The following is a 56353-nucleotide window of genomic DNA, read 5'->3' as shown; positions in this document are numbered from 1 at the left end:
CGGCGGCCTGCGCGGCCGGAACGGCGAGAGCGGAGAGAGCCAGGGCGCCGGTGACGGCGGCCACGGTGGCACGGATGCGCATGCAATCCCCCGGTGAAAAAAAGGACCCTGGCTGCGGTCGATCCCTACGGCTCGTCTCGGACAGGGCCCACGTGTTGGTGAAGCCTGTTGGCTCATGAGGTGAGATCCGCGGCGGAAGTGAATAGTTGTACGAAGTGAGGAAGATTTTCTGACGACCCCTCCGCCGGCCCGCGTCGTCCCGTCTGTGCCCGCCTACACCTTCGGCCACATGGACGTGCCGGCGGGGCCAAGGCGCGGGGGTACGCCGTTGAGGCCGCCAAACGCCAAGGACGCGGAGGCGTCGGCGGCGCACTACGCCGACGAGGCCCGCAGGTCGGCCGTCGAGGCGAAGGAGAAGGCGGAGAACGGGCCGAACCCGGCCGAGCAGTACCGCTGCCGGCAGGGGTACGCACATCCGGGGACAGCTCGTCTCCGACGCCCCGAAAAGGGACCCGGAACAGGGGCCGTCCTGCCCGGACGGCCCCTGTTGTCATGTCGTCAGTCGAACCAGCGGTCCCGGGCCAGCTCCCCCGTCCGGGACGGGTCCTCCAGGAGGGCCGCCACCTCGAAGCGGCGGGGCCACTGGCCGGCGGCCCAGGCGAGGCCGGCGGCGACGCCCTCCAGGGTGGCGGCGTGCAGGACGCCGTCGTCGGTGAGGCGCCAGTCGAGCTCGACGCCGTCGACGACGAGTTCCTCGTGTTCGACGTAGGTGTCCGGGGTGCGGGGGCCGAGCAGGACGCGGACCGGTTCCGGGACGTCGTGCTCCGCGCCCTCGGAGTCGACCCGGCCGGTCACGGACTCGCTCAGCCGCCTCACCTGGAACAGTTCGGCCAGTTCGGCGGCGCGGGACGGGCGGACCGGGAGGAGCGGGACGCCCTCCGTGAAGGGCAGGAGGTCGGGCGAGTCGACGACCACCGCGTCGGCGGCGTCCACGACCTCCACCCGGCCGTCCACGACCGCCCGCAGCTCGTCGGGGAGGGTGACCTGCTCGGGGTCCAGGTCGGCCAGTGCGCCGTAGAGACCGTGCAGCTGGGCGGGGCCGACGGGGCGGTCGGGGTCGGCCAGGCGGTCGAGGAGTTCGGCCGCGCCGCCCGGCTCGTCGAGCAGCGCCGCCAGCGACGTCCGGACACCGAGCGCCCGCAGGACCTGCTCGTCGTCGAAGCCGGTCGCGTCGGCCTCGTCGTACAGGCCGTGCAGGAGCGGGTCGCCGCCCGCCGCCAGAAGACCGGCGGGTCGGCGGCCGTCGAGGACCGGGTGGCCGCGCAGCCACCAGGCCGTGTAGGGGCGTACGACCTCGTGGGTGCCGTCGGGCAGCAGGATCCGCACGGGCTGGGTGAGGGCGTCGCGCAGCGGCGGCTGGGCGAGGAGGGCGAGGGCCTGGGGCCAGCGGTCGTCGTCGACCAGGTCGAGGTCGCGGACGGCGACGAGTTCGGTGGCCACCGGCGGGACCGGTGAGTCGGGGAAGCGGTCGAGGATGTCCTCGGACCAGACGTCCACCGCGTCCAGCAGACCCGCGTCGTCCGGTTCGGCGAAGTCGCCCTCGCGGGGCTCCAGTTCGTCGGGGTCGAGGACGACGTCGGTGGCGCGGACGAGCGCGAAGTCGGCGAGGACACCGACCGCGGCGAGCGGGCCCTCACCCCAGCGCTCGACCAACTCGGCGTCGACGAAGGCGAGTTCGTCCTCACGGATGACGGAGGCGAACGGGCTTCCCGGCAGGACGAGTTCGCCCGCCGGGACGAGTTCGCCGTCCTCGTCGGGCAGGGCGAGGGCGCCCAGCCAGGGCTCGTCGCCCGGTTCGAGGGCCGCGGCGCGGACGAGGGTGAGGACGGTGTCGGCGAGTTCCTCGGCGTCGGGCGTGTCCCGGTCGTCCCAGGCGCCGCCGTCGTCGTCGAGGGAGGCGGCGACCGCGGCCCGCACCTGCGGGGTGGTGAGCACCGCGCGGGGCGTGGCGGGCAGGGCGCCGAGCTTCTCCAGCAGGGGGTGCGCGGCGTCCCCGTGGGCGACCTTCAGGCCGAGGCGGGCGAGGACCTCCGGGTCGGCCCCGGCCTCGTCCGCGACGGGCAGCAGGACCTGGCGCGGACCGATCGTCGTCCGGCCGTCGGCCAGCGGCACGGGCAGTCCGGAGAGCCGGTCCGGGTCGACGCCGGCGAGGCTGTCGTAGAGCCGGTACCACCAGTGCGGGTCCTTCTCCAGCCCGGCGAGACGGTCGACGGCGTCGGCGAGCGGGATCCGGGCGACCCCGAGGGTGCGCAGCTCGACGCGCCGCTCCAGACCGGCGGGCAGCAGGGTCGGGAGGACCTCGGCGAGGACCCGTACCGTGTCCGCGCCCGCGCCCTCGACCACCTCGGCGTCCCGCGGGCGCAGCGCCTCGGGCAGGTCGTCCTCGTCCTTGACGGGCTGGACGGCGGGCGGCAGGAAGGCGGTGCGCGGCAGCCGCTCCAGGATCGCCCGGCGCAGCGCCCCGTCCAGCTCGCCCTTGCCGAGCGGGCCGGGCACCAGGTCGATGATGCCGGGGGTCACCGGACGCCAGTCGGCGAGGAGTTCGGTGTAGGCGTCGGCCGCGCGCTCGACCAGGTGGTCGGTGAGCGGGCCGGGGGCCGCGTGCCGGCGGGTGGTGTCCAGCGGGAAGGACGCGATGAGCAGGGCGGGCACGCCGAGCGGTTCGTCGCTGGGGGTGGGGGCGTGCACGACGGGGCTGGTGCGGGGCCGGACGGGGGCGTCCTGCTCGTCCACGGGGACGGCCCAGGTGACCGACCAGTGCGCCCGCTGCCGCTCCTCGACGGGGCGGTCGGCGAGCAGCTCGGGTGTGAGGGGCCCGTGCGCGGCGGCCGTGCGCCAGCGGGTGGCGCCCTCGCGTGAGTCCTCCACGACGGTGAGGGCGCCGTCGCCGGAGCGGCGCAGGGTGCGGGGTGTGTCGGCGCCGGTCTCGATCACGACCTCCGCCAGGCCCGGCAGGGCGAGGAGGAGGGCGTCGTCGACGGCGGCGAGGAGGCGTTCGGCGAGGTCGGCGGCGGCCGCGTCGCGCAGCGGGAGGATGACGGCGGTGTCGTAGGGGTCCGGGGCGGTGCCCTGGGCGGCGAAGGGGAGGCGCAGGAGGGGGACGTGTCCGTCGCGGCGGCGCAGCTCGTCGCCGAGGCCGGGGCTGTGGCGGGCGGTGTCGGCGGCCAGCTCGCGGGCCTCGGCGAGGTCCCAGCGCACGCCGCCGTGGCGGCCGACGACGGCGGGCTCGTCGGTGACGGAGAGGACGGCGGCGAAGCCAACGCCGAAGCGGCCCACGGACACCTGCTGCGCGTCGCGCTTGGCGGAGGCGCGCAGGGTGGCGAGGGACTCGACACCGGCCGCGTCCAGGGGGGCGCCGGTGTTGGCGGCGACGAGGACGCCGTCGCGGAGGGTGAGCCGCAGCCGGCCGGGCACCCCGGCGCGGGCGGCCGCGTCGGCGGCGTTCTGGGCGAGCTCCACGACGAGACGGTCACGGTAGCCGCCGAGGACGAGGTCCTCCTCGGCGTTGGCGTCCTCACGGAAACGGGCGGGACTGGTGGCCCAGGCGTCCAGGACGCCGCGGCGCAGGCGGGCCGTGCCGAAGGGATCAGCGCCCTCGGGTGCCGGCCGCACGAACTTGCTCACGTTCACTCTCCTCGTCGGCGTGAGGAGAAGGTATCGCGCACCGTGGCCCGCGATGGCCGCCGCCCGGACGGAGCAGCGGGGGTCCGACCGAAGAAGGCGCCTCCCCGCTCCCCGGCTCCCGGCGCCCCGCTCCCCGGCTTCCGGTACCCGGCTCCCCGGCTCCCGGTACCCGGCGCCCAAGCTCCCGACTCCCGGCGCCCGGCTTCCGCTCCCCGGCTCCCAGTACCCGATGCCCGGCTCCCGGCTCCCCGGCACCCAGTACCCGGCGCCCGGCGCCCGATGCCCGGCGCCCGGCTCCCCGGCGCCCCGCTCCCCGCTCCCCGGCTCCTGGTACCCGACGCCCGGCTCCCGACTGCCGGCGCCCGGCTTCCGTTCCCCGGCGCCCAGTACCCGGCTCCCGATGCCCGATGCCCGGCTCCCGACTCCCGGCTCCCGGCTCCCAGTACCCGATGCCCGGCTCCCGTTCCCCGGCTCCCAGTACCCGGCGCCCGGCTCCCGGCTCCCGGCTCCCAGTACCCGATGCCCGGCTCCCGTTCCCCGGCTCCCAGTACCCGGCGCCCGGCTCCCGGCTCCCGGCTCCCAGTACCCGATGCCCGGCTTCCGCTCCCCGGCGCCCAGTACCCGGCGCCCGGCGCCCGGTCCGGCTCCCAAGTTCCCCGGTCGGCCGAAGGCCTACGCGTGCCCCAGTTCCGCAGTCGCCTCGTCGGTGACGGCCGGGACCGAGCCCGAGTCCGCCGCCGGGCGGAGCGGGAAGGGGTCCACCCTGGTCTCGTCGATCACCGGCGCGGGCGGCTGCGGGGGCTTCGGCATGACCGCGGCCTCGGAGTGGCCACCACAGCCGTACGCCAGGGACACGACCCGGCCGTCCGCCGGGGAGAACTCGTTGGCGCAGACGCCGAAGGCCTGGCCGAGGGAGCCGCCGATGGGGCTGAGGAAGCCGCAGCTGACGCAGGTCGCGGGGGCCGCCTGGGCCATGGGCGTCTTGGCGCCGAAGGACTCCTCCCAGCGGTCGGCGGCGGTGTGCAGGCCGTAGCGGGACAGGACCCGGGCGCGGCGCAGGCCCAGTTCCTCGGCGACCGCGGAGATCGAGCCGCGCGCCGGGACCGTGGGCAGGTCGGTCGGCGGGGCCGCGGTCACCTCGGCGTCCTCGGCCTCGACCAGTTCGGCCATCTCGTGCGAGACGGGGGCGTTCGGCGTCGGCTCGTCCTCGCCGGAGTACCCGGGCTCCAGCCGCAGGTCCTCGGCGTCGGTGGGCAGGAGGTCGCCGGGGCCCATGTCGCCGGGGCGCAGGCGCTCGCTCCAGGGGACCCACTCGGGGGCGAGGACGGCGTCCGGGCCGGGCAGCAGGACGACCTCGTCGAGGGTGACGATCTTGGCGCGGGAGGCGCGGGCCACGGTGGCCGCCCAGCGCCAGCCCCGGTAGCCGAGCTCCTTGCACTCGAAGTAGTGCGTGACGACCCGGTCACCCTCGGAGAGCAGGCCTACGTGCTCGCCGACCACGCCGGGCGCGGCGGCCTCCTCGGCTGCGGCGCGGGCGAGGTCGACGGCCTCGGCGCACAGGCGGTCGGGGGTGCGGCTTCGCGTGGTCGCTGCGCTCACAGGTATCGCTTCTCTCCTACGCCGTCTCTCGGGTGCGCCGGCCTGAAGGCGGCGGGTGCGGACGGAGCGGACCGAAGGGCCGCGTCGACGTCCGCGCCCGATCGCGCTCGGGCGCACCTGCTGTCATCCATTCTGCTGGATGCCGGGGAGGCGCGCGGCCGAGAACGATCGCCACGGCGCGCTACGCACGCTACCTGTTCCGCGACGTTCGGCCTACACCGACGGGACGTTTCCCCGTGCCGGACCGTACCGGACCCCCGCCATCCGCGCGGTAACCGCACTACGCGGGCCTTTCTCGGGGCACTATGACGGAGTGGCAGCCGCGAAAGCATCCCCCGGTGCCACCGGGACCGGTGGGACGAGGGGATCGAAGGGAAAGGGCCGGATCGGCGGTTCGGGCCGGATCGGCGGGTCCGTCCGCGCGGTCGGCCGTGCCCTGCATTTTCCGTTCACCGGCACGGCCCGCGGCATCAGGAAGGCCACGCACGCGCACGGTGCCGGGGAGTCCGGCCTCGGCAAGCTGATCGAGCTGCACGCGGTGAACGGCGCGGGGGACGTGATGATCACCGTCGCGCTCGCCTCCACCGTCTTCTTCTCGGTGCCGACGGACGAGGCCCGGGGCCGGGTGGCGCTGTACCTCGCCATCACCATGGCACCCTTCACGGTCCTCGCCCCCGTGATCGGCCCGCTCCTGGACAAGCTGCCGCACGGCCGCCGGGCGGCGATGGCCGGCGCGATGCTCGCCCGGGCCCTGCTGGCGCTGATCATCGCCGGGGCGGTCTCCACCGGCAGCCTGGAGCTGTATCCGGCGGCGCTGGGCGTGCTGGTCGCGTCGAAGGCGTACGGCGTGGTCCGCAGCGCCGTGGTCCCCCGCCTCCTCCCACCGCGTTTCTCCCTGGTGAAGGCGAACTCGCGCGTCACCCTCGGCGGGCTCCTCGCCACCGGTGTGGCGGCCCCCGTGGGGGCCGGGCTGCACGCGATCGGGGAGCGCTGGCCGCTCTACGGCGCCTTCGTGATCTTCATGGCGGGTACGTTCCTGTCGTTCTCACTGCCGCCGAAGGTGGACTCGGCGAAGGGCGAGGACATCGCGCTGCTCGCGGCCGACGAGGAGCATCTGCACGGCCCGCACCGGCAGCCGGTCAAGCGCCCCGGCCTGCGGACCGTAGGGATCGCGGTCACCCACGCCCTCGGCGCGAACGCGGCGCTGCGCTGGCTGTCCGGCTTCCTGACCTTCTTCCTCGCCTTCCTGCTGCGCGAGCACCCGCTGACGGGGTCCAGCGCGGCCGTGTCGCTGGGCATGGTGGCGGTCGCGGCGGGCGTGGGCAACGCGCTCGGTACGGCGGTGGGGGCGTGGCTGCGGGCCCGGGCGCCGGAGATCATCATCGTGACGGTCCTCGCGGTGGTCCTGGGCGCGGCGATCACCGCGGCGGTCTTCTTCGGCGCGTTCCTGGTGGCGTGTCTGACGGCGACGGCCGGGTTCTGTCTGGCGCTGGCGAAGCTGTCGCTGGACGCGCTGATCCAGCGGGACGTGCCGGAGCTGGTGCGCACCTCGGCGTTCGCCCGCTCGGAGACCATGCTCCAGATGGCGTGGGTGCTGGGCGGCGCCATCGGCATCGTGATGCCGCTCAACGGCCCGCTGGGCCTGTGCGTGGCCGCCGGTGTCCTCGCGATCGGCTGGCTGACGACGGTGCGTGGTCTGATCGGCTCGGCCCGTCACGGAGGGGCGTCGAAGGGCCGCGTGGCGTAACACACAGCGGCATGGCCCCCCACATAAAGAGACCGCCGCACCCGCCCGATAGCCTTCGCCCCATGACCACGCTGCACTCCGCCAAGCGACGCCGCGCCGTCGCCACCGCCGGCGCCGTTTCCGCCGGACTGCTCGTCCTGTCGGCCTGTGACAAGCCGACGCCGCTGTCCACGATCACCGTCGGACGCGCCTCGGTCAGCTCCGAGGCCACCTGCGGCGGCGAGGGCGAGGCCCTGAACGCCGCCGCCCTGACGAAGTGCCTGGCCGACAAGGACATCAAGTCCATCGACGTGGACCCGGACGAGACGGTCCGTTTCGGGGTCGACCCCGACGTCGCGGACAAGCGCTGGACCATCCTGATGAACGGTCAGCCGCTCACCGAGGACAGCGACAAGACGTACCGCACCATCCCGGGCAGCGTGTTCTTCAACGCCCAGTACGGCGCCCAGGGCAACTCGACGCTCGTCACCATCAAGGCCGGCGACGGCAAGAAGGACAGCCAGACCGCGACCGGTCTGTGGTCGTTCAAGCTGAAGAAGGACGACTAGCCACGTCCTCCGCCCGCATCCTCGTGGCCACCGCGGTCCCCGCAGAACGGGACGCGGTGGCACGGGCGTTTCCGGAGCCCGGCCGGCCGGTGTCCCTGCCCGGGGTGGAGCTCCGCCGCACCGGCGGGTCGTACGACCTCCTCGCCGCCGGTGTCGGCCCGGCCCTCGCCGCCGCGTCCGTCTCCGCCGCGCTGACCGCCGCGACACTGACCGGTGAGCCGTACGCCCTGGTCGTCTCGGCCGGTATCGCCGGTGGCTTCCTGCCCGAGGCGCCCGTCGGCTCGCTGGTGGTCGCGGACCGGATCACCGTCGCCGACCTGGGGGCGGAGAGCGCGGAGGGCTTCCTACCGGTCACCGAGCTGGGCTTCGGCACCGTCACCCACCGTCCGCCGGACTCACTCGTACGGGCCGCCGGGGCCGCCGCCGGGGCCCGCAGGGGCGAGATCCTGACCGTCTCCACGGTCACCGGCACCGCCGCCCGCGCCGCGGCCCTGCGTGTACGCCACCCCGAGGCGCTGGCCGAGGCCATGGAGGGTTTCGGGGTCGCCGAGGCGGCCGGCGCGCACGGCACCCCCGTCCTGGAGATCCGCGCGGTCTCCAACCCCGTGGGCCCCCGCGACCGCGCGGCCTGGCGCATCGGCGAGGCGCTGGCCGCTCTGACGACGGCGTTCGGGAAGCTCGCGCCCCTTCTGGAGAGTTGGAACCGGCATGACCAGTGAGCAGCCGCTGCGGATCGCGTACTCCCCCTGCCCGAACGACACGTTCGTGTTCGACGCCCTCGCCCACGGCCGGGTGCCGGGCGCGCCCGCGCTGGACGTGACGTTCGCGGACATCGACCTCACCAACGGCATGGCCGAGCGGGGCGAGTTCGATGTGCTGAAGGTGTCGTACGCCGTGCTGCCGTACGTCCTCGACGAGTACGCGCTGCTGCCCTGCGGGGGCGCGCTGGGCCGGGGCTGCGGCCCGCTGGTCCTGGCGAAGGAGGCCGGACCTGGGGGCACCTCCCACGCTTTCGGCAGTGGGGGACTGACCGGCCGCACGGTCGCCGTCCCCTCCGAGAAGTCGACCGCGTACCTGCTGTTCCGCCTGTGGGCGGCGGACACGCTGCCCGGCGGGGTGGGCGAGATCGTGGTCCTGCCCTTCCACGAGATCATGCCCGCCGTACGCGACGGCAAGGTCGACGCGGGGCTCGTCATCCACGAGGCGCGCTTCACGTACCAGAACTACGGTCTGCACAAGCTCGCGGACCTGGGCGAGCACTGGGAGTCCACCACGGGCCTGCCGATCCCGCTGGGCGCCATCATCGCCAAGCGCTCGCTGGGCCCGGCCACCCTGACCGCCCTGGCGTCCGCGATCCGCACCTCGGTACGCACCGCCTGGGACGCCCCCGAGGTCTCCCGCCCGTACGTCATGGCCCACGCCCAGGAGATGGACCCCACGGTCGCCGACCAGCACATCGGCCTGTACGTCAACGAGTTCACGGCGGACCTGGGCGAGAACGGCTATGCGGCGGTACGCGGGCTGCTGACGCGGGCGGCGGCCGAGGGGCTGGTGCCGCCCCTCGGGCCGGGTGCGCTCGCTTTTCCGTAGGGAATTCCGTGCGGGTCAGACGTCCAGTTGGTCGGCGACCGCGCGCAGCAGGCCGGCGATCTGCTTGCCGGAGGCCTTGTCGGGGTAGCGGCCCTTCTCCAGCATCGGCGTGATGTTCTCGAGGAGGGTCGTCAGGTCCTGCACGATGGAGGCCAGTTCGTCGGGCTTCTTGCGCTGGGCCGCCGCGACGGAGGGCGTCGGGTCGAGGAGGACGACGGAGAGTGCCTGGTCGCCGCGCTGTCCGGCGACGACACCGAACTCCACTCGCTGGCCCGGCTTCAGTGCCTCGACTCCGGCGGGGAGGACCGAGGAATGGACGAAGACGTCACCGCCGTCGTCACGGGAGAGAAAGCCGAAGCCCTTCTCGCTGTTGAACCACTTGACCTTGCCGGTAGGCACGTCTGTCCTCGTCCTCGTACTCGTCGGAAACTTGCTTCTGGAAAAAACAGCTCTGGAACGGCTCTTGATAGCAGTCGGGCGGGTCGACCATGACCCGCCGGTACCAAGGCTAATGGTCTTCGGGCGGGTGACAAGACGTCGCCCGGTTGTTCCTTCGCGGTGGGAACTACCCTGGTCCGGTGCGTGACAAAACCCAAACGAATTCCGCCGCTCCCGGTGACCGACTGATCCGTGCCGGAGCCATCGTCTTCTTCGCCGGCGCCGTGGCCACCCTCGTCACGATCGCCCCGCTGCTCCTCGGTACGACGCCTTTTCCGACGTATATGTTCGGACTGAGCATGCTCATGGGCGTCGGATTCCTCGTCGCGGGCGCCGGGGTGCTCCGGTCGATCGCGGCGGGCCGGCGTCAGGCGCGGGCGGGACATCAGCCCTCGTAGGCCGCGAACCACTCCCCGAACCGGGTCAGATCGTCGAGGACGACGTCCGCCCCGGCCTCGGTCAGCTCCGCGGCGCTGCACGGCCCCGTGACCACGGCCACCGAGAGCGCCTCGGCGAGCCGGGCCCCGCGCACGTCCCCCACATGGTCGCCCACGTACACGGACGCGCCGTGCTCGCGCAGCGCCTCCGCCTTCTGCGCCGCCCACAGGTTGCCGATCACCGCGTCGGGCCGCATGCCCAGGTGCTCCATGTGCAGCCGGGCGTTGGGCTCCCACTTCGCGGTGACCACGATCGCCTTCCCGCCGGCCCGCCGCACCGCCTCCAGCGCCTCATGGGCGCCGGGCATCGCGAGCGTGCCGGTGACGGCGTACGCCGGGTAGATCTCGCGGTAGAGGTCGGCCATGGCCGGTATCTCCTCCGCCGGGAACCAGTGCGCCATCTCCTCCGTCAGCGGCGGCCCCAGCCGCGTGACCACCAGGTCGGCGTCGACGTACGTCCCGGTCCGCGCCGACAGCTCCGTCCAGCAGGCGTGGATACCGGGCCGGGAGTCGATCAGGGTCATGTCGAGGTCGAAGCCGACGGTGCGGGCGCGGGAGGAGGTGACGGTCATGCGGGACATTGTGCCCGGTCGGGGGCCTCGGCCTACGGCCTATTTCCGCCGCTGCGACCGCCAGACCAGGAACAGCGCCGACGCCACGGCCGCGCCCCGCACCACCCACGGCCAGGTCTCGCCGATCGCGTCGTTCATGTGCCCCTCGGCGATGGGCGCACCCCAGCGGCCCTCGCTGCGGCCCCACAGCCACACCAGCCCGGCGGCGACGGACAGTCCCGGCAGCCACATGACCGCCAGCTTGGTCTCGCGGTCGGTCAGCCGGCGCGAGACATAGGCGATGGCCCAGCCCGCGACCAGCAGCAACAGCTTCCCGAGCACCGCGCCGACGACGAGGGCGACGGCGGCGAGCAGCAGCAGGGGGTTGCTCCAGCCGCCGCTCGGCAGGGCGGGCAGCAACCGCCGCCGCCCCCTGGACGCCTCCCCGGCCCCGGCTTCGCCGCCGGCGGCCCCGCCCGCCTCCTGCGGCTCCCCCTGCTCCCCCTGCTCCCCCTGCTCCCTCCGGCCCTCCTGGTCCTTCCCGAGCCGCGGGGGTCGCAGCATCTCCGGGATCTCGACCCCGCCGACGAACCCGGGCACCTCGTCGCCCGCCGCGAACGGGTCGGACTCCCGCTGCCACCAGTCGGGCACCCGCACCTCGTCGGCGAGCGCGCCCGACCGGGGCCCGGGCACCCTGCCCTGACCCTGGGGAGCCGGCGGCGGCCGGTCCTCGTCGTCCCGCTGTACGGGCACGGAGGGCGTCGGCGCCTGCGGGGCCCCCGCACCGCTGTCGGCCGCGGCGGCGACGACGTCGTCCGGGCTGCCGAGGCGGTCGATGATGCGGCGGACGGCGGCGGGCGAGTCGACGGTCGCCCTGGACCGGCGCCGGTCGATCTCGTTGCGCAACTCGGACACGAGCCGCATCCGCGTGGCCGACGACAACTGCTGCTGCTGCGCGACGTCGCCGACGCGGCTCAGATACTCGTAGACGACCTGGTCGCTTTCGATCCCCACGGGGGCACGTTATCGCGCAAGGTGCCTGAAACAGCCCGTTCGGGAGCGCGGCCCCCGGGGACGGCGACCCGCTACCGTGGGCAGAATGAGCACCGAGGACCACCCGGCCCCCCGGTCCCTCGCGGAAGCGCTCCGCGGCAGGGACGACGCCTCCCTGGCCGCCCTCCTGCGCAGCCGCCCCGACCTCGTCACCCCGGTCCCCACCGACCTCACCCAGCTCGCCACCCGGGCCGGCACGCGTGCCTCCGTCGTACGGGCGCTGGAGCGGCTCGACCGGTTCGCGTTGCAGACCGCGGAGGCGCTGGCGGTGGCCGCCGACCCGTCGTCGTACGACGAACTGCTCGGCCTGATGGCCGGCGACGCCCGTGACCCGGAGGTGTCGGCCGCGCTGCCCGCCGCTCTCGCGGCCCTGCGCGAGCAGGCGCTGGTGTGGGGCGCCGACGACCGCCTGCGTCTGGTCCGCACGGCCCGTGAGCTGCTCGCCCCGTCGCCGCAGCACCCGTCCCCCACCGGCCTCGGCCCGAGTGTGCGGGAGGCGACGGCGGGGATGTCGCCGGGCCGGATCCAGGAGATCGTGGCGACGGCCGGGCTGCCGTCCACGCACGACTCGGTGTCCGCCGTGGACGCGCTGACCGCGCTCTTCACCCACCGCAGGAAGATGAAGGCCCTGCTGGCGAAGGCCCCGGCGGAGTCCCTGGAGGTGCTGGAGCGGCTGGTGTGGGGCCCGCCGTACGGCCAGGTCACCCATGATCCGGCGCCCCGGCTGCGCTGGCTGCTGGACCGCGGCCTGCTGCTGCCGACGGCACCCGGCACGGTCGTCCTGCCCCGCGAGGTCGCCCTGCATCTGCGGGCCGGGCGGGCGCACCGGGCGCCGGAGCCGCTGCCGCCCGCCGTGGAGCCGGCCGCCACCCACCGTCCCCAGGTTGTGGACAGTACGGCGGCCGGGCAGGCGTACACCGCGCTGGCGACGGTGGAGGAGCTGCTGAAGGACTGGGACGAGGGCGGTCCCGCGGTGCTGCGGGCCGGCGGGCTGAGCGTGCGGGACCTGAAGCGGACCGCCGTCGCCCTCGACGTACCGGAGCCGGTCGCGGCCTTCTGGGTGGAGCTGGCGTACGCCGCCGGGCTGATCGCCTCCGACGGCGAGGCCGACGAGCGGTACGCGGCGACCCCGGCGTACGACGAGTGGCTGGAGCGGCCCGCCGCCGAGCGCTGGGCACGGCTGGCCGAGGCGTGGCTGGCGGCGACCCGGACGTCCGGTGTGGTCGGCGGGCGGGACGCCAAGGAGCGGGCGCTGTCGGCGCTCGGCCCCGGCCTCGACCGCTCCGCCGCGCCCGAGGTGCGCCACCGGGTCCTGTCGCTCCTGGCCGCCCTGCCGGAGGGCGCCGCGCCGGACCCGCAGGCGGTCCTGGCCCGGCTCCGCTGGGAACGCCCCCTGCGCGGCCCGCAGGCCGCCTCCCCCGCCCTTCAGGGCGAGGAGGATCTCCGCTCCCGCCTCGCCCGCTGGACCCTCACCGAGGCCGAACTGCTCGGCGTGACCGGACGCGGCGCGCTGTCGGCACAGGGCCGGGCCCTGATCGGCGGGTCACCGGCCGCCCCCGGCCGGCACCCGGAACCACAGGGCCCCGGCGACAAGCTCCCGGTCCACCACCACCGCACGGCCGCCCCCCTCGCCCCGCTGTCCCCGCCCGAGCAGGCCGTGGCCGTCGCGGCCGCCACCCGTCTGCTGGCCCCGCTGCTGCCCGAGCCCCTGGACCACGTCCTGCTCCAGGCGGACCTCACGGCCGTGGCACCGGGCCCCCTGCGCCGCCCGCTCGCCGAGGTGCTGGGTGTGCTCGCCGACGTGGAGTCCAAGGGCGGCGCGACCGTCTACCGCTTCACGCCCGGCTCCGTACGCCGCGCCCTGGACGCCGGGCGCAGCGCCTCCGACCTGCACGCCTTCCTCGCCCAGCACTCGCGTACGCCGGTGCCGCAGCCGCTCGCCTATCTGATCGACGACGTGGCGCGCCGGCACGGGCAGCTCCGGGTGGGCGCGGCCTCGGCGTACGTCCGCTGCGACGACGACACCGTGCTGAACGAGATCCTCGCCGACAAGCGGGCCGGCGCGCTGCGGCTGCGCCGGCTGGCCCCGACGGTGCTGGCGGCCCAGGCCGATCCCGCGACCCTCCTCGAAGGGCTGCGCGCGATGGGGTACGCCCCCGCCGCCGAGTCCGCCGAGGGCGATGTCCTGATCACCCGCGCGCACGCCCACCGCACCCCGCCCCGCACCGCCCCCGAGCCGGTCCCGGACGGCCCCCCGGTCCCCGACGCGACCCTCCTCACGGCGGCGGTCCGGGCGATCCGGGCGGGCGACCTGGCCTCGACGGCCCCCCGCAAACCCACGGACACGGCGACCGCCCTCGCCCCGGGCGAACTCCCCCGCACCAGCTCCGCCGAGACCCTGGCCACCATGCAGGCCGCGGTCCTGACCGGCGAGGCCCTCTGGATCGGCTACGTCAACGCGGAGGGCTCGGCCAGCCAACGCGTCATCGCCCCCGTACGGGTGGAGGGCGGTTTCGTCACGGCGTACGACCACACGGCGGACGAGGTCCGCACCTATCCGCTGCACCGGATCACGGGGGTGGCGGAACTGGCGGACGAATAGGGCTGGGGCGCGTGTCGAAAGTCGCGGACAGACGGGACTTTCGACACACGCCCCAGCTAGCAGTCCCCCACCGTCGCGTCCGCGGCCAGCCCGAAGTGCGTCCGTGCCGCACTCTCCAACCCCGCCGGGCTCACCTCCCCGTCCAACCGGGACTCGGCGAAGACCGAGAAGTGGTCCTTCTCCCAGTCGGCGTAACCGGCCCCGTCCGGGGGCTCCTCCTGGGCGACGACGCGATACCCCTCGCCGTCCCGCGCCAGCCTCATCACCTGGGGATAGTGCGCCCCACCGCACTCCTGGAGCGCCCCGTCCCGCACCCCGTACTCCACACACAACGTGTCGACCCCGGCCCGCACCCGGTCGCCCTCCTCCCGGAGATCCAGCGCCTGCGCCGCGCAGAACCAGCGCGCCTTCAGCGCGGGCTCGCTCCCACCGGGCCCGTCCCCCTGGGCCTGCGCGAGGAGCCGCTCCTCGATCGCGGGGCGCACGGAGGCCCACAGCCCGGCGTCCACGGCGCTCGATCCCCGCGCCCACGCACCGGTCGCCACCAGCACCACCACAGCGCCGACGCCGGGTCCCCAGATGCGTACCGAAGTCACCGCGAGCTCCTCACCGAGCCGCGCGCGCTGCGCGGCTTCCCCTGGACAAGACCGTCGAGAGGCGCTCGGGGTTGCACGTGGGATGGGGCACACTGGACGTTTGGCCGCCTCGGAAGGATGTGCGTACCACGTGAACGGACCGCTGATCGTCCAGTCGGACAAAACCCTGCTCCTGGAGGTCGACCACGAGCAGGCCGACGCCTGCCGTCGCGCCATCGCGCCGTTCGCCGAGCTGGAGCGGGCGCCCGAGCACATCCACACCTACCGGGTGACCCCGCTGGGCCTGTGGAACGCGCGGGCGGCCGGGCACGACGCCGAGCAGGTGGTGGACGCGCTGGTGCTGTACAGCCGCTACCCGGTGCCGCACGCGCTGCTGGTGGACATCGCGGAGACGATGGACCGCTACGGCCGCCTGACCCTGTCCAAGCACCCGGCGCACGGGCTGGTGCTGACCACGACCGACCGGCCGGTGCTGGAGGAGATCCTGCGCTCCAAGCGGATCGCCCCGCTGGTCGGCGCCCGGATCGACCCGGACACGGTCGCGGTGCACCCCTCGGAGCGCGGCCAGATCAAGCAGACCCTGCTGAAGCTGGGCTGGCCGGCCGAGGACCTCGCCGGGTACGTGGACGGCGAGGCGCATCCGATCGAGCTGGCGGAGGACGGCTGGGCGCTCAGGCCGTACCAGAAGCAGGCGGTGGAGAACTTCTGGCACGGCGGGAGCGGGGTCGTGGTCCTGCCCTGCGGGGCCGGCAAGACGCTGGTCGGCGCGGGGTCGATGGCCCAGGCGAAGTCGACCACCCTGATCCTCGTCACCAACACGGTCTCGGCCCGGCAGTGGAAGCACGAGCTGGTGAAGCGGACCTCGCTGACCGAGGACGAGATCGGCGAGTACAGCGGGACGCGCAAGGAGATCCGCCCGGTCACCATCGCCACCTATCAGGTGCTGACGACCCGGCGGAAGGGCGTCTACCCGCACCTGGAGCTGTTCGACTCCCGGGACTGGGGGCTCATCGTCTACGACGAGGTGCACCTGCTGCCCGCCCCCGTCTTCAAGTTCACCGCCGACCTCCAGGCCCGCCGCCGCCTCGGCCTGACCGCGACCCTGGTCCGCGAGGACGGCCGTGAGTCGGACGTGTTCTCCCTCATCGGCCCCAAGCGGTTCGACGCGCCGTGGAAGGAGATCGAGGCGCAGGGCTACATCGCGCCGGCGGACTGTGTGGAGGTGCGGGTCAACCTCACCGACTCCGAGCGGCTGGCGTACGCGACCGCCGAGGCGGAGGAGAAGTACCGCTTCTGTGCGACGACCGCGACCAAGCGGAAGGTGACGGAGGCGATCGTGCGGCGCTTCGCGGGCCAGCAGATCCTCGTCATCGGCCAGTACATCGACCAGTTGGACGAGCTGGGCGAACACCTGAACGCGCCGGTGATCAAGGGCGAGACGTCCAACGCGCAGCGCGAGAAGCTCTTCGACGCCTTCCGGGAGGGCGAGATCAGCGTGCTGGTGGTGTCGAAGGTGGCGAACTTCTCGATCGACCTGCCCGAGGCGACGGTCGCCATCCAGGTGTCCGGCACCTTCGGCTCCCGCCAGGAGGAGGCCCAGCGCCTGGGCCGTGTGCTGCGCCCGAAGGCGGACGGTCACCAGGCCCACTTCTACTCGGTCGTCGCCCGCGACACCATCGACCAGGACTTCGCGGCCCACCGGCAGCGGTTCCTGGCGGAACAGGGGTACGCCTACCGGATCATGGACGCGGACGAGCTGCTGGCCGAGGGCTGAGCGGTCACCGCCTGCGGCGGACTCCGGCCTCCTCGCCGTACTCACCGAGGATGATCACGTCGAAGGCGGCGCCCACGAACACCCTGATCGCGTGCAGGGCGTCGCCGACGGGGTGACGGTGGGCGTCGGAGACGGGGGTCGCGCCGGACGGGCGACCGGGAGCTGGGGTGAGGGTCGCTGCACTCATGTCTCCATGGTGCGCCGGGGGCATAAAGGGGGCATCGGTCCCAGGTCCCCACTTGGCGTACTACCTGAGTACACCGGGGTGGTACGGCCTCCCCTAAGGGGCGGGCTCGGGAGCGGGCTCGGGGCGGAGGTCGGGGGCGGAGATCGGGCGCGGAGATCGGGCGCGGAGATCGGGCGCGGAGATCGGGCGCGGAAAACCATTCGCCTTCCGCTGGGCCGCTCCCCTAAGATCTCCGCTCTTGCCCGCCTCCCTTGACGGAGTGCCGCCGCCCGGACGGAAACCGGACGGCATCGCCGTAGCCCATCCCCAGCAGGCCCGGAGGCACCTCCTTGTCCACGTCCGTCCACGACGACCCCCTGGGCCGCGAGCGCGCCCACCTCACCTCCTCCCGGGCCGCCCTGCGGGCCATGCGGGAGGACGTCGAGGCGCTCGACATCAGCGACGTCACCGCGAACTGGGTGAACGCCGAGGTCCTCTCCCGCCAGATCGACGAACGCATCAAGGCGCTCGCCGACCTGAGCGACACCCCGCTGTTCTTCGGCCGCCTCGACTATCTGCACGCCCCGGGCGCCGACCGGGCGGAGGGCGCCGAGGGGGAACGCTTCTACATCGGGCGGCGGCATGTGCACGACGGCGACGGCGACCCCATGGTCATCGACTGGCGCGCCCCGGTCTCGCAGCCGTTCTACCGGGCCTCGAAGAAGGACCCGATGGACGTCGGGCTGCGGCGCCGCTTCGGCTACACCGGCGGTGACCTCACCGCGTACGAGGACGAGCACCTCTCCGACCCGCGGGAGGCGGCCCGCACCAGCAAGCTGCTCCAGCAGGAGATCGAGCGGCCGCGTGTCGGTCCGATGCGGGACATCGTGGCCACCATCCAGCCCGAGCAGGACGAGATCGTCCGGTCCGGGCTGGGCGGGACCGTGTGTGTCCAGGGCGGGCCGGGCACCGGGAAGACCGCCGTCGGCCTGCACCGGGTCGCCTACCTCCTCTACGCCCACCGGGAACGGCTGGCCCGCACCGGCACCCTCGTCATCGGCCCGAACAGGTCCTTCCTCCACTACATCGAGCAGGTGCTGCCCGCCCTGGGCGAGTTGACGGTCCGCCAGGCCACCGTGGACGACCTGGTGGCGCACGTCGAGGTGCGCGGCACGGACGAGGCGCCCGCCGCCGTCGTCAAGGGCGACGCGAGGCTGGCGGAGGTCCTGAAGCGGGCCGTGTACTCCCATGTGCGGATGCCCACCGAACCGGTCGTCGTGGTGCGCGGCTCCCGCCGCTGGCGCGTCCCCGCGTACGAACTGGAGGACATCGTCCGCGAGTTGCTCGACCGGAACATCCGCTACGGCGCCGCCCGCGAGGCGCTTCCGCAGCGCATCGCGCATGCCGTGCTGGTGCAGATGGAGCGGTCCGGGGAGGCGCCGGACGACCGGGTGCAGGACGCGGTGGCCCGCAACAGCGCGGTCAAGGCGGCGGTGAAGGAGATCTGGCCGCCCGTCGACCCGGCGAAACTGGTGCTGCGCCTGCTCACCGACGCCGACTTCCTCGCCGTCCACGCGGACGGGATCCTCGACGAGGACGAGCAGAAGACCATCCTGTGGGCCAAGCCGGTACGGAGCGTGAAGTCCGCGAAGTGGTCGGCCGCGGACGCCGTGCTGATCGACGAGACGGCCGACATCGTGGAGCGCACGCACTCGCTGGGCCATGTGGTGCTGGACGAGGCGCAGGACCTGTCGCCGATGCAGTACCGGGCGGTGGGGCGGCGCTGCACCACCGGCTCGGCGACCGTCCTCGGCGATCTGGCGCAGGGCACCACGCCCTGGGCGACGCGGAGCTGGGGCGAGGCCCTGGCCCACCTCGGCAAGGCGGACGGCGTGATCGAGGAACTGACGGCCGGTTTCCGCGTGCCCACCGATGTCATCACCTACGCCTCCCGGCTGCTCCCGCACATCGCTCCCGGGCTCGCTCCGGTCGCCTCCGTGCGGGAGAATCCCGGGTTCTTCGATCTCCGGCCGGTGGCGGGGGCCGCCGAGGTGGTCGCCGCCTGCGAGGAGTTGCTGCGCAACGAGGGGTCGGTGGGGCTGATCGCCGCGGACGCGCGGGTCGCCGCGCTGGCGCAGGCGCTGACGTCGGCGGGGCTGTCGTATCTGAACCCCGGTGAGGAGACGACCGCCGAGACCCGGCTGACGCTGGTGCCCGCGTCGCTCGCGAAGGGTCTGGAGTACGACTATGTCGTGCTGGACGAGCCTCGGGCGGTCGTGGAGGGGGAGCCGGACGAGCGGACGGGGTTGCGGCGGTTGTACGTGGCGCTGACCCGGGCCGTGTCGGGGTTGATCGTGGCGCATGCGGGGGAACTGCCGGCCGAGCTGGGTGGGGCGGATCAGCCCTGGTCCAGCACCTGACGCCAGTGTCGTACCGCCTCCGCCGACACCGGCGTGTGCCAGCCTCCCGGGCGGGCCGCGCCGCCGATGTGGAAGGCCGACACCCCCGCCTTCCTGAGGGTCGGCACATGGTCCAGGCGCAGCCCCCCGCCCACCAGGAGCTGCTGGTCGCCTCCCTGGGCCGCCTCGGCGAGCAGCGTGGGGAGGCCCTCGTCGACGCCTCTCGGGGAGCCTGCCGTGAGGTAGGTGTCCAGGCCGGGGAGGTCGGCGAGTCGTGTGCGCAGGGCGCCCCGGTCGCTCGCGTGGTCGATCGCGCGGTGGAAGGTCCAGCGGCAGCCGGCCAGTTCCGCCACGAGCCGTTCCACCGTGTCCAGGTCGGCCTGGCCGTCGGGGGCGAGGAAGCCGAGGACGAACTCCTCGGCCCCGGCGGACCGCAGCTCGCGGGCGGTGCGGACGAGTCGGCCGACGTCCCCCGCCGCGAAGCCGTCCGCGAGGCGCAGCATCACGCGCAGCGGGATGTCCACGGCGGCGCGGATCGCGGTGAAGGTCGGCACGGGTGGGGTCAGGCCGTTCGCGGCCATGTCGGTGACCAGTTCGAGGCGGTCCGCGCCTCCGGCCCGGGCCGCGATCGCGTCCTCGGCGTCGAGGGCGATCACCTCCAGCACTGCACGCTCGCTCATGGGACCCCATTCATCGAGAATCGTCACGACAGGTCTAGTCCAGTTGTCTAGTCCAATTGCACCATACGCCCGCCCCTTCGTCCCCACCCGTGTCCCCGCACCTGCCACGCGCGAGAATGAGCCCATGGCCGACCTCGACGCCCTGCGCACCCGCTTCGCCCACGCCCTGGAGGCAGCCAGGGCCCCGGCCGCCGCCGGCCCCGACCCCGCGCCCTACGCCGACGACCTCCTCACCCGCTGGCAGGAACCCCGGCGCCGGTACCACACCGTCGAGCACCTCTCAGCGGTCCTGGACCACGTCGACGTACTGGAGGAGCACGCGGACGACCCGGCCGCCGTACGGCTCGCCGCCTGGTTCCACGACGCCGTGTACCTGCCCGACCGCTCCGAGAACGAGGAGCGCTCCGCCCGGCTGGCCGAGCGGGCCCTGCCCGAGGCGGGGGTGGGGGAGGCGAGGACCGCCGAGGTGGCGCGGCTGGTGCGGCTGACCGTCACCCACGATCCCGCCGCCGAGGACCGCGACGGGCAGGTGCTGTGCGACGCCGACCTCGCGATCCTCGCCGCGCCGCCCTCCGCGTACGCCGCCTACACGGCCGCCGTCCGCGAGGAGTACCACTTCGTGCCGAACGACGCCTTCCGCGCCGGGCGCGCCGCGATCCTGCGTCAGCTCCTCGGGCTGCCCCGGCTGTTCAGGACGCCGTACGGGGCCGAGCGGTGGGAGGCGACCGCGCGCTACAACCTGCGGTCCGAGCTGGAACTGCTCACGTCGTGACCCGTATCCCCGGCCCCCGGCTCACCCTCGAAGGCGCCTCCCCCACCGCCCTCGCCGATCTCTGGTCCGGCGGCGACGGCGGCTACGACTGGCTCGGCGGCAGCCCGTACGACGGCACCCGCGACGCCGCCGGAATGGTGTTCCGGGCCCATGAGAACGGCGTCCTGCGGCCCGACTTCGGGCTCTACGTCGTCATACGCCAGGAGGACCGCCGGGCGATCGGCAGCATGGGATTCCACGCCGCGCCCGACGAGGACGGGCGTACGGAGATCGGCTACGACCTCGTCCCCGGCGCCCGCGGCCACGGCTACGCCACCGAGGCGCTGCGCACACTGGCCGGCTGGGCGCTCGCCCGGGACGACGTACGCCGGCTGTTCGCCACCGTCGAACGGGGCAACGCCCCTTCCCGCGCCGTACTCGAACGGACCGGGTTCGTGCGGGTGGGGGAGGGCGAGGGCACGTACGCGTATGAGCTGCGCGGCTGACCTCGACCTGGCGTAGCCTGGGGCGATCTTCCGCCCTTCGGCTCCCCCCGCACCCCACGCGCTTCGGATAATTCCGGCACGGCCGCGCCGCGCACGGGCCGCGTACGCCGGGGGAAGCGGGGGAGCGTCATGAGTCAGAACGGCCCGGCCACGCCGCCCGGACCGCCGGTACCGGACCCCCATGCCCGGCGGGGCGTGCGCTGGACCATCATCGGCATCGTGATCAGCACGGTGATCGCCCTGGTGAGCCTCTACTTCCAGGCCCAGCAGTCCAAGGGCGACAGCGCGGACCCGCCCACCCCCGGCAGCAGCACGCCCGCCGAGCCGGTTCCCACGCCGGACGACGAGAGCCCGAGCAGCGACCCGCCCTCCCCGACGCCGGACGACTCAGGCCCGGACGACTCCAGCCCCACCCCGTACTCCGGCGACGACGGCCTCACCCTCGCCGAGCACGACCTGCGCGACTCGCTCAACACCGACCAGTGGTCGCGCGACAGCTGCTCCCACACCGTGTGGCAGGGCGCCACGGCCGCCCTGTACTGCACGGTCACCACCGTCGACCAGTTCGGCGTCACCGGCACCGGCAAGGCCAGTGTCGTGATGTACGAGACGAAGACCGACCGGGACAGCGTCTTCCAGACCTACGCGGGCAACATGCCCGAGGGGAACTGCGAGGCGCAGATCAACGTGCGCGGCAGCTGGTCCGAGAACAACACCGGCCAGGCGGCGGGCGACGTCGTCTGCTTCCTGTCGACCACCGGGCAGTACGTCTTCCTGTGCAGCTACTACGACCGTCCCGCCCTGGTCCAGATCACCGGCCCCGACCAGAACAGCCTGACCGCCTGGTGGCACACCATGGAGCCGGTGTTCACGGACTGATTCCACCGGTGTTCCGGCCTCTGTCCGCCCCGCCCTTGCGCCGGCGCAGCCCCGCCGCGTGCAGCAGCCGCACCACCTCACGGCTGCCCACCTCGAGCGCGCCCGCGGCGACCACCTCGGCGTACCGGTGCGACGGGATGTCGTAGTGGTCCCGCTCGAAGGCGCGCCGTGGCACGCCCAGCTTCTCGGCGAACGCGTGCAGTTCGTCGTACGAGACATCGCTGACGAGGTGGGACCACATCCGGCCGTGCCCCGGCCAGTTCGGGGGGTCGATGTAGAGCGTCACGACGGCCTCACGAGGAACGCGTCCCGCCCGTCGCCGTGCCCAGCGCCCCGACCGCCGCGACCTTCACCCCCGCCTGGTGGCACACCCAGTGCGGATCGGAGCCCAGTTCGGGCTCGACGTCGAGGGCGTGCGGATCGCCGGAGCCGCAGACCGGGCACAGCGGCCAGCGGCCGTACCGTTCGAGGAGCGCGTCCTGGACGTCCTGGGCGACCAGCCCGGCCAGATACGCCATCCCGTCCGGCCACTGCTCCACCCACCAGCGGCGCTGTACGACGGATTCCTCGACCATCGACACCACGTCCGCCGCGGCGACCTCACCGGAGGCCAGATCGGCCAGCACGAGGGCGCGGGCGGTGTGCAGCGCCTGTTCGAGGGCGCTGACGGGGATGCCGGAAGGGTCCATGCCCCCATTGTGCGCGTGCTTGACCCCACCCCGGTGTGAAAATACCTTTCAGAGGTGCCCCAGGAAGCGAAGGAAACCTTCGGTCCGGCAGCCTTCCGCCCGGCGCCCGCCGCGCTCGCCGGCAGGGTCCGCACCCTCGCGCCCTCCCTGACCCGTTCCCTGCGGCGCGTCGCGGAGGCCGTCGCGAACGCCCCGGCCGGCTGCGCCGCCCTCACCGTCACCGGCCTCGCCGAACGCACCGGCACCAGCGAGGCCACCGTGGTCCGCACCGCCCGCGTCCTCGGCTACCCCGGCTACCGCGACCTGCGTCTGGCCCTCGCCGGGCTCGCCGCCCAGCAGCAGTCCGGCCGCGCGCCCGCCCTCACCACCGACATCGCCGTGGACGACTCCCTCGCGGACGTCGTCGCCGAACTCGCCCACGACGAGCAGCAGACCCTCGCCGGCACCGCGGCCTGCCTCGACACCGCCCAGCTGGAGGCGGCGGTCACCGCGGCGGCGGGCGCGCGGCGGGTCGATGTGTACGGCGTCGGCGCGAGCGGGCCGGTCGCCCAGGACCTCACCCAGAAGCTGCTGCGGATCGGGCGCGTGGCCCACGCGCACAGCGACCCGCACCTCGCGGTGACGAACGCGGTGCAGCTGGGCGCGGGGGACGTCGCCGTCGCGATCACGCACTCCGGGTCGACCGGGGACGTCATCGAGCCGCTGCGGGTGGCGTTCGAGCGGGGGGCGACCACGGTCGCCATCACCGGGCGGCCGGAAAGCCCCGTCGCCCAGTACGCCGATCACGTCCTGACCACGTCGACGGCACGCGAGAGCGAGCTGCGGCCCGCGGCGATGTCCTCCCGGACCGGGCAGTTGCTGGTCGTGGACTGTCTGTTCGTGGGGGTGGCCCAGCGGACCTACGAGGCGGCGGGGCCCGCGTTGGCCGCGTCGTACGAGGCGTTGGCGCACCGGCACAGGTAGTGGTGTTGCACTGGACCCGCATCAGAAGGAACCGTCTGCCATGACCTCCACCTCTCCCTCCGACGATCTGCGCCGCCGGCTCTCCTCCCTCACCACCGAGGCCTTCCGGCCCGAGCTCGCCGACATCGACCGGCTCGCCACCCTCGACCTGGCCCGGCTGATGAACGGTGAGGACGCCGGTGTGCCGGCGGCGGTCGCCGCCGAGCTGCCCCGCATCGCCGCCGCCATCGACGCCGTCGCGGAACGGATGGCGCGCGGCGGGCGGCTGGTCTACGCGGGCGCCGGGACCGCCGGGCGGATGGGTGTGCTCGACGCCTCCGAGTGCCCGCCGACCTTCGACACCGCCCCCGGGCAGGTCGTCGGCGTCCTCGCCGGCGGGCCCACGGCCCTGACCACCTCCGTCGAAGGGGCCGAGGACTCCCCCGAGCTGGCCGTCGCCGACCTGAAGGCCCTCCGGCTGACCGCCGACGACTCGGTGATCGGCGTCTCCGCCTCCGGCCGTACCCCGTACGCGATCGGCGCGGTGGAGTACGCCCGGACGCGCGGGGCGCTGACCGTGGGGCTGTCCTGCAACGCGGGCAGCGCGCTGGCGGCCGCCGCCGAGCACGGGATCGAGGTCGTGGTCGGGCCGGAGCTGCTCACCGGCTCGACCCGGCTGAAGGCCGGCACCGCGCAGAAGCTGGTGCTCAACATGGTGTCGACGATCACGATGATCCGGCTGGGCAAGACGTACGGGAACCTGATGGTCGACGTCCGGGCCTCGAACGACAAGCTGCGCGCCCGCTCGCGGCACATCGTCGCGCTGGCGACCGGGGCCGGGGACCGGGAGGTCGAGGCGGCGCTCGCGGCCACCGGCGGCGAGGTCAAGCACGCGATCCTGGTACTGCTGGCCGGGGTGGACGGGGCGGCGGCCACCCGCCTTCTGGAGGAGTCCGGCGGTCATCTGCGTGCCGCGCTGGCCGCGGCGGCCGGCTGACCCGCACGCTCGGTGGGTGAGCACCCCGAAGGACAGCGCCCATGACCTCGCCGCCGCGATCCTCCCCCTGGTCGGCGGCCCCGCGAACGTCACCTCCGTCGCCCACTGCATGACCCGCCTGCGCCTCACCCTCACCGACCCGACCCGGACGGACGAGGACTCGCTGCGGGCACTGCCCGGCGTACTCGGGGTCGTCACGGCCGACGACACCTGGCAGGTGGTCCTGGGACCGGGCGTGGTGACAAGGGTGACGGCCGAGTTCCAAGGCCTGACGGAACCAGAACGGCGGCCCACCGAGCCGGCTGCCGCGGGGCGGCCTGCCGTGCGGGGCGCGGGGTTGCGGGAGGACCGGCGGCGTGACGCCACCCCGCTCAGGACCGCCCTGCGCCGGCTCGCCGCCGTGTTCGTCCCGCTCATTCCCGCGCTGATCGGCTGCGGCATCCTCGCGGGTCTCAACGGTCTGCTCGTCAACGCGGGTCTGCTGCCCGGCCTGACGCCCGCCCTGACCGCCGTCGCCTCCGCCTTCATGGCGCTGATCCCGGTGTTCGTCGGGCTCAACACGGCGAAGGAGTTCGGCGGCACCCCGGCCCTGGGCGGTGCGGTCGCGGCGGTCGTCGTCTTCCCCGGGGTGGCGAAGGTGACGGCGCTCGGGGTGCATCTCTCCCCCGGTCAGGGCGGGGTGCTCGGCGCGCTGGCCGCGGCCCTGCTGGCGACCCGTGTCGAAAAGTGGTGCCGGGGCAGGGTCCCGGACGCCCTGGACGTCCTCCTCACCCCCGCCCTGACCGTCCTCGTCGCGGGCCTGGGCACGCTGTACGGGATCATGTACGCGGCCGGGGCGGTCTCCACCGCGATCGGTACGGCGGCGAACTGGCTGCTGGCCACCACGGGCGCCGTCGCCGGCCTGGTCCTGGGCGGCCTCTTCCTCCCCCTGGTGATGCTCGGCCTCCACCAGGCCCTGATCCCGATCCACACCACCCTCATCGACCAGCAGGGTTACACGGTGCTGCTCCCGGTCCTGGCGATGGCGGGCGCGGGCCAGGTCGGCGCGGCGGTCGCGGTGTACGTCCGGCTGCGCCACGACACCTCCCTCGGCGCCTCTCTTCGTACGACGATCAGATCGGCGCTCCCGGCGGGCCTGCTGGGCGTCGGCGAACCCCTCGTCTACGGCGTCTCCCTCCCTCTCGGCCGCCCCTTCCTGACCGCCTGCGCGGGCGGCGCGGCCGGCGGTGCCTTCATCGGCTTCTTCGCGATGCTCGGCGACCGGGTCGGCGCGAGTGCCATCGGCCCCTCGGGGTGGGCCCTGTTCCCCCTGCTCGCGGGGAACAGGGGGCTGGGGGTCACCGCCGCGATCTACGCGGGCGGCCTCCTCACGGGCTACACGGTCGGCTTCGCGGCGACCTACGCCTTCGGCGGCGTGCGAAGGGCGGCGGCCACCGCTGCGCCGGCCGCCCTACCCTGGGTGCCATGAACCACGCCCAGTCCACCGCCCTGGGCCGTGCCCTCCGACTGCTCGGGGAGCACGGCGAGGCCCTGTCCGCCGACACCCCCGACGCCCGGCTGCACGAGGTCAAGGCCGACCTGCGGCGCGCCCTGGAGCTGCTCGACGAGGGCGTCACCAGCGCCGTGCCCACCACCCGGTGCGCCGAGCATCCCCACGGCCCCGTCGACGAGGCCGCTCCCGATCTCTGCCTGCTCTGCGAGACCCGGCGGCGGGCGGCCCGCCGGGCCGAGTTCAACGGCCCCGCCCCGCAGGGCGCGCCCGCCTCCCACGCCCCCTCCCGCTACGGCAGCCGCAGCGACCGGCCCCAGCCCCAGCAGCGCTGGCTGCCCGAGCTGTGGAACGGGCAGGAGTGGCAGCTGTGCGGCACGCCCCGGCGCGACCGGCACGAGGCCGAGCTGTACCTCGCCGCCCTGCGCCGCGGCTCCCGCCCCGCCATGGCCTACCGCCTGGTCCACGAGTTCACCGACTACGAGGTCCTGCGCATCTGGGGCACCCCGGTGAAGGTCGACATCGAGCCCCTGGGCAACCTCTAGTGCCGCGGCAGGCAACGTTTGCCCGTCAAGGAGCGGCGTCCGGTGCGTGCTCTCGGCGTGCCGGCCGGAAGTCCTCGTACTGGACGTACTTGGGCTTTCGGCCGGTGCGGCGAGAGTGCGTGCCGGGCGTCGCGACGGGGCGAACGTTGCCTGCCGCGGCACTAGCCACCCAGCAGGGGAAGCGGCGGGAAGTCCCGGCCCTCCCACAGGCGCCGGGCCGTCTCCTCCGGGTAGGGGACGACCTTCGGCTCGGCGTCCAGCACCTGCACCAGCCGCCGCTCCAGGTCGTACGCCGGCCAGCCCGGGTCGCCCGAGCGGGCGAAGGACGTCCAGGACGTCTGGAACCGTGCGGTCAGCGCGCGGGCCTCCTCGCCCACCTCCACCCCGGCGAACAGCAGATTCCCCAGGTCCGCCTGGTACGTGCCGAACAGCAGCGGGATGTCCAGGCCGTGACAGGCGCCCAGGGTGCCGCCCATGCCGGGGGCCGGCCAGGTCAGTTCGTAGACATGGGCCCGCCCGCCGCCCGCCAGCTGCGCCTCGGCCAGGTGGAGGGACGGTATGTGGAACAGCCAGTCGGACTGCACCCGCTCGAACAGCTCACCGGCGTCCGCGTCCGGATAGGCCTCCCGGTAGGCCCGCGCGCCCGCCTCGCCGCCCGGCGCGAACAGCCGCAGCACCCCGGCGGCCTGCTCCTCCGTCACCTTGCCCAGCAGCCCCGCCAGGGCCAGGAACAGCCGGTACTCCTGGGCGTTGTGCCCCACGACCAGCTCGATGTCACGGCCCGCGCCCGCCGCCAGCGCCTGCCAGGGGGTCACCGGCAGCACCTCCCCGTCCACCACCGGGGAGAACGGGGTGACCGTGGGCGCCACCTGTCCCCAGCGGTCGACCCGCTCCCCCATCTTCGCGCTCAGCGCCGCCCCGGCCTCGGGCAGCTCGCGCGGGTCGACCGCCGCCAGCTCGGCGGCCGTGGGGCGCAGTCCCGCCTCGGCGGCGATCGCGGAGGCGAGGTCACGGGCCAGCGCGTCGGAGAAGAACGTGCCGGGCACGCTCTGCGCGATCGCCCGGCCGAACAACCCCCGCGCCAAGGGCATGGCCAGCAGCGACGCCACCGAACCGGCCCCCGCCGACTCGCCGAACACGGTCACCCGGCCCGGATCCCCGCCGAACGCCGCGATGTTGTCCCGCACCCACTCCAGCGCGGCCACCTGGTCCAGCAGCCCCCGGTTCGCGGGTGCCCCCTCGATCCGCGCGAACCCCTCGATGCCGACCCGGTAGTTGAGGGTGACGACGACCAGATCACCCGCGCGGGCCAGGTGCCGGGCGTCGTAGCCGGGGCTGCCGGCGTGGCCGAGTTTGTACGCGCCGCCGTATATCCAGACCATGACCGGACGGCCGCCCCGGGCGTCCGCCTCGGGCGTCCACACGTTCACCGTCAGCCAGTCGTCGCCCGTCGGGGCGTCCGGCACGCCCGTCCGCCCCTGGATGCCGGCCTCCTGCGGGGGCGGCGGGCCGAAGGCGGACGCGTCGCGCACGCCGTCCCACGGCCGGGGCGGGCGCGGGGCCTGGAAACGGGCCTCCCCGACGGGCGGGGCCGCGAACGGGATTCCGCGGAAGACCGTCAAACCGTCCTCGCGGCGGCCGCGGACGGCTCCGGCGGTGGTCCGTGCGACGAGGGCTGCCTCGGCTGTCGTCATCGATCACTCCTGTATTCGCTGGCTGTTCGGGAAACGGGCGGCGCCCGGCGAAAGTGCCGAAGACGGCCGACACCCCTCGTGTGGGTGACGGCCGTCTCCGGCGGGCGGGTTGGGGCTCACGCCTTGACCGGTGCGACCTCCTGGGACTCCCCCGCCACGACCGCGGGCTGCGCCGCGGCCCGGCGCTTCGGGATGAAGACGGCGAGGAGGAAGGCGACCAGGGCCGCGCCCGCGCCGATGGCCATGACGACCTTGAAGCCGTTCTCGGAGGGCAGGGCGTACCCGCCGAAGTCGGTGGTCATCTGGGCGAGGACGACGCCGGCGATGGCGCTGGCGAAGGAGGTGCCCAGGGACCGCATCAGGGTGTTGAGGCTGTTCGCGGCACCGGTCTGGGAGGGGTCGACCGCGGCCATGATCAGGGCGGGCATGGCGCCGTAGGTGAAGCCGACACCGGCGCCGATGACGCAGGACGCCAGGACGATGTGCCAGACCTCGCTCATGAGGACGATGTTCAGGCTGTAGCCGGCGGCGACGATCAGCGCGCCGATCATCAGGGTGACCTTGGGGCCCTTGGCCCGGGTGATCGCGGCGGACACGGCCGACATGACCATCATCACCAGGCCCTGCGGGGCCAGCAGCAGACCGGCGGCGAGCATCGACTTGCCGAGGCCGTAGCCGGTCTGCGCGGGCAGCTGGAGGATCTGCGGGAGGACCAGCGACATCGCGAACATCGAGAAGCCGAGGGCGATCGAGGCGAGGTTGGTGAACAGGACCTGCCGCTTGGCGGTGGTGCGCAGGTCGACCAGGGGCTGCCCGGCCTTCAGCTCCCACCAGCCCCAGGCGGGCAGGATCACCAGGGCGGCGCCGCCCAGGCCCAGCGTGGTGGCGGAGGTCCAGCCCCAGTCGGCGCCCTTGGACACGGCGAGCAGCAGCGTGACGAGACCGGCCGACAGGCCGAGCGAGCCGACCAGGTCGAAGCGGCCGCCGGTGCGGTTCCTCGACTCGGGGAGGAAGACCAGGACGAGGGCCAGGGCGAGGACACCGAGGCCGGCGGCGACCCAGAACAGGACGTGCCAGTTCCAGTTGTCCGCGATGAACGCGGCGGTCGGCAGTCCGAGCGCGCCGCCGACCCCGAGCGAGGCGCTCATCACGGCCGTCGAACCGGCGAGCTTCTCGGCCGGGACGGTGTCCCGCAGGATGCTGATGCCGAGGGGCACCACGGCGGCCGACAGCCCCTGGAGCACCCGGCCGACGATCAGCGGGACGAGGGAGTCGGAGAGGGCGCAGACCACCGAGCCGGCGATCAGCATGAGGATGCTGACGACCAGCATCCGCCGCTTGCCGATCATGTCACCGAGCCGGCCGACGACCGGGGTGGCCACGGCGGCCGCGAGGAGGGTCGCGGTGACCGCCCAGGCGGTGTCCGAGGCGGGAGCGTCCAGCAGCCTCGGCAGCTCGGAGACGATCGGGATGACCAGGGTCTGCATCAGCGAGACGACGATCCCGGCCAGGGCCAGCACCGCCACCACGGCGTTCGACCTCGGCGGGGCGGGTGTCCCCGCCGCGGCGGGTCGGGCAAGGGCGTCGGACATGACAGGGCCTCCGTCGGATGCGCAGGGAACGAGGAAGGGCGGCAAGCACTGGAGAACTGCTTGACTCAAGCAAGCTTATGCAGATTGATTGAGTTAAGCAAGCTAAATCTGCCCGCCTACCTCCCTCGGCGCCTCCCGGGGCCTCAGCCGTGCCGAGCGATGATCTCCCTCGTCCGCTCCTCGTCCAGCTCGTAGACGGTCTCGTGGGCCCGCGGATCCCGGGCGTGGAAGGTGTGGAACATCGGCCCGTCCTGCCCGCCCAGCTCCACCAGCGAAGCCGACGCCCCGCGCACCGCCCGTTCGGTGCCGGGCGCGGTGGTCAGGTCGATGCGGTTGACGACACCGGGTGTCACCCACACGGGCACCGCCGCCAGGAACCCGCAGAGCTGGAGGTGGTAGTGCCCGGTCAGCAGGACCCGTACGTCACTCCCCCGGATCACCGCCGCCAGCTCACCGGGATCACGCAGCCCGAAGACCTGCTGGGTCGCCGAGACGGCCAGACCGACCGGCGGATGGTGAAAGGCGAGGACGGTCCCGCACCCGGCCGGGACGGCCAGCACCTCCCTCAGCCACTCCAGCTGGGCCGCGCCCACCCGCCCGTACACCTCTCCCGGCACCAGCGAGTCCAGCGTGACGAGCCGCCATCCGCCGACCGAGCTGACGGCGGCCCGCTCGGCGCCCGGGAACGCGCGCACCGCAGCCGGATGCCCGACGCCCAGCACCTTCGTGAAGGCGGACCGCTCGTCGTGGTTGCCGGTCGTGTAGAAGACGGGCGCGCCGAGGGAGCGCGCGAAGTCTCCGACCAGCTCGCGCACGATCGCGTAAGCCGCCACCGACCCGTCGTCGGCGAGATCACCGGTGACGACGACCGCGTCCACGTCCCGCTGATGACGCAGCTCGGCGAGCATCAGCCGCAGGGAGGCGGTGGGGTCGACACCGCGCCGATCGGGGCCGTCGACCCCCTGGATATGGGTGTCCGAGAGATGAAGGATCCTCATCTCCCGGACCATACTCCCGAGTCGACGGTCAGCTGAGGGTGCTCAGCGCGGCCGCGTCGTACGCCTTCAGCTCGTCCGTACGCCCCGCGAGGACCTTGGCCGCCCACTCGGGGTCCTGGAGCAGCGCACGCCCCACGGCGACCAGGTCGAACTCGTCGCGCTCCAGGCTGTCGAGGAGGTCCTCGATGCCCTTGACCGGCGAGCCCTCACCGGCGAAGCCCCGGATGAAGTCACCGTCGAGACCCACCGAGCCGACGGTGATGGTGGTCTTGCCGGTGAGCTTCTTCGTCCAGCCCGCGAGGTTGAGGTCGGAGTCCTCGAACTCCGGGATCCAGTAGCGGCGGGTGGAGGCGTGGAAGGCGTCGACACCGGCGGCGGCCAGCGGCGTGAGGATGGCCTCCAGCTCCTCCGGGGTCTCGGCGAGCCGGGCGCGGTAGGCCTCCTGCTTCCACTGCGAGTAGCGGAAGATGATCGGGAACTCGGCCGAGACGGTCTCGCGGACGGCCGCGACGACCTCGGCGGCGAACTTCGTACGGGCCACGGCGTCACCGCCGTAGGCGTCGGTACGGCGGTTCGTGCCGGCCCACAGGAACTGGTCGACGAGGTAGCCGTGGGCGCCGTGGATCTCGACGCCGTCGAACCCGATGCGCTCGGCCGCGGCCGCGGCCTCGGCGAACGCGCCGATGACGTCGTCCAGGTCGCGCTGGGTCATCGCCTTGCCGGTGCCCTCGGTGCCGTCCATGCGCAGCCCGGACGGACCGACGGCCGGGGCGTCCGCGTACGGCGGCTCGCCCTGGTTGCGGACCATGCCGATGTGCCAGAGCTGCGGCACGATCGTCCCGCCCGCCGCGTGCACGCCCTCGGCGACCTTCGCCCACCCCGCGAGCTGCTCCTCACCGTGGAACCGGGGCACCCGGTCGCTCTGCCCGGCCGACTCGTGTCCGACGTACGTCCCCTCGGTGACGATCAGACCGACACCGGCGGCGGCGCGCCGCGCGTAGTACGACACCACGTCCTCGCCCGGGATGCCGTCCGGGGAGAACATCCGGGTCATCGGCGCCATGGCGATCCGGTTCGGGACGGTCAGGCCGTTGATGTTCACCGGACGGGAGAGGATCTCGGCGGCGCGGGTGGGGGTGGGCTCGGTGACGCTCACGTGGGGGGCTCCTCGTAAAGTGTTGGGGACCAGTCGGTATGTGCACATGCATCGAGTGGCTCTGAAAGAGAACTCCCGCGCCGCCCGTCCCATTCCGGACGCGCCCCGGAACACCCTGTGATCCCGGCCACGCGGGGGCGTTGTCCGTGGTGCCGGTTAGCGTTTCGGCATGGGAGACGCGATGTGGGTGGGGACGTGGGCGACGGCCGGTTCTTCGGGGGATCCGCGCCTGCCGCGGACGCCGACGGGGCACGCGGGCCGGGTGACGGCGGTGGCCACGACGGTCGTGGACGGCCGCGCGGTGGCGGTCACGGGAAGCAGGGACCACACCGTACGGACCTGGGACCTGACCACCGGCAGCCCCCTGCACCCCCCTCTCGGCTGCCGCGCGGACGCGACCACGGCGGACGGTCACCTGGTGGTGGGCCACGGCCGGGAGGTCGCGGTACTGGTCCGGGTGACCGCATGACGGGGCCCGTGCTGGTGGGCAGGGCCGCGCTGGAGTGCTCCTCCGTGGTCGCCAACAACACGATGAACCGCGAACGCGGACTGGCGGGGGTGAACAGCTACGCCCGCGAGCTGGGCCTGGACCCCCTGGCCTGGCTGTCGGACCGTCGCCCCGGGGCCCGCTCCTGGCTGGACCTGTGCAGCGGCGAGGGCCGGGCCCTGCGGCAGGCGGCCCCGGCGCTGCCCGCCGACGCGGTCCTCACGGGCGTGGACCTGGTGGGCCCGCTGCTTCCGCTGCCGACGCCGCCCGCCCTGGAGGAGATCACCGCCTCGGTCTCCACCTGGGCGCCGACCCGGCCGTACGACCTGATCACCTGCGTGCACGGCCTGCACTACGTGGGCGACCAGTTGGGCCTGCTCACCCGGGCCGCCTCCTGGCTGACGGAGGAAGGACTGCTCATGGCCCACTTCGACCCGGAGTCGATCCGCCGGCCGGACGGCGGGCCGGCGGGAAGGGCGGTGCTCGCGGCACTCCGGGCGGCGGGGTTCGCGTACGACGCGCGCCGCCATCTGCTCACCCTGCGGGGCGCCCGGAGCACCACCCTCCCCTTCACCTACCTGGGCGCCGACCCGACGGCCGGCCCCAACTACACGGGCCAGCCGGCGGTCGGCTCCCACTACTCCCGGACGGTCACAGATACGGCCGGGTGATCAGCTCGACGGCGTGACCGGCGGGGTCCTTGAAGTAGACGCCCCGGCCGCCGTGTTCATGGTTGATCTCACCGGGCCGCCGCATCTGCGGATCGGCCCAGTGCACGACGCCGCGCTCACACAGCCGCTCGTACGCCCGGTCGAACAGCTCGTCGTCGACGAGAAAGGCGTAGTGCTGCATCTGGATCTCGACCGGCGGCTCGGCGAACTGGAGCAGGACGCCGTCGTCCAGCTGGATGTTGGTGAAGGGCCCCCAGGACGGGGCTTCCGCCAGCTCCAGCAGTTCCCGGAAGAACCGGGCCGACTCGGCGCGGTCCCTGGCGGCGATGATGGTGTGGTTGAAGGTGACCGACATGCGGTTGTCCTCGCTTTGCGCTCGACACGGAGAAGGGGTTCTCGGTGCACGGGCGCGGGGAGGGCCGCGGGCGGTCAGCTCTCCATCGGATCGCCCATCCGTGTGTGGCGCGAGGCCGGTCCGGTGTTCATGTCAGGAACCCTACCGCGGTTGAGCAGACGTACCCGCTCCCGCGGTTCGTCGGCGGCGGACGCCTCACCGGGCTCCTCCGGCCCCCGGCGTCCCCGCAGGGCGTCGGCGAGCCGCGAGGCCACGACGAAGTTGCAGCGGCCCAGGTCGATGAGGGCGAACCGGTCGTCCCGCGCGGCCGACACCGGGCCGAGCCGCACGGAGGGAAGCCGGACCCCCGCGTCCCGCAGGCGGCGTGCAGCCGCTCCAGAGCCTCGGGGGCGTTCCGGGCGGGCCGCTGCTCCTCGGGTGGGAGACGAAGCCTGCTGAGGCCGAGTGCCCCGGGCCGGGACCGGGGCACTCGGCCGTCTCGCGGCGCCAGGCGTGCCTCCCCTTCCGCCGACGCTCGCAGACCGTTTGTGTCCCTACCCGGCTCTCGATCACAGACCGAAGCTCAACCGAGGAAGAAGACCGCCGCGAGGCCGCTTCGTGACCTACGCGGTGGTGTGCCGGCACCACGCCATGAACGAGTTCCGACGGCTCCGCACGATCGACCCCGCGGGAGCGAAGGCGACCGCCGCGGCGGTACGCGACCTCGGCAAGTCGGCCGCACATGCCCGAAGGGCGGTACCCCCTGCTCGAGCAAGGGATACCGCCCTCGGAAAGGACGCAGATCAACCAGAGGTCGATCAGAAGTCCATGTCACCGCCCGGCATACCGCCACCGGCGGGCGCGGCGGCCTTCTCCGGCTTGTCGGCGATGACGGCCTCGGTGGTGAGGAAGAGCGCGGCGATGGAGGCGGCGTTCTGCAGGGCAGAGCGGGTCACCTTCGCCGGGTCGATGATGCCGGAGGCGATCATGTCGACGTACTCACCGGTCGCGGCGTTCAGGCCGTGGCCGACCTGGAGGTTGCGGACCTTCTCCACGACGACGCCACCCTCGAGACCACCGTTGACGGCGATCTGCTTGAGCGGGGCCTCCAGCGCGAGCTTCACGGCGTTGGCGCCGGTCGCCTCGTCACCCTCGAGGTCCAGCTTCTCGAAGACGGAGGACGCCTGGATGAGCGCCACGCCACCACCGGCGACGATGCCCTCCTCGACGGCCGCCTTCGCGTTGCGAACGGCGTCCTCGATGCGGTGCTTGCGCTCCTTGAGCTCGACCTCGGTGGCGGCACCGGCCTTGATGACGGCCACGCCGCCGGCCAGCTTCGCCAGACGCTCCTGGAGCTTCTCGCGGTCGTAGTCCGAGTCGCTGTTCTCGATCTCGGCGCGGATCTGGTTCACACGGCCCGCGACCTGGTCCGAGGAGCCGGCACCGTCGACGATGGTGGTCTCGTCCTTGGTGATGACGACCTTGCGGGCCTTGCCCAGCAGGTCGAGGGTCGTGTTCTCGAGCTTGAGACCGACCTCCTCGGAGATGACCTCGCCGCCGGTGAGGATGGCGATGTCGTTCAGCATCGCCTTGCGGCGGTCGCCGAAGCCCGGGGCCTTGACCGCGACGGACTTGAAGGTGCCGCGGATCTTGTTGACGACCAGGGTCGACAGGGCCTCGCCCTCGACGTCCTCGGCGATGATCAGCAGCGGCTTGCCCGACTGCATGACCTTCTCCAGGAGCGGGAGCAGGTCCTTGACGTTCGCGATCTTGGAGTTCGCGATCAGGATGTACGGGTCGTCGAGGACGGCCTCCATACGCTCCATGTCGGTGGCGAAGTACGCCGAGATGTAGCCCTTGTCGAAGCGCATACCCTCGGTGAGCTCCAGCTCCAGACCGAAGGTCTGGGACTCCTCGACGGTGATGACGCCTTCCTTGCCGACCTTGTCCATGGCCTCGGCGATGAGCTCGCCGATCTGGGTGTCGGCGGCGGAGATGGAGGCGGTGGAGGCGATCTGCTCCTTGGTCTCCACGTCCTTGGCCTGCTCGAGCAGGGCGCCGGAGACAGCCTCGACGGCCTTCTCGATACCGCGCTTCAGAGCCATCGGGTTGGCGCCGGCGGCCACGTTGCGCAGACCCTCGCGCACCAGGGCCTGGGCCAGGACGGTCGCGGTCGTCGTGCCGTCACCGGCTACGTCGTCCGTCTTCTTCGCGACTTCCTTGACCAGCTCGGCGCCGATCTTCTCGTACGGGTCCTCGAGCTCGATCTCCTTGGCGATGGACACACCATCGTTGGTGATCGTGGGGGCGCCCCACTTCTTCTCGAGGACGACGTTGCGACCCTTGGGGCCGAGCGTCACCTTGACGGCGTCCGCGAGCTGGTTCATGCCGCGCTCGAGGCCGCGCCGCGCCTCCTCGTCGAACGCGATGATCTTGGCCATGTGAAGTGGTCCCTCCAGGACTGGGGGTGATTCCTTCGGACCGCGCCCGCGCCCGCGACGGACGGCTCGCATGCCGCGTGGTTCCTTGCCCCACCTGGCCTGCGGGCCTCACCGACCCGGTCCTTCTTTGTCACTCTCACCTTCAGAGTGCTAACGCCAATGATTAGCACTCGGCATGGTCGAGTGCAAGCGCCTCCCGAGGACTGGGGTCAGGTTCGCCGGTCCGTCCGGGCCCGCCGAGGGGCTCCGCCGGGCATGCCGAAGGGCCCGTACCCCAGGAGGTACGAGCCCTTCGAAGATGAAACAGAAGAACGACGCTTCAGTCGGCGCGTGCTTCAGCCGGTCGCCAGCCGGACCATGTCCGCCTGCGGCCCCTTCTGACCCTGCGAGATCTCGAAATCGACCCGCTGGCCCTCTTCCAGGGTGCGGTACCCGTCCATCTGGATCGCGCTGTAGTGGACGAAAACATCCGCACCACCGTCGACCGCGATGAAGCCGTACCCCTTCTCCGCGTTGAACCACTTGACGGTGCCCTGAGCCATGCCTAACTCCCCTATTACTGGCCCTTGCACAGATCCACACTTCGCGGATCCGGGTCAGACCTCACCCCCCAGTTGGTTGGGGGCGTGCGCCGGAACGCGTCGACCGCGGCCGAATGTATCTGTCCAACTGCCCTCTGCAACAGGTCACTTGGACGAGAATTCTGGACGCGCGCGATCCGGAAAGTGGCGAGAATTCGCCAGAATTCAGGGCAAGTCGGGCCCCATAAAAGCCACAAATGCCACGCAAGAGGCACGCACTTTGGCTACTTCTTGTCGGGCGCAAGGCAGAAATCAAAGATTCCGGATCAGGGTTTCGCGACCCGGTTCCCCAACTGTACCGCGCTCAACCCCACTGAATTGCCCCCTCCGCTTCTCTCACGGAGGGGGCAATTCGATGAACACTCGGTAATCACTGTTACCGACGGTTACTACTGGTGGGTACTGACCGGAGGTCAACCACTGGTCGGCCCCGGGTCAGCCGCCGGCGACGGCCGGGATGATCGACACGCCCGCCCCGTCCGGGGTCGCCGTCTCCAGCCCCTGCTCGAACCGGACGTCGTCGTCGTTCACGTACACGTTCACGAACCGCCGCAGCTTGCCCTGGTCGTCCAGAACCCGGGCGGCGATCCCGGTGTGGTTCTTCTCCAGGTCCGAGATGACCTCGCCGAGGGTGGCCCCCTCGGCGGTCACCTCGGCGGCACCACCGGTGTAGGTGCGCAGGATGGTGGGGATACGGACGTTGACGCTCACGATGTGACCTCCGGTCAGGTGCGTGCTTTTCGGGGGACGCGGGGAACTGCGCTACGCGAGCCCAGCCTCGTGGAAGGACTCCAGCGACGGACGGATGGTCGCGGTGAGCCCCGTGCCCTCCACCGCGTCCAACGTCTTCAGACCATCACCGGTGTTCAGCACGACGGTCGTCTTCGTCGGGTCCAGCAGCCCGTTCTCGATCAGCTTCTTCGTGACCCCCACCGTCACCCCACCGGCGGTCTCCGCGAAGATGCCCTCGGTCCGGGCCAGGATCCTGATCGCCTCGACGACCTGCTCGTCGGTCACGTCCTCCACCGCGCCGCCCGTGCGGCGCGCGATGTCGAGGACGTACGGCCCGTCCGCCGGGTTGCCGATCGCCAGCGACTTGGCGATGGTGTTCGGCTTCTGGGGGCGGACCACGTCGTGCCCGGCCTTGAAGGCCACCGACACCGGCGAGCACCCCTCCGCCTGCGCGCCGAAGATCTTGTACGGCCTGTCCTCGACGAGCCCCAGCCTGATCAGCTCCTGGAGACCCTTGTCGATCTTCGTGAGCTGCGACCCGGAGGCGATCGGCACGACCAGCTGGTCGGGAAGCCGCCAGCCGAGCTGCTCGGCGATCTCGTACGCCAGCGTCTTGGAGCCCTCTGCGTAGTACGGCCGCAGGTTGACGTTGACGAAGCCCCAGCCTTCGCCCGCCGGGTCGCCGATGAGCTCGGAGCAGAAGCGGTTGACGTCGTCGTAGTTGCCCTCGATGCCGACCAGCTCACCGCCGTAGATCGCGGCCATGACGACCTTGCCCTGCTCCAGGTCGTGCGGGATGAACACGCAGGAGCGGAAGCCGGCCCGGGCGGCGGCGGCGCCGACGGCGCCGGCGAGGTTGCCGGTCGAGGAGCAGCTCAGGGTCGTGTACCCGAAGGCCCGCGCCGCCTCGACGGCCTGGGCGACGACCCGGTCCTTGAAGGAGTGGGTCGGGTTGCCGGAGTCGTCCTTGACGAACAGCTTGCCGGCCTCGACGCCCAGCTCGCGCGCCAGGTTGTCGGCCTTGACGAGCTGGGTCCAGCCGGGGTTGATGTTGGGCTTGTCGGCCACGTCCGCCGGGACGGGCAGCAGCGGCGCGTACCGCCAGATGTTCGCGGGGCCCGCCTCGATGCGCTTCTTGAGCTCCTCCGGGTCGTAGGAGGAGAAGTCGTACGCGATCTCGAGCGGGCCGAAACACTCCTCGCAGGCGAAGACCGGGCCGAGGGGGACCTGGTGACCGCATTCGCGGCAGCTCAACGCGGCGGCGGGGCCGAGGTCTACGGTGGAGGCGGCGGAATCGGTGGATCCGGTTTCAACAGTCTGCGCAGCCATGTGAGGCGAGGCCCTTTCTCCTCATCTTCCTCACGACGCATCTCGCCGTGAGACGGATTTGGCACCTTCCCGAGCCGGGAGCCTCACCACGACGACGTGGTCAGACCGGCTGGAGGGTTGCCGGGGCTTCATCGGGCCGTGTCCCTCTGCCCCTCTGGATGAGCGGTATTCGGTTGTGGACGCCGGAGGACATGCGATGGTCATCCGCGTTGTTCAAGACTGTAACCGACGGCCAGGACAGTTGAGATAGTCGTCCGTACCGCGAGATGGATCACACCTTGCAGTGTGGTCGTGACAGTGAGGAGCCGCAGACTGTGCTGGAAGAAGCCGAGCGCTGGCTGGCCACCCGCTCCTGGTCCGTGACCGATCGCCCGCTGCACCGGATCCTGGCGGCCAAGCGTGCCACGGGCCGGACGGTCTCCGTGGTCCTGCCCGCGCTGAACGAGGAGGAGACGGTCGGCGACATCGTCGCGATCATCCGTCACGACCTCATGCAGCAGGTCCCGCTCGTCGACGAGATCGTCGTCGTCGACTCGGGCTCGACCGACCGCACGGCCGCGGTCGCGGCGGCGGCCGGCGCCCGGGTCGTCCACCGCGACACCATCCTGCCCCGCATCCCGGCCGTGCCCGGAAAGGGCGAGGTGCTGTGGCGCTCCCTGCTCGTCACGAGCGGGGACATCGTCTGTTTCGTCGACGCCGATCTGAGGGAGTTCTCCTCCGACTTCGTCTCGGGCATCGTCGGTCCACTGCTCACCGATCCGGGCGTGGACCTGGTCAAGGGCATGTACGACCGTCCGCTGGGCGGCGCGGCGGGGCAGGGCGGCCGGGTGACCGAGCTGATGGCGCGCCCGTTGCTGAACCTGCACTGGCCGCAGCTGGCCGGCTTCGTGCAGCCGCTCGGCGGGGAGTACGCGGCCCGCCGCAGCCTGCTGGAACAGCTGCCGTTCCCCGTCGGGTACGGGGTCGAACTGGGCATGCTGGTGGACGCGCTGCACCTGGTGGGCCTCGACGCGCTCGCGCAGGTCGACGTCGGGGTGCGCAAGCACCGGCACCAGGACGGACAGGCCCTCGGCCGGATGGCGGCGGCGATCTACCGCACCGCCCAGCTGCGCCTGGCCCGCGGCCACCTCGTCCGCCCCTCCCTCACCCAGTTCGAGCGGGGCTCCGACGGTTTCGAGCCGCGTACGTACTCGGTGGACACGGAGGAGCGGCCGCCGATGGCGGAGATCGCGGAGTACCAGTCGCGGAAGGTCGCGTAACACCGTCGCGTAACACGGAGGGCGGGTCGTATACGGCGATATACGGCCGGATATGACCCGCCTACGCAGCGCCACCGTACGTTTGAGCGTTTCCCTGCCGGGCTAGGTTGAGGCGTATGGCTTCCACGCACGACGCTGCTGCTCGGGGTGCTCAGGTGCTGGTCGCGTCCAATCGCGGCCCGGTCTCCTACACGGTGGGCGAGGACGGCTCGCTGCGCTCGAAACGCGGGGGCGGCGGGCTGGTCTCCGGCCTGTCGGCCATCGGCCCCGAGGCGGGCGCCCTGTGGGTGTGCTCGGCACTGTCCGACGGCGACCGGGAGGCGGTCCGGCGCGGGGTCGGCGAGGAGGGCGTGCGGATGCTGCCCATCCCGGCCGACGTGCACGCGGACGCCTACAACGGCATCGCGAACTCGGTGCTCTGGTTCATCCACCACCTGCTGTACCAGACCCCGCTGGAACCGGCCTTCGACGCGGAGTTCCGGCGCCAGTGGGCGTCGTACGAGACGTACAACCGCGCCTTCGCGGAGGCGCTGGCGGAGGAGGCGGGGCAGGGGGCGGCGGTCCTCGTGCAGGACTACCACCTCTGTCTGGTCCCCGGGATGCTCCGCGCGCTCCGCCCCGACCTGCGGATCGGGCACTTCTCGCACACGCCGTGGGCGCCGGTGGACTACTTCGGGCTGCTGCCGACGGACATCCGGGAGCGGCTGCTGCGGGGCATGCTCGGCGCGGACCGGCTGGGCTTCCTCACCCGGCGCTGGGCGGACGCGTTCACCGCGTGCTGCGCGGAGTACGTGGGCGGCACGGGCGGCACGCGGATCGGGGTGCACGGTCTGGGCGCCGACGCCGACTTCCTGCGCGAGCGCTCGCACCGGCCGGACGTGCAGGAGCGGATGGCCGTCCTGCGCGGGGAGATCGGCGGCGCGGGCTCCGGCAGCGAGCGGCGCAGGACGATCGTCCGGGTCGACCGCACCGAGCTGTCGAAGAACATCGTGCGCGGTCTGCTGGCGTACCGGCAGCTGCTCGACGACCACCCCGAGTGGCGGGAGCGGGTCGTCCACATCGCCTTCGCCTACCCCTCCCGCCAGGATCTCGCCGTCTACCGCGACTACACGGCGGAGGTGGCGCGGCTGTCGGCGGAGATCAACGAGCGGTACGGCACCCCGGGCTGGACCCCGGTCCTGCTGAACCTGGAGGACGACTTCGCCCGCTCCCTCGCCGCCTACCGCCTCGCGGACGTGGCCCTGGTCAACCCCATCCGGGACGGGATGAACCTGGTCGCCAAGGAGGTCCCGGTGGTCTCCGACGAGGGCTGCGCGCTGGTGCTGTCGCGGGAGGCGGGGGCGTACTGGGAGCTGGGCGAGGACGCGCTCGTCGTGAACCCGTACGACATCCTGGAGACGGCCCGCGCCCTGCACGAGGCCCTGACCATGAAGCCGGAGGAGCGCGCGGAGCGCGTCAAACGGCTGGCCGCCGCCGCGACCGCGCTGCCTCCGGCCCAGTGGTTCCTGGACCAGCTGACGGCCCTGCGGGACCTTCAGCCCAGCTGACCGGCCAGGTCCCGGAGGAGGCGTACGACGCCGGTGGGGCCGTCGACGACGAGGTCGGCCCGGGTCGCGAGTTCCGTGACCTCGGTGGATCCGCTGCAGACGAGGAGGCCGGGGATGCCGTCCTGGCGGAGTTTCTCGACGGCGGCGAAGGCGGGGAGGTCGCCGAGGTCGTCGCCGGCGTAGAGGACGGTTCCGGCGCCGGTGGCGCGGACGTGGTCGAGGAGGGCGACGCCCTTGTCCATGCCGGGCGGGCGCAGCTCCAGGACGTACCGGCCGGGTTCGACGATCAGGCCGTGGCGGGCGGCGAGGGCGGCGAGGGGCTCGCGGAGGGCTTCGAAGGCGGCGAGGGGGTCGGTGGCGCGGCGGGTGTGCACGGCGACGGCCCGGCCGCCCTTCTCCTCCACCCGGACGCCCTGCCATCCGCCGGCGCTCTCCAGGACGGCGGGCAGTTCGGCGCCGACGGCGGCGACGCCCGGGTGGGGTGCGGGAGCGGTGATCTCCTGGGTGCGGGCCTCCCAGCGTTCGGCGCCGTAGTGGCCGAGGACGGTGAGATGGTCCAGTCCCCTGGCGCCGGCGAAGCCGCCGTTGCGTACGGCGACCTCGGCGGGGCGGCCGGTGATGACGGCGACGGCGGCGACCTTGGGGGCGAGGGCCGTGAGGGCGGGGAGGGCGTCGGGGTGGGCGCGGGCGTCCTCGGGGTTCTCGACGATCGGCGCGAGCGTGCCGTCGAAGTCGAGGGCGACGAGGGTGGCGGCGGGGCGCGCCAGGATCGCGGCGAGGGCCTCACGGCCGGCCGGGGTCGTGGGTACGGGGTCCGTTGAGTGCGTCTCTTGGGTGCCCATACGGCGACACTAGGCGACACTATCGGTCGCCGCGCCTGGTCTCCCGGACCCTTCTCAGTCTGTTCACCGTCACCGGGTCGTGGGCCAGGGCCCTCGGGTCGTCCAGGAGGGCGTTGAGGAGTTGGTAGTAGCGGACCGGGGAGAGGCCGAGTTCCTCCCGGACGGCGCGTTCCTTGGCGCCGGGGCCGGGGAAGGTGCGGCGTTCCAGGGCGAGGATGTTCCGTTCCCTCGTCTCCAGCTGTTCCGGCTGTTCCGGCATTCCCCGCACCTCCGGCGCTCCCGTATTCCTCCGCACCGTAACCCCGGCCACCGACAGTCGGCTCACTCCCCGGCGGCGCTCTCCGCGGTCATCGCCGCCGACTGGAGGTCGGACAGGACGGTCGCCGGGTCGCCGGAGCGGGTCACGGCCTTTCCGATGCCCTTCTTGACGGCCGCGCTGACCTGCGCCCAGGAGGTCCGCCCGACGGGGTAGACCTCGGCGAGCGGGAGTTCCTCCAGGAAGGGCCGCAGCGCGGCGTCCTGCTCGGCCGTGCTCATGATCTGGGAGGCGGAGGTGGTGACGGGCAGCAGGTCGTACTCGCGGGAGAAGCCGAGCACGTTCCGCTCGCTGTAGACGAAGTCGAGGAACTGGCCGATCTGCTCGGCGTGCCCGTTCTTCTTGAAGGCGGTCATCCAGTCGGCGACGCCCATGGCGACCTTGGAGGGGCCGTCGACGCCGGGCATCGGCACCATGCCGAACTTCACGCCGGTCTTCTGGGCCATCTTCATCAGGGACGGATGCCCGTTGAGCATGCCGACCTGTCCGTCGGCGAACGCCGCGAACGCGTCCGCGCGGTTGAGCGAGCCCGGTGCGACCGGCCCGGTGAGCCCCTTGCCGACCAGCTTGTCCTTCAGCCAGTCGAACGTCTCGACGTTCTCGGTCGAGTCGATGCTGTAGCCGCCGGCGGCCTGGGCGTAGCCGCCTCCGCCGCTGAGCAGCCACTGGAGGGTCTCGGCCTGCGCCTCCTCGGGCCCGAGGGGCAGCGCGTAGGGGTACTTCACGCCCTCGGCCTTCAGCTTCCCGGCATCCTCGGCGAGCTCGGCCCAGGTGGTCGGCGGGGTGATCCCGGCCTCGGCGAAGAGGGTCTTGTTGTAGAAGAGCAGCCGGGTGGAGGAGGCGAACGGCATGCCGTACTGCATGCCCCGCACCTTGCCGGCGGCGGCGAGCTGCTGCACGAAGTCGGCCTGGACGGTGACGGAGAGCAGGTCGTCGGCCTTGTACAGCTGGTCGGCGGCCGCGTAGTCGGCGTAGGAGCCGATCTGCGCCATGTCGGGCGGGTGCCCGGCGTCGACCATGGCCTTGACCTTGGCGTCGACGTCGTTCCAGGAGGAGACGGTGACGTCGACGGTGACGTCCGGGTGCTTCTTCTCGTACGCCGTCACCAGCGCGCCCCAGTACTTCTCCGAGCTGTTGGAGGCGCTGTCGCCGTAGTCGGCGGCGACGAGTCTGAGGGTGGTGTGCCCGGACCCCGCGGTCAGTCCGCAGCCGGACAGCACCGCCGCCAGGCCCAGCGTGGACAGTCCGCCCACGATCGCCGTCACTGACTTCCCTGCCCGCCGGTGCACGCGTTGCCCCTCGATCTCGAATTGATTGTTCATACCAATGGGTCCGATATCCGGAACAAGGTCTACACCATGTGGGTGGACTAGACCTCTTTTGGGTCTCATGAGGCGGCACCGTACCCCCAAGACGGGTAAGTGGACTAGACCTCTTACGGTTCCTCGGTCCACACTGTTCCCGTGAGACATGTCATCGCCCTCGACGTGGGCGGCACCGGGATGAAGGCGGCGCTGGTCGGCGCCGACGGCACCCTCCTGCACCAGGACCGCCGGCCCACCGGCCGTGAGCGCGGCCCCGACGCGGTGGTGGACGCCATCCTCGGCTTCGCCGCCGACCTGCGCGCGCACGGCGTCGAGCGGCTCGGCGAGCCCGCGGCCGCCGCCGGTGTCGCCGTGCCCGGCATCGTCGACGAGGCGGACGGCATCGCCGTCTACGCGGCCAACCTGGGCTGGCGGGACCTCCCCCTGCGCACGCTCCTCGCCGAACGCCTCGGCATCCCCGTCGCCCTCGGCCACGACGTGCGCACCGGCGGACTCGCCGAGGGCCGGGTCGGCGCGGGCCGGGGCGCGGACCGCTTCCTGTTCGTGGCCCTGGGCACCGGCATCGCGGGCGCGATCGGCGTCGACGGCCGGGTGGAGGCGGGGGCGCACGGCTTCGCCGGCGAGATCGGCCATGTCGTCGTACGGCCCGGCGGGACCCCGTGTCCCTGCGGGCAGCTCGGCTGTCTGGAGCGGTTCGCCTCGGCGGCGGCGGTGTCCGAGGCCTGGGCCGCGGCCTGCGGGGACCCGGAGGCGGACGCGGCGGACTGCGCCAAGGCGGTCGTGTCCGGCGACCCGAACGCCGTCCGGGTCTGGCAGCGGGCGGTGGACGCCCTCGCCGACGGCCTGGTCACCGCCCTCACCCTGCTGGACCCGCGCACCCTCGTCATCGGCGGCGGCCTCGCGGAGGCGGGGGACACCCTGTTCACCCCCCTCCGGGACGCCGTCCGCGCCCGGGTCACCTTCCAGAAACTCCCGGAGATCGTCCCGGCGGCCCTGGGCGACACCGCGGGCTGCCGCGGCGCGGGCCTGCTGGCCTGGGATCTTCTCCACCACACCATCGACAGTTCGGAGGTAGCCACGTGACGGCAACGCCCCCAGGGGCGCGGGGAACTGCGCGACCAGCCACAACGCTCCCGCAGCCCGCAACAGCCGGCACCCCCCTGGTGCTCGCCGGTGCGCACGTGGTCACGCCCACAGGGACCGTCAAGGGCGGCCAGGTCGCCGTCGAGGGCCGGCACCTCACCGGCGCCTCCCCGGCGAACGCGCAGGTGATCGACGTATCCGGCCACTGGCTGGTCCCCGGCTTCGTGGACCTCCACAACCACGGCGGAGGCGGAGCCTCCTTCTCCGGCACGGCGGACGACGTACAGAAGGCGATCCGCACCCACCGCCGGCACGGCACCACCACCCTCGTCGCCTCCACCGTCACCGACGACATGGACGTCCTGGTCCGCCAGGCCGGCCTGCTGAGCGAGCTGACCGAACAGGGCGACCTGGCCGGCATCCACTTCGAGGGCCCGTTCATCTCGCCCTGCCGCAAGGGCGCCCACTCCGAGGCGCTGCTGCGCGACCCCGACCCGGCGGACGTCCGCAAGCTGCTGGACGCGGCGCGCGGCGCGGCCCGCATGGTCACCCTCGCCACCGAACTCCCGGGCGGCCTGGACTCCGTACGGCTGCTCGTCGAGCACGGCGTGATCGCGGCGGTGGGGCACACGGACGCGACGTACGAGCAGACGGTTCAGGCCATCGAGGCGGGCGCGACGGTCGCCACCCACCTGTTCAACGCGATGCCGCCGCTCGGCCACCGCACCCCCGGCCCGATCGCCGCCCTCCTCCAGGACGAGCGGATCACGGTCGAGCTGATCAACGACGGCACCCATCTGCACCCCGCCTCCCTGGCCCTGGCGTTCCGTCACGCGGGGGCCCACCGGGTCGCGTTCATCACCGACGCGATGGACGCGGCCGGCATCGGCGACGGCCGCTATCTGCTGGGACCGCTGGCGGTCGAGGTCAGCGACGGGGTGGCCCGGCTGGTGGAGGGCGGTTCGATCGCCGGCTCGACCCTGACCCAGGACCGCGCCTTCAAGCGGGCGGTGACCGTCGACCGCCTCCCGGTGGAGGACGCCGTCACCGCGCTGTCCGCGACCCCGGCCCGCGTCCTCGGCCTCTACGACACCGTGGGCTCCCTGGACCCCGGCAAGGACGCCGACCTGGTCCTTCTCGACGAGAACTTCGACGTCAAGGGCGTGATGCGCAAGGGCGATTGGGTGGTGCGTCCCCAACTGGGCTGAAAAGTACCCTCTTCCGAGGACGGTGACCGACCGGGGGTCTGGGCCGGTCGCCGTCCTTTTGGCATGATCAGGCCCCGGAAACAGTCACGCACACGGCACAACCCGGGGGAGGTCGGCACAGGTGATCCTCACGGTCACGCTGAACACCGCTCTCGACATCACGTACCGCGTCCCGGTCCTGCGCCCGCACACCGCGCACCGGGTGACGGAGATGACGGAGCGTCCGGGCGGCAAGGGGCTGAACGTGGCACGGGTGCTGGCCGCGCTGGGGCACGAGGTGACGGTCACCGGTTTCGCGGGCGGGGCGACCGGGCGGGTCGTCCGGGAACGGCTCCCGATGTCGATCGGCGACGCGCTCCTGCCGGTGTCCGGCGCCACCCGCCGCACGGTCGCCGTCGTCGACACCCGCACCGGTGACACCACCCAGCTCAACGAGCCCGGGCCGCTCATCACCCCGGCCGAGTGGTCCGCCTTCCAGGAGGCGTACGAGGATCTGGTCGCCGACGCCGACGCGGTGGCCCTGTGCGGGAGTCTGCCGCCGGGGGTGCCGGTGGGGGCGTACGCGGGCCTGGTGCGCAAGGCGCGGGCCGCGGGGGTGCCGGTCCTGCTGGACACGAGCGGGGAGCCACTGCGCCGGGGGGTCGCCGCCCGCCCGGACCTGGTCAAGCCGAACGCCGACGAACTGGCCGAACTCACCGGCTCGCACGAGCCGCTGAGGGCGACCCAGGACGCCCGCCGGCGGGGCGCGCAGGCCGTGGTGGCCTCACTGGGGCCCGAGGGCCTGATCGCGGCGACCGCCGAGGGCCGCTGGCGCGCCACCCCGCCCACCCGCATCCACGGCAACCCCACGGGCGCGGGCGACTCGGCCGCGGCGGGCCTCCTCTCGGCCCTCGTCGAGGGCCTCCCCTGGCCGGACCGGCTGGCCCGGGCCGTCGCCCTGTCCGCGGCGACCGTCCTCGCCCCGACGGCCGGCGACTTCGACCGCCCCGCCTACGAGGACCTCCTGGACCACATCACGGTCACGACCGAGGCCACCGCGGCCTGACCCAGCCTGCCCGGCCGTCCCCGGACAGCGGGTGTCCAAGACGGCGACCTGGGCCGGCAGAACCGGCTGGGTGGCTCCGGGCGCTACTTCTTGACCTGGCCCTTCTTCAGCCACATCTGGTCGAGGAGAATGTCGCACTTGTCGCCGTTCCCGCAGGACAGGCTGATCGTGTTCGTGCCCTTGGTGAGGGTGGGCCACGAGTACGTCGTCGTCCAGCCCTTGGCGAAGTCGCCGTCCTCGGCGTGGGCGTAGTTCTCCAGGTTGAACTTGCTGCCGAAGGCCTTGCCGTTGATGGTGAGCGTCATCGACTGGTCCTCACCGGCGGTGCTGTAGTGCGCGAAGACCGTGTAGGTGCCGTCGGAGGGGATCCCGTTGACCGTCCAGGTCACCGAGGCGCCCTGGTTGTTCAGGTTGCTGACGTAGATCCCGCCGTCCGCCTGCGCGCCCTCGACGTCGGAGGCGAGCGAGGCGCCGCCGTCGAGTTTGAGGGCCTTGGCGTCGATGGTGGGCAGTTCCTGCGCGGCCTCGCCGGTGGAGGACTCGCTCGGGGAAGCGCTCGCGGAGGCGGAGGTCGAGGGGGAGACCTGGTTGCCCGCCTGGTTGTTGTCGCCGGTGTCGGAGTCGCCGTTGGCCATGGCCACCGCGATGCCGATCACGACCGCGGCGACCACCGCGACCGCGCCGATCAGCAGGCCCTTGGTGTTGGGGCCGCGGCCACGGCCGCCACCGCCGCCCGGTACGGGCTGCTGACGGCCGGTCGGGCCGCCCGGGCCGGGGAAGGTCTCGGGTGCGGCGTAGTTCGCGTTCGGCTGGCCGTAGGCACCCTGCTGGGGCACCGTGGGCTGGCCGTACTGCCCGTACTGCGCGGTCTGCTGCTGCGGCTGTCCGTACTGGCGCTCACCGACCGCACGCACTCTGTTGACCGAGTTGGGGTAGCCGTAGCCACCGCCGGACGGCGGCTGGGCGCCGTTGGCCTGGCCGTCGGCGTAGAGGTAGCCGAACGGGTCGTCGTCCTCGGGCGTACTCGCGCCGTTGTTGCCGGGCGTCATCCCTTCGTACTCCTCAACAGGTGCGGGGCTGATGCGTTGCAAGGTGCGAATGGCGAGCCTACCCGGTCCAGCTGCCCCGAACGGGTGACCCGGATCGCATCACCTCGGCGACCTGGGGGCTGACCTGGCGGTTCGTCGGAGTTTCACCCCGCACGTCTGTGCTGTCTGGGACGAGATCGTTTCTCGACGTACATGCGCTCGTCGGCGGATTTCAGGACTTCGTCGGCGGTCATCCCGCAGTGCGCCCAGCCGATGCCGAAGCTGGCGCCCACCCGGACGGCCCGGCCCTCGGCGCGGATCGGCTGGATGATCTCGTTGCGCAGCCGTACGGCGAGGTCGGCGGCGTCGGCGCGGCCGAGGCCGTCGGCGAGGATCACGAACTCGTCGCCGCCGAGCCGGGCGACGGTGTCGCCGTCACGGACGGCCCGCGACAGCCGCCGGGCGACCTCGATGAGCACCGCGTCGCCCGCGTTGTGCCCGAACCGGTCGTTGATGGACTTGAAACCGTCGAGGTCGCAGAAGAGGACCGCGAGCCCCTTGGCGCCGTCGTCGCGCGTGCCGTCCTCGGGGGCGGCGGTGTGGACGTGGTGGTCGTAGCCGTCGTAGGACTCGGCACCGGCGGGGCGGTAGTCGAAGCCGTGGCCGTTGGCGTCGAAGGCGGGGTGGCCGTAGCTCTGGTCCATGGCGTCGGCGGCGGCGGGGTGGGTCGACTGGGGGCGCTGGCAGATCCGGGCGGAGAGCCGGGAGCGCAGTTCGGCCGAGTTGGGCAGGCCGGTGAGGGAGTCGTGGGAGGCGCGGTGGGCGAGCTGGAGCTCGCGGCGCTTGCGCTCCTCGATGTCCTCGACATGGGTGAGGAGGAAGCGGGGCCCGTCGGCGGCGTCGGCGACGACGGAGTTGCGCAGGGACACCCAGACGTAGGTGCCGTCCCGGCGGCCGAGGCGGAGTTCGGCGCGCCCGCCCTCGGCGGAGGTGCGGAGCAGGGTGCCTATGTCCTCGGGGTGGACGAGGTCGGAGAACGAGTAGCGGCGCATCGCGGAGGCGGGGCGGCCGAGCAGCCGGCACAGGGCGTCGTTGGTGCGCAGGATCCGCCCGTGCTGGTCGCCGCCCATCTCGGCTATCGCCATGCCGGAGGGGGCGTACTCGAAGGCCTGGCGGAAGGACTCCTCGCTGGCGCGCAGCGCCTGCTGCTCCCGTTCGAGGCGGACCAGTGCCCGCTGCATATTCGCACGTAGACGCGCGTTGCTAATGGCGATGGCGGCCTGGAACGCGTACATCTGGAGCGCCTCGCGCCCCCAGGCGCCGGGCCGGCGGCCGTTGCGCGGCCGGTCCACGGACAGGACGCCTATGAGTTCACCGCAGGTGCCGCCGCCGGGCGGGGCGGGGGTGTACATCGGGGCGAAGAGCCGGTCGGAGGGGTGCCACTCGTCCTCGAAGCGGGGGGCGGGCCCGTCGGTGTACCACTGCGGGACGTCGTCGTCGTCGAGGATCCAGCCCTCGGTGTGGGGTATGAAGACCAGATCGCCCCAGGTCTCGCCCATGTTCAGTCGGCGTTCCCAGGACTCACGGGAGCCGACCCGGCCGGTGATGAGGGCCTCGGCGGCGGGGTTCCCGGAGAAGGCGGCCACCACGAGATCCCCGTCGGGGCGCACGAGGTTGACGCACGCGAGCTCGTAGCCCAGCGCGGTGACCACACCGTCGGCGACGGTCTGCAGTGTTTCGGCCAGGCTGCGGGCCGCGTTCGTCTCGGCCATGGCCTGGTGCAGCTGTCGCAGGGACGCAAGACGGACGTACGGCTCCGACTCGGTCTCCATGCTTCGCCCTCCCCCCGAGACTTCGCAGCGAATCAAGGGTTGTCTTCGGCGTAACGTTCGTTTCTGTCGTTCCAGTCCGTTGCGTATGTCCTAGTGACACCTCCGCCACTGAATCACAGCGCGCTGCCCACTCGGTACACAGGGTCAACAATTAATGCGTCTTGTGACTCAAGTCACAGACGAACCTGAACATTTGAGTGGAGTTTCTGCGTTTTCCCTGTGTGTTTACTGAACACAGCACGCACACAACAAATCGGTCCACGGACCTACGACCCTACTCGGACCGAGGTCCGATGCGGCGGGCCCGGCACCGACACTAGCGTTCCGGGCGTGGCTACCGACGTACTGAAGACCCCTGCCGTCCCCGTCTTTGGGCATCCTGGGGGAGTGAGCAGCGAAGAGTTCCGCGCGGTGATGTCCCGGCTGGCCGGCGGGGTGGTCCTGGTGACCGCGCAGGAGCCGCCGCTGGACCCGGACGACCCCGGGGCGCCGGACGGCGAGTACGCCGGCATGACGGCGACGGCGTTCCTCTCGGTCTCCCTGGACCCGCCTCTGGTGCTGGTCAGCCTGCGCACGGGCTCCCGGATGGACGACCTGCTGGACGAACAGCCGCTGTGGGCGGTGTCGGTGCTCTCCGAGAGCCAGCGGCACATCGCGGGCCGGTTCGCCATGAAGGGCCGGCTCAGCGACCGGCTGCTCTTCGAGGACGTCCCGTACGTCCGCGGCGAGGCGACCGGGGCGCCCCTGGTGGGCGGTGCGCTGGGGACCCTGGAGTGCCGGACCGAGCAGCGGGTGGAGGCGGGCGACCACACGCTCGTGATCGGCCGGGTGCTGAAGGCGAGGATGCCGAGTGCGGACGGCGGTCCGCTGCTGTATTTCCGCGGCCGGTACCGGCAGTTGGGCTGAACGGGAATTCAGTGGCCGGGTGTTGACCGGCCGCCTTACTTTGCCCGGATGGCGAACACATCGGGGACTTCTCTCAGGCTCGAAGAAATCACCTCCACGAATCTCGACGCGGCTCTCGCCGTCAGGGTCGCACCCGAGCAGGAATTCGCAGTCGCACCCGTCGTGAAGTCGCTCGCCGAGGCCTTTGTGCACCCCGGCACGGCCTGGCCCCGGCTGATCATGGACGGTGACCGTCCGGTCGGCTTCCTGATGGCCTTTTTCGACATCGACTGGCGGCTCGACGGCACCCTGTTCCGGTCCGGTCTGTGGCGGCTGAACATCGCGGCCCGGGAGCAGGGCATGGGATACGGCCGTTTCGCCGTGCAATCGGTCGCGGACGAGATCCGCCGCCGGGGCGGCAAGGAGCTGTACGTCACCTGGCACGAGGGCGAGCACGGGCCCGGGGAGTTCTATCTGCGACTCGGCTTCCGCCGGACGGGCGAGCTGAGCGAGGGCGAGGTGGTGGGGGTGCTGGGCCTGGACTGAGTGTCAGGCGGCGGCCCGTGTCCTGCACTCCTCCAGGAAGTCCAGCAGGCGCAGATGGTGGCGGCGGGCGGAGCGGCCGAGGCTGATGTTGTGACCCGCGTCCGGTTCGTGGTCGACGCGGACCAGGGGGGCGGTGAGGGAGCGGGTCAGCTCGCGCAGGGCCGACGGGTCCCAGGCCCACAGGCGCTCGTACTCCGCGAAGGTGAACCGCACGGGGACGCGGATACGGCGGGCCACATCGGCGTAGCGGCCGGGCCAGCCGGGGATCTCCTCGGCCTCCCGCGCCGGGACGGGCGTGAGGAAGCGGCGCGCGAGACGGAAGGTGTCCGGCGGGTAGAGGGTGAGCGGCCCCCAGTGCAGCCGGGGGTCGGGACGGTCGCGCAGGGCGGCCAGCCGGTCGGGCGGTACGGCCCAGCGGGCGCCGACCCCGGAGACGTCCACCCCGAGCAGCCGGTCGTCCTTGCCCGCCGTGGCCGCCACGGTCAGCGCGACCTTGCCGCCGAGCGAGTGCCCGACCAGCAGGAATCCGGCCCCGGTCCCGTGTCCGTCGGCGTACGCCCGTACGGCCGCCCGCACGCACCGGGCCTGCTCGGCGAGACACAGTCCGTGCGGCAGCGAGCGCGCGGAGAGGCCGTAGCCGGGGCGGTCCAGGGCGAGGGCCGCGTAGCCGGCGTCGGCGGCGAGCGTGAGGAGGGAGGTCGAGGCCTCGGCCTGGCCGTGGAAGTAGCCGGCGGTCATACCGCTGCCGTGGAGGGCGACGAGGACGGCCCGGGGTGGTACGCCGTCCGGGGGAAGCGCGAGCAGCCCGGACAAGGTGACGTCCCCACCGTCGAGCTCGACCCGCCGAACCTGCTCCGCCTGCCGTACGACCATCACACCACTCCTCGCTGCCGACCCTCGCGCTCCAATGTCACATCGATGGGGGTGGGGTGCTCGGTGGGGGAGCTGGGGTGGGCGGGGTGCTCTGCTCGGCGGGGAGAGCTGCACTGGGCCCTGAGGGGTGGGCTGCTCGGTGGGAGAGCTGGGGGCGGGCGGGGCGCGCTGTTCGGCGGGGAGAGCTGCACTGGGCCCTGAGGGGTGGGCTGCTCGACGGGGGAACTGGGGTGGGCGGGGGCGGGCTGCTGGCGAGGAGAGCTGCACTGGGCCGGGGGCGACTGCTCGACAAGACGGAGCCAGCGTGGGCCGGGCGGGTTCCGCCGACCCGCTGTCAGCGGGGACCTCGGCCGGAGCCCGTTCGAGGGGCCGGTTCGGCCGGGACCCCTCGGCCGGGATCCGTGCAGCCAGGACCCGTGCGGGAGACGCCCGTGCGAGAGGCGCCCGTGCGAGAGGGGTCGGTTCGGGAGGGGTCGGTTCGGGAGGGCGGTTCGGGAGGCACCCGTTCGGTGTCCATCAGCCCCTGGCCTCGGCGACCGACCTGCTGGACCAGATCGGGAGGGGCCCGTTCGGCCGGGACCCCCTCGGGAGAGGCCCGTTCGGCCAGGACCCGTTCGGGAGGCCCGTTCGGCCAGGACCCCTTCGGGAAAGGACCGTTCGGGAGAGGCCAGTTCGGACAAGACCCCTTCCGCCGGGACCCGTGGGCCGGGACCCGTGGGCCGGGGCCCCTTCGGCCGGGGCCGGTGTCAGGTCCAGTTGCGGCCGTTTCTGCCCTGCTTGGTCTCCGAGCGGGCCTTCTTCTGTCGGAGGCGGCGTTCGTTGATGCCGCGGGGGATGCGGGTGGGGCGGCGGGGCTTGGGCGGCGGGGCGGTGGCTTCGGCGAGGAGCGCCGCGAGGCGTACGGCGGCGGTCTCGCGGTTGCGCCACTGCGAGCGGTGCTCGGAGGCGCGTACGACGATCACGCCGTCGACCAGACGGCCCGCGAGCCGCTCCAGCGCACGCGCCTTCCACACCTCGGGCAGGGCCTCGGTGCGGGCCAGGTCGAAGCGGAGCTCCACCTGCGAGTCACTGGTGTTGACGTGCTGCCCGCCCGGCCCCGAGGACCGCGAGAAACGCCACGCCAGCTCGGCCTCGGGGAGCGGGACGGAACCGCGGATGAGATAGGGACCGGACATGTCCCCCATGGTCGCCCGCCGGGCATGGCCGCGTCATCCGAAATTCCCGGGTAAAGAAAGCAAAGAGACCTGGAACCTTGTGTACCCCTCTTGGCGTTCATACCGGTAGCTGTAGCTTTCTGCCGTACCTGAACCGAGGGAAGGGTCCCAAACCATGGCTGTAAGCCTGTCCAAGGGTGGCAACGTCTCGCTCACCAAGGAGGCTCCGGGCCTGACCGCCGTCACCGTGGGCCTCGGCTGGGACGTCCGCACCACCACCGGCACGGACTTCGACCTCGACGCCTCCGCCATCGCGGTCAACACCCAGGGCAAGGTCTACTCCGACGCCCACTTCGTCTTCTTCAACAACAAGCAGACCCCGGACCAGACCATCGTCCACACCGGCGACAACCGCACCGGCGAGGGCGCGGGCGACGACGAGGCGATCAACGTCAACCTGGCGGGCCTCCCCGCCGACATCGACAAGATCGTCTTCCCGGTCTCGATCTACGACGCGGAGAACCGCTCGCAGAACTTCGGCCAGGTCCGCAACGCCTACATCCGCATCGTGAACCAGGCCGGCGGCGCCGAGATCGCCCGCTACGACCTCTCCGAGGACGCGGCGACCGAGACCGCCATGGTCTTCGGCGAGCTGTACCGCAACGGCGCTGAGTGGAAGTTCCGCGCGGTCGGCCAGGGTTACGCCTCCGGCCTGGTCGGCATCGCCCAGGACTTCGGCGTCAACGTCTGATCCAGCGACGGATCAAGCCATCGAGGGGCCCCGGTTCACGCCAGGGCCCCTCGCGCGTGTCCGGGCACAGAGGGATGACCCCACGCATGGCCGATTCACTGCAAGTTTCAAACACCACCCCCTAGGCTCTGCTCGTCCCCCACGAGAAACGGAGCCGAACGGCCATGTCCCCCACATCCCCGAACCCCGACTTATCGAACGGGTCGCAGAGATCCGGCGAACCCGACGGGCCGGGCCAGCCGGACGCGCACTGTACGGCCACCGACGGCGGTCCCCTCACGATCCCCACGATCCTGATGGACGACGAGGCGCTCGACGACTTCCTCACCGCCGCCGTCGGCGAGTACCAGCTCATCACCCCCGCGACCCCGCTTCCCTGTTTCGCCCTCCTCCTCGGCACCGCCGGCCCCGCGACCCTGCACGTCGAACGCGTCGCCTTCGGCCGCAACGCCCGCACGACGGACCCCTCGGCCCGCCGCGAGTTCAGCGAGACGATCGTCCCGCGCTTCGGAGCGGCGTACGAGAACGAGCACCGGGCCTGGTGGGTCGACTCCCGTGACCTGCTGAAGGCCTCCCGGGAGGCGGAGACCCTCGGGCTGGAGCTGCTGGGCTCGATCCATATGCACCCCGACTGGCACCGCATCGGCCCGCCACAGGAACGCGGCCTGGTCCTCAGCGAGCGGCCCACCCCGATGGACCGCCATGTCTTCGCCCAGACGGCCTGGCCCATCAACGTCATCTGCTACCTGGAACGCCGGGACAACGCCTTCTACCACGCGCTGGCGGCCTGGTCCCCGGCCCGTTGCGGCACCGAACTCACCGCACTCCCCTTACGCATCCGCACCCGAACGAAGGTGGGCGCATGACCGCCGAGAACGCCACCACGCCGAACACCCCGAACACGCCGGGCACGCCGAACACGCCGAACACGCCCAGCACGCCCAGCACGCCGGACGAGGCGGCGATCCGCGCCCTGTGGGACACCATGGCGCGGGGCTGGGCGGCGGCCGACGCGCCGCTGTTCGCCTCCGTGTTCGCCGCCGACTGCGACTTCACCACGGTCCGCGGCGACAAGCCGCAGGGCCGGACCGGCATCGAGGAGGGCCACGCCGCCCTGTTCGCCGGCCCGTACGCGGACACCCGCCTGGCGGCCCGCGTCCGGGGCATACGCCCGCTCCGCCCCGGTCTGGCGACGGTGGACGCCGAGTCGACGATCCACGCGGCGGACGGCTCGGCGCTCGCCACGACCCACGCGCTGGCGGTGGTGGAGCGAGCCGAGCCGGCCGAGGGCGGCTGGCGGATCACCGCCTTCCACAACATGATCCCGGCCGCCCCCGCCGCACCGCGCGAGCCCGCCCGCCCCAGGCTCCGCCACCTGGCGATCGTGGCGAGGGACCCGGAGAAACTGGCCGACTTCTACGCCTCGGTCTTCTCGCTGGAGCTCTTCCACCGGGACCCCGACGGCAGTTGCTTCCTCTCCGACGGCCATCTCTCCCTGGCCCTGATCAAGCACCGGCTCGACGGTGACACCCCGGTCGGCATGAACCACTTCGGCTTCCACATCGCCGACACGGAGACGGTGTCGACCGCCCTGACCGAGGCGGGCACCCCCAAGCCGGCGGAACGCTTCACGAACCGCCCCTTCGCCGAGTACCGCGCGATGGACCCGGAAGGCAACTGGTTCGACCTCTCGGAACACGGCTTCGGCGGCCCGAAGCCCTGACCCCGGCCCGCCCGACTAGCCTGCCCCCCGTGATCCTCGAACCGCTCCCCCTCGCCCCCGACCACGACCTCCCCGCCCCGCTGCTCACCGAACTCACCGCGCTGTACGCCTCGAACCGCGAGTTCCAGTCGCTCAGCGGTGACTTCCCGGATCCGGACGACATCCGGCCGGAGCAGGTGGCCCGGGCGCTGGCCGAGGAGTTGGCGAACCCGGACGTGGAGGTGCTGCTCGCGAGGAGCGAGGGGCGGCTGGTCGGGGT

At 72.7% G+C, this 56353-nt stretch carries 56 protein-coding genes and 1 riboswitch (2 of these 57 only partly in view); of the genes, 28 read left to right on the top strand and 28 right to left on the bottom strand.

Annotated features, from left to right (window positions below; translation table 11 throughout):
- The 3 genes from AQJ64_RS26745 to AQJ64_RS26735 form a co-directional block, all read right to left on the bottom strand.
- Positions 1-82 carry the 5' portion of a hypothetical protein gene (locus tag AQJ64_RS26745; protein ID WP_055637649.1) on the bottom strand. It extends 857 nt beyond the left edge of the window, so only the first 82 of its 939 coding nucleotides appear in the window; its start codon is at positions 80-82; its stop codon lies off the left edge, out of view.
- A gap of 476 nt (positions 83-558) precedes the next feature.
- Positions 559-3684 carry a sacsin N-terminal ATP-binding-like domain-containing protein gene (locus tag AQJ64_RS26740; RefSeq protein ID WP_059203047.1) on the bottom strand — a complete coding sequence of 1042 codons (3126 nt, stop codon included), beginning with the start codon at positions 3682-3684 and terminating at the stop codon, positions 559-561.
- A gap of 672 nt (positions 3685-4356) precedes the next feature.
- Positions 4357-5283 carry a DUF3027 domain-containing protein gene (locus AQJ64_RS26735; protein ID WP_055637667.1) on the bottom strand — a complete coding sequence of 309 codons (927 nt, stop codon included), beginning with the start codon at positions 5281-5283 and terminating at the stop codon, positions 4357-4359.
- 313 nt (positions 5284-5596) lie between these two features.
- On the opposite strand from AQJ64_RS26735, the gene AQJ64_RS26730 reads away from it, so the two are divergent.
- The 4 genes from AQJ64_RS26730 (at position 5597) to AQJ64_RS26715 (ending at position 9168) form a co-directional block, all read left to right on the top strand.
- Complete coding sequence (locus AQJ64_RS26730; protein ID WP_079061958.1) at positions 5597-7030, top strand: MFS transporter; 1434 nt, start codon at positions 5597-5599, stop codon at positions 7028-7030.
- A gap of 62 nt (positions 7031-7092) precedes the next feature.
- Positions 7093-7578, top strand: coding sequence for a hypothetical protein (locus tag AQJ64_RS26725; protein WP_055637666.1), 486 nt, complete (start codon positions 7093-7095; stop codon positions 7576-7578).
- Complete coding sequence (locus tag AQJ64_RS26720) at positions 7548-8297, top strand: futalosine hydrolase (protein ID WP_206189876.1); 750 nt, start codon at positions 7548-7550, stop codon at positions 8295-8297. Before AQJ64_RS26725 ends, AQJ64_RS26720 begins: the two co-directional genes overlap by 31 nt.
- Complete coding sequence (locus AQJ64_RS26715; protein ID WP_055637665.1) at positions 8287-9168, top strand: 1,4-dihydroxy-6-naphtoate synthase; 882 nt, start codon at positions 8287-8289, stop codon at positions 9166-9168. The genes AQJ64_RS26720 and AQJ64_RS26715 overlap by 11 nt, the downstream gene beginning before the upstream one ends.
- 15 nt (positions 9169-9183) lie before the next feature.
- Here AQJ64_RS26715 and AQJ64_RS51800 read toward each other — a convergent pair whose 3' ends face one another.
- Positions 9184-9567, bottom strand: a complete 384-nt coding sequence (locus tag AQJ64_RS51800) for a cold-shock protein (RefSeq protein WP_055637664.1) — start codon at positions 9565-9567, stop codon at positions 9184-9186.
- A gap of 179 nt (positions 9568-9746) precedes the next feature.
- Between AQJ64_RS51800 and AQJ64_RS26705 the strand changes: the two genes are divergently transcribed.
- Positions 9747-10004, top strand: coding sequence for a hypothetical protein (locus tag AQJ64_RS26705; protein WP_055637663.1), 258 nt, complete (start codon positions 9747-9749; stop codon positions 10002-10004).
- On the opposite strand, the gene AQJ64_RS26700 is transcribed toward AQJ64_RS26705, so the two are convergent.
- Entirely contained in the window at positions 9992-10615 is a 624-nt protein-coding gene (locus tag AQJ64_RS26700) for an HAD family hydrolase (RefSeq protein WP_397803831.1), read from the bottom strand. The genes AQJ64_RS26705 and AQJ64_RS26700 overlap by 13 nt on opposite strands.
- Before the next feature lie 39 nt (positions 10616-10654).
- Positions 10655-11608, bottom strand: a complete 954-nt coding sequence (locus AQJ64_RS26695; RefSeq protein ID WP_059203046.1) for a hypothetical protein — start codon at positions 11606-11608, stop codon at positions 10655-10657.
- A gap of 85 nt (positions 11609-11693) precedes the next feature.
- On the opposite strand from AQJ64_RS26695, the gene AQJ64_RS26690 reads away from it, so the two are divergent.
- Positions 11694-14249, top strand: coding sequence for a helicase-associated domain-containing protein (locus AQJ64_RS26690; protein WP_059203045.1), 2556 nt, complete (start codon positions 11694-11696; stop codon positions 14247-14249).
- A gap of 56 nt (positions 14250-14305) precedes the next feature.
- On the opposite strand, the gene AQJ64_RS26685 is transcribed toward AQJ64_RS26690, so the two are convergent.
- A complete protein-coding gene (locus AQJ64_RS26685; RefSeq protein WP_055632196.1) occupies positions 14306-14845 on the bottom strand; it encodes a hypothetical protein in 540 nt (179 codons plus the stop codon).
- A 130-nt stretch (positions 14846-14975) separates the two neighbouring features.
- Here AQJ64_RS26685 and AQJ64_RS26680 point away from each other — a divergent pair, with 130 nt between their 5' ends.
- A complete protein-coding gene (locus AQJ64_RS26680; protein WP_055632195.1) occupies positions 14976-16619 on the top strand; it encodes a DNA repair helicase XPB in 1644 nt (547 codons plus the stop codon).
- 4 nt (positions 16620-16623) lie between these two features.
- On the opposite strand, the gene AQJ64_RS26675 is transcribed toward AQJ64_RS26680, so the two are convergent.
- The gene (locus AQJ64_RS26675) at positions 16624-16806 is read right to left on the bottom strand and encodes a hypothetical protein (protein WP_162252484.1); all 183 of its coding nucleotides are present in this window, start codon (positions 16804-16806) and stop codon (positions 16624-16626) included.
- Positions 16807-17135: 329 nt separating this feature from the next.
- Here AQJ64_RS26675 and AQJ64_RS26670 point away from each other — a divergent pair, with 329 nt between their 5' ends.
- On the top strand, positions 17136-19205 hold the full coding sequence (locus tag AQJ64_RS26670) for a HelD family protein (RefSeq protein WP_055637244.1): 2070 nt from the start codon (positions 17136-17138) through the stop codon (positions 19203-19205).
- Here the strand turns inward: AQJ64_RS26670 and AQJ64_RS26665 are convergent.
- Positions 19184-19864, bottom strand: coding sequence for a copper homeostasis protein CutC (locus AQJ64_RS26665; RefSeq protein WP_055637243.1), 681 nt, complete (start codon positions 19862-19864; stop codon positions 19184-19186). The two genes, AQJ64_RS26670 and AQJ64_RS26665, sit on opposite strands and share 22 nt — an antisense overlap.
- Before the next feature lie 124 nt (positions 19865-19988).
- On the opposite strand from AQJ64_RS26665, the gene AQJ64_RS51125 reads away from it, so the two are divergent.
- The 3 genes from AQJ64_RS51125 (at position 19989) to AQJ64_RS26650 (ending at position 22000) form a co-directional block, all read left to right on the top strand.
- Entirely contained in the window at positions 19989-20636 is a 648-nt protein-coding gene (locus AQJ64_RS51125) for an HD domain-containing protein (protein ID WP_059203044.1), read from the top strand.
- Positions 20633-21121: a GNAT family N-acetyltransferase gene (locus tag AQJ64_RS51120; RefSeq protein WP_055639155.1), complete on the top strand. Its 489-nt coding sequence runs from the start codon at positions 20633-20635 to the stop codon at positions 21119-21121. The genes AQJ64_RS51125 and AQJ64_RS51120 overlap by 4 nt, the downstream gene beginning before the upstream one ends.
- A gap of 129 nt (positions 21122-21250) precedes the next feature.
- On the top strand, positions 21251-22000 hold the full coding sequence (locus tag AQJ64_RS26650) for a hypothetical protein (protein WP_059203043.1): 750 nt from the start codon (positions 21251-21253) through the stop codon (positions 21998-22000).
- Here AQJ64_RS26650 and AQJ64_RS26645 read toward each other — a convergent pair.
- Together AQJ64_RS26645 and AQJ64_RS26640 are read right to left on the bottom strand one after the other, a co-directional pair.
- The gene (locus tag AQJ64_RS26645) at positions 21990-22286 is read right to left on the bottom strand and encodes a DUF4031 domain-containing protein (protein ID WP_055638823.1); all 297 of its coding nucleotides are present in this window, start codon (positions 22284-22286) and stop codon (positions 21990-21992) included. The two genes, AQJ64_RS26650 and AQJ64_RS26645, sit on opposite strands and share 11 nt — an antisense overlap.
- A 7-nt stretch (positions 22287-22293) precedes the next feature.
- On the bottom strand, positions 22294-22689 hold the full coding sequence (locus tag AQJ64_RS26640; RefSeq protein ID WP_055638824.1) for a hypothetical protein: 396 nt from the start codon (positions 22687-22689) through the stop codon (positions 22294-22296).
- A gap of 54 nt (positions 22690-22743) precedes the next feature.
- Between AQJ64_RS26640 and AQJ64_RS26635 the strand changes: the two genes are divergently transcribed.
- From AQJ64_RS26635 to AQJ64_RS26620, 4 genes are read left to right on the top strand one after another with little or no spacing between them, the layout of a single operon-like run.
- Entirely contained in the window at positions 22744-23652 is a 909-nt protein-coding gene (locus AQJ64_RS26635; RefSeq protein WP_055638825.1) for a MurR/RpiR family transcriptional regulator, read from the top strand.
- Positions 23653-23692: 40 nt separating this feature from the next.
- Positions 23693-24628 carry an N-acetylmuramic acid 6-phosphate etherase gene (gene murQ, locus AQJ64_RS26630; protein WP_055638826.1) on the top strand — a complete coding sequence of 312 codons (936 nt, stop codon included), beginning with the start codon at positions 23693-23695 and terminating at the stop codon, positions 24626-24628.
- Between the two features lie 16 nt (positions 24629-24644).
- A complete protein-coding gene (locus AQJ64_RS26625) occupies positions 24645-26096 on the top strand; it encodes a PTS transporter subunit EIIC (RefSeq protein WP_055638827.1) in 1452 nt (483 codons plus the stop codon).
- The gene (locus AQJ64_RS26620) at positions 26093-26662 is read left to right on the top strand and encodes a hypothetical protein (protein ID WP_059203042.1); all 570 of its coding nucleotides are present in this window, start codon (positions 26093-26095) and stop codon (positions 26660-26662) included. The genes AQJ64_RS26625 and AQJ64_RS26620 overlap by 4 nt, the downstream gene beginning before the upstream one ends.
- Before the next feature lie 161 nt (positions 26663-26823).
- Here the strand turns inward: AQJ64_RS26620 and AQJ64_RS26615 are convergent, their stop codons facing one another.
- The 4 genes from AQJ64_RS26615 to AQJ64_RS26600 form a co-directional block, all read right to left on the bottom strand.
- Positions 26824-28356, bottom strand: coding sequence for a carboxylesterase/lipase family protein (locus AQJ64_RS26615; protein ID WP_055636809.1), 1533 nt, complete (start codon positions 28354-28356; stop codon positions 26824-26826).
- Positions 28357-28472: 116 nt separating this feature from the next.
- Positions 28473-29948 carry an MFS transporter gene (locus AQJ64_RS26610; protein ID WP_055636808.1) on the bottom strand — a complete coding sequence of 492 codons (1476 nt, stop codon included), beginning with the start codon at positions 29946-29948 and terminating at the stop codon, positions 28473-28475.
- Positions 29949-30091: 143 nt separating this feature from the next.
- Complete coding sequence (locus tag AQJ64_RS26605) at positions 30092-30946, bottom strand: metallophosphoesterase (protein ID WP_055636810.1); 855 nt, start codon at positions 30944-30946, stop codon at positions 30092-30094.
- A 28-nt stretch (positions 30947-30974) separates the two neighbouring features.
- Complete coding sequence (locus AQJ64_RS26600; protein ID WP_055636807.1) at positions 30975-32102, bottom strand: NADH:flavin oxidoreductase; 1128 nt, start codon at positions 32100-32102, stop codon at positions 30975-30977.
- Positions 32103-32271: 169 nt separating this feature from the next.
- Here AQJ64_RS26600 and AQJ64_RS26595 point away from each other — a divergent pair, with 169 nt between their 5' ends.
- Complete coding sequence (locus tag AQJ64_RS26595; protein ID WP_107103424.1) at positions 32272-32571, top strand: hypothetical protein; 300 nt, start codon at positions 32272-32274, stop codon at positions 32569-32571.
- Positions 32568-33260, top strand: a complete 693-nt coding sequence (locus tag AQJ64_RS26590) for a methyltransferase domain-containing protein (protein WP_055636805.1) — start codon at positions 32568-32570, stop codon at positions 33258-33260. Before AQJ64_RS26595 ends, AQJ64_RS26590 begins: the two co-directional genes overlap by 4 nt.
- Here the strand turns inward: AQJ64_RS26590 and AQJ64_RS26585 are convergent.
- The 6 genes from AQJ64_RS26585 to thrC all read right to left on the bottom strand — a co-directional run bounded on the left by AQJ64_RS26585 (position 33241) and on the right by thrC (position 38677).
- On the bottom strand, positions 33241-33615 hold the full coding sequence (locus AQJ64_RS26585; protein ID WP_055636804.1) for a VOC family protein: 375 nt from the start codon (positions 33613-33615) through the stop codon (positions 33241-33243). The genes AQJ64_RS26590 and AQJ64_RS26585 overlap by 20 nt on opposite strands.
- 74 nt (positions 33616-33689) lie before the next feature.
- Entirely contained in the window at positions 33690-33944 is a 255-nt protein-coding gene (locus tag AQJ64_RS26580; RefSeq protein ID WP_055636803.1) for a hypothetical protein, read from the bottom strand.
- Positions 33945-34412: 468 nt separating this feature from the next.
- A complete protein-coding gene (groL, locus tag AQJ64_RS26575; protein ID WP_055636802.1) occupies positions 34413-36035 on the bottom strand; it encodes a chaperonin GroEL in 1623 nt (540 codons plus the stop codon).
- 335 nt (positions 36036-36370) lie between these two features.
- Complete coding sequence (locus AQJ64_RS26570) at positions 36371-36577, bottom strand: cold-shock protein (protein WP_007493268.1); 207 nt, start codon at positions 36575-36577, stop codon at positions 36371-36373.
- Positions 36578-37051: 474 nt separating this feature from the next.
- Positions 37052-37327 carry a MoaD/ThiS family protein gene (locus AQJ64_RS26565; protein ID WP_055636801.1) on the bottom strand — a complete coding sequence of 92 codons (276 nt, stop codon included), beginning with the start codon at positions 37325-37327 and terminating at the stop codon, positions 37052-37054.
- Positions 37328-37378: 51 nt separating this feature from the next.
- On the bottom strand, positions 37379-38677 hold the full coding sequence (thrC, locus tag AQJ64_RS26560) for a threonine synthase (protein ID WP_055636800.1): 1299 nt from the start codon (positions 38675-38677) through the stop codon (positions 37379-37381).
- An 18-nt stretch (positions 38678-38695) separates the two neighbouring features.
- Positions 38696-38842: riboswitch (SAM riboswitch) on the bottom strand.
- A gap of 149 nt (positions 38843-38991) precedes the next feature.
- Between thrC and AQJ64_RS26555 the strand changes: the two genes are divergently transcribed.
- Together AQJ64_RS26555 and AQJ64_RS26550 are read left to right on the top strand one after the other, a co-directional pair.
- Positions 38992-39936: a glucosyl-3-phosphoglycerate synthase gene (locus AQJ64_RS26555; RefSeq protein WP_055636799.1), complete on the top strand. Its 945-nt coding sequence runs from the start codon at positions 38992-38994 to the stop codon at positions 39934-39936.
- A gap of 116 nt (positions 39937-40052) precedes the next feature.
- Positions 40053-41483 (top strand): alpha,alpha-trehalose-phosphate synthase (UDP-forming), encoded by a 1431-nt coding sequence (locus tag AQJ64_RS26550; RefSeq protein ID WP_059203041.1) that lies wholly within the window; start codon positions 40053-40055, stop codon positions 41481-41483.
- Here the strand turns inward: AQJ64_RS26550 and otsB are convergent.
- From otsB to AQJ64_RS26535, 3 genes are all read right to left on the bottom strand, one after another.
- A complete protein-coding gene (otsB, locus tag AQJ64_RS26545) occupies positions 41471-42325 on the bottom strand; it encodes a trehalose-phosphatase (RefSeq protein ID WP_059203040.1) in 855 nt (284 codons plus the stop codon). The two genes, AQJ64_RS26550 and otsB, sit on opposite strands and share 13 nt — an antisense overlap.
- 19 nt (positions 42326-42344) lie before the next feature.
- The gene (locus AQJ64_RS26540; RefSeq protein WP_055638591.1) at positions 42345-42584 is read right to left on the bottom strand and encodes a DUF3263 domain-containing protein; all 240 of its coding nucleotides are present in this window, start codon (positions 42582-42584) and stop codon (positions 42345-42347) included.
- Between the two features lie 62 nt (positions 42585-42646).
- Positions 42647-43963: an extracellular solute-binding protein gene (locus AQJ64_RS26535; RefSeq protein WP_099054156.1), complete on the bottom strand. Its 1317-nt coding sequence runs from the start codon at positions 43961-43963 to the stop codon at positions 42647-42649.
- A gap of 141 nt (positions 43964-44104) precedes the next feature.
- Here AQJ64_RS26535 and AQJ64_RS26530 point away from each other — a divergent pair, with 141 nt between their 5' ends.
- The 3 genes from AQJ64_RS26530 to AQJ64_RS26520 all read left to right on the top strand — a co-directional run bounded on the left by AQJ64_RS26530 (position 44105) and on the right by AQJ64_RS26520 (position 47302).
- Entirely contained in the window at positions 44105-45049 is a 945-nt protein-coding gene (locus AQJ64_RS26530; protein ID WP_079061954.1) for an ROK family protein, read from the top strand.
- 80 nt (positions 45050-45129) lie between these two features.
- A complete protein-coding gene (gene nagA / locus AQJ64_RS26525; RefSeq protein ID WP_055638592.1) occupies positions 45130-46257 on the top strand; it encodes an N-acetylglucosamine-6-phosphate deacetylase in 1128 nt (375 codons plus the stop codon).
- 121 nt (positions 46258-46378) lie between these two features.
- Positions 46379-47302, top strand: a complete 924-nt coding sequence (locus tag AQJ64_RS26520; protein WP_055638593.1) for a 1-phosphofructokinase family hexose kinase — start codon at positions 46379-46381, stop codon at positions 47300-47302.
- Positions 47303-47385: 83 nt separating this feature from the next.
- Here the strand turns inward: AQJ64_RS26520 and AQJ64_RS26515 are convergent, their stop codons facing one another.
- Positions 47386-48351 (bottom strand): carbohydrate-binding protein, encoded by a 966-nt coding sequence (locus AQJ64_RS26515; protein ID WP_055638594.1) that lies wholly within the window; start codon positions 48349-48351, stop codon positions 47386-47388.
- Between the two features lie 143 nt (positions 48352-48494).
- Positions 48495-50162 carry a diguanylate cyclase CdgB gene (cdgB, locus tag AQJ64_RS26510; protein WP_059203039.1) on the bottom strand — a complete coding sequence of 556 codons (1668 nt, stop codon included), beginning with the start codon at positions 50160-50162 and terminating at the stop codon, positions 48495-48497.
- 387 nt (positions 50163-50549) lie between these two features.
- Here cdgB and AQJ64_RS26505 point away from each other — a divergent pair, with 387 nt between their 5' ends.
- Both AQJ64_RS26505 and AQJ64_RS26500 read left to right on the top strand, forming a co-directional pair.
- Positions 50550-51068 carry a flavin reductase family protein gene (locus AQJ64_RS26505; RefSeq protein WP_055638635.1) on the top strand — a complete coding sequence of 173 codons (519 nt, stop codon included), beginning with the start codon at positions 50550-50552 and terminating at the stop codon, positions 51066-51068.
- 48 nt (positions 51069-51116) lie between these two features.
- On the top strand, positions 51117-51593 hold the full coding sequence (locus tag AQJ64_RS26500) for a GNAT family N-acetyltransferase (protein WP_055638636.1): 477 nt from the start codon (positions 51117-51119) through the stop codon (positions 51591-51593).
- Between the two features lie 3 nt (positions 51594-51596).
- Here the strand turns inward: AQJ64_RS26500 and AQJ64_RS26495 are convergent, their stop codons facing one another.
- A complete protein-coding gene (locus AQJ64_RS26495) occupies positions 51597-52466 on the bottom strand; it encodes an alpha/beta hydrolase (protein WP_055638637.1) in 870 nt (289 codons plus the stop codon).
- Positions 52467-53212: 746 nt separating this feature from the next.
- Positions 53213-53650 (bottom strand): alternative ribosome rescue aminoacyl-tRNA hydrolase ArfB, encoded by a 438-nt coding sequence (gene arfB, locus AQJ64_RS26490; RefSeq protein ID WP_055636539.1) that lies wholly within the window; start codon positions 53648-53650, stop codon positions 53213-53215.
- 145 nt (positions 53651-53795) lie between these two features.
- Between arfB and AQJ64_RS26485 the strand changes: the two genes are divergently transcribed.
- The 4 genes from AQJ64_RS26485 to AQJ64_RS26470 all read left to right on the top strand — a co-directional run.
- Positions 53796-54371, top strand: coding sequence for a TerD family protein (locus tag AQJ64_RS26485; protein WP_055636540.1), 576 nt, complete (start codon positions 53796-53798; stop codon positions 54369-54371).
- A gap of 164 nt (positions 54372-54535) precedes the next feature.
- Positions 54536-55237 carry an MPN domain-containing protein gene (locus AQJ64_RS26480; protein ID WP_240512803.1) on the top strand — a complete coding sequence of 234 codons (702 nt, stop codon included), beginning with the start codon at positions 54536-54538 and terminating at the stop codon, positions 55235-55237.
- Positions 55234-56094, top strand: a complete 861-nt coding sequence (locus AQJ64_RS26475; protein ID WP_079061953.1) for an SgcJ/EcaC family oxidoreductase — start codon at positions 55234-55236, stop codon at positions 56092-56094. The genes AQJ64_RS26480 and AQJ64_RS26475 overlap by 4 nt, the downstream gene beginning before the upstream one ends.
- 29 nt (positions 56095-56123) lie before the next feature.
- Positions 56124-56353, top strand: partial view of a bifunctional GNAT family N-acetyltransferase/NUDIX hydrolase gene (locus AQJ64_RS26470; protein WP_059203038.1) — the start only. Its footprint extends 721 nt past the window's final position; the window shows 230 of its 951 coding nt (coding positions 1-230); the start codon lies at positions 56124-56126; the stop codon falls past the right edge of the window.

Origin of the sequence: Streptomyces griseoruber (genome assembly GCF_001514205.1) — a bacterium.
GTDB classification, from domain to species: Bacteria; Actinomycetota; Actinomycetes; order Streptomycetales; family Streptomycetaceae; genus Streptomyces; species Streptomyces griseoruber.
This window is presented reverse-complemented; position numbering and strand designations above follow the sequence as displayed.

Excerpts from the sequence above, each read along its gene's own strand:
- AQJ64_RS26725 (WP_055637666.1), top strand. The coding sequence starts at position 7,093 with ATGACCACGCTGCACTCCGCCAAGCGACGCCGCGCCGTCGCCACCGCC.
- AQJ64_RS26715 (WP_055637665.1), top strand. The coding sequence starts at position 8,287 with ATGACCAGTGAGCAGCCGCTGCGGATCGCGTACTCCCCCTGCCCGAAC.
- AQJ64_RS26700 (WP_397803831.1), bottom strand. The coding sequence starts at position 10,615 with ATGACCGTCACCTCCTCCCGCGCCCGCACCGTCGGCTTCGACCTCGAC.
- AQJ64_RS26690 (WP_059203045.1), top strand. The coding sequence starts at position 11,694 with ATGAGCACCGAGGACCACCCGGCCCCCCGGTCCCTCGCGGAAGCGCTC.
- AQJ64_RS26675 (WP_162252484.1), bottom strand. The coding sequence starts at position 16,806 with ATGAGTGCAGCGACCCTCACCCCAGCTCCCGGTCGCCCGTCCGGCGCG.
- AQJ64_RS26665 (WP_055637243.1), bottom strand. The coding sequence starts at position 19,864 with ATGAGCGAGCGTGCAGTGCTGGAGGTGATCGCCCTCGACGCCGAGGAC.
- AQJ64_RS51125 (WP_059203044.1), top strand. The coding sequence starts at position 19,989 with ATGGCCGACCTCGACGCCCTGCGCACCCGCTTCGCCCACGCCCTGGAG.
- AQJ64_RS26650 (WP_059203043.1), top strand. The coding sequence starts at position 21,251 with ATGAGTCAGAACGGCCCGGCCACGCCGCCCGGACCGCCGGTACCGGAC.
- AQJ64_RS26640 (WP_055638824.1), bottom strand. The coding sequence starts at position 22,689 with ATGGACCCTTCCGGCATCCCCGTCAGCGCCCTCGAACAGGCGCTGCAC.
- murQ (WP_055638826.1), top strand. The coding sequence starts at position 23,693 with ATGACCTCCACCTCTCCCTCCGACGATCTGCGCCGCCGGCTCTCCTCC.
- AQJ64_RS26620 (WP_059203042.1), top strand. The coding sequence starts at position 26,093 with ATGAACCACGCCCAGTCCACCGCCCTGGGCCGTGCCCTCCGACTGCTC.
- AQJ64_RS26615 (WP_055636809.1), bottom strand. The coding sequence starts at position 28,356 with ATGACGACAGCCGAGGCAGCCCTCGTCGCACGGACCACCGCCGGAGCC.
- AQJ64_RS26610 (WP_055636808.1), bottom strand. The coding sequence starts at position 29,948 with ATGTCCGACGCCCTTGCCCGACCCGCCGCGGCGGGGACACCCGCCCCG.
- AQJ64_RS26605 (WP_055636810.1), bottom strand. The coding sequence starts at position 30,946 with ATGAGGATCCTTCATCTCTCGGACACCCATATCCAGGGGGTCGACGGC.
- AQJ64_RS26595 (WP_107103424.1), top strand. The coding sequence starts at position 32,272 with ATGGGAGACGCGATGTGGGTGGGGACGTGGGCGACGGCCGGTTCTTCG.
- AQJ64_RS26590 (WP_055636805.1), top strand. The coding sequence starts at position 32,568 with ATGACGGGGCCCGTGCTGGTGGGCAGGGCCGCGCTGGAGTGCTCCTCC.
- AQJ64_RS26585 (WP_055636804.1), bottom strand. The coding sequence starts at position 33,615 with ATGTCGGTCACCTTCAACCACACCATCATCGCCGCCAGGGACCGCGCC.
- groL (WP_055636802.1), bottom strand. The coding sequence starts at position 36,035 with ATGGCCAAGATCATCGCGTTCGACGAGGAGGCGCGGCGCGGCCTCGAG.
- AQJ64_RS26570 (WP_007493268.1), bottom strand. The coding sequence starts at position 36,577 with ATGGCTCAGGGCACCGTCAAGTGGTTCAACGCGGAGAAGGGGTACGGC.
- thrC (WP_055636800.1), bottom strand. The coding sequence starts at position 38,677 with ATGGCTGCGCAGACTGTTGAAACCGGATCCACCGATTCCGCCGCCTCC.
- AQJ64_RS26550 (WP_059203041.1), top strand. The coding sequence starts at position 40,053 with ATGGCTTCCACGCACGACGCTGCTGCTCGGGGTGCTCAGGTGCTGGTC.
- otsB (WP_059203040.1), bottom strand. The coding sequence starts at position 42,325 with ATGGGCACCCAAGAGACGCACTCAACGGACCCCGTACCCACGACCCCG.
- AQJ64_RS26540 (WP_055638591.1), bottom strand. The coding sequence starts at position 42,584 with ATGCCGGAACAGCCGGAACAGCTGGAGACGAGGGAACGGAACATCCTC.
- AQJ64_RS26535 (WP_099054156.1), bottom strand. The coding sequence starts at position 43,963 with ATGAACAATCAATTCGAGATCGAGGGGCAACGCGTGCACCGGCGGGCA.
- AQJ64_RS26515 (WP_055638594.1), bottom strand. The coding sequence starts at position 48,351 with ATGACGCCCGGCAACAACGGCGCGAGTACGCCCGAGGACGACGACCCG.
- cdgB (WP_059203039.1), bottom strand. The coding sequence starts at position 50,162 with ATGGAGACCGAGTCGGAGCCGTACGTCCGTCTTGCGTCCCTGCGACAG.
- AQJ64_RS26500 (WP_055638636.1), top strand. The coding sequence starts at position 51,117 with ATGGCGAACACATCGGGGACTTCTCTCAGGCTCGAAGAAATCACCTCC.
- AQJ64_RS26495 (WP_055638637.1), bottom strand. The coding sequence starts at position 52,466 with ATGGTCGTACGGCAGGCGGAGCAGGTTCGGCGGGTCGAGCTCGACGGT.
- arfB (WP_055636539.1), bottom strand. The coding sequence starts at position 53,650 with ATGGGGGACATGTCCGGTCCCTATCTCATCCGCGGTTCCGTCCCGCTC.
- AQJ64_RS26485 (WP_055636540.1), top strand. The coding sequence starts at position 53,796 with ATGGCTGTAAGCCTGTCCAAGGGTGGCAACGTCTCGCTCACCAAGGAG.
- AQJ64_RS26480 (WP_240512803.1), top strand. The coding sequence starts at position 54,536 with ATGTCCCCCACATCCCCGAACCCCGACTTATCGAACGGGTCGCAGAGA.
- AQJ64_RS26475 (WP_079061953.1), top strand. The coding sequence starts at position 55,234 with ATGACCGCCGAGAACGCCACCACGCCGAACACCCCGAACACGCCGGGC.